The following is a 57,015-nucleotide window of genomic DNA, read 5'->3' as shown; positions in this document are numbered from 1 at the left end:
CGAGGTCGTGGCCGTCAGGGGAGAGGTGGATCTTGTCCTCGGCCCACATGTCCTCGGCGTAGAGGGGGCGCAGACCCCAGACGTCGACCATGTGGCAACCGTGGCGCTGCGCGATCGTCCACAGGTGCGCGTTGTAGACGCCGACGCGCGGACGCACCGCGCGCAGCAGCGGCGACATCGTCTCCGTGTCGAAGCCGTTGGCCATGACGACCTCGATGCCCTCGTCGCGCATCGCGATGACGGCGCGCTCGAACTGGTTCGCCAGCCCGTCGATGTCGGTGCGCGGGCGCAGGCAGTCGTTGCCGCCGGCACAGAAGCTCACGAGGTCCGGTTTGAGGTCGAGGACCTTCGGCACCTGCTCGTCGATGACACCCTGGAGGAGGCGGCCGCGGATCGCGAAGTTCGCGTAGAGGAGCTCGGGTCCACCGGCCGGAGAGTCGACAAGGAGTTCGGCCAGCCGGTCGGTCCACCCCCGGAATCGGTCGGGGGTGCCGTCGGGGTCGGGGTCCATGAGGCCCTCGCTGAAGGAGTCGCCGATCGCGACGTAGGAAGTGATGGTTTCGAGCATCCTCAGCTCCTTCTGATCGTTCGTCCGCTCTCTCCAACCTATACCCACAGTCCCCATGCCGCTCCCATGCCCGACCGCCTGATCTGTGCATGCGCGCCACACCCGCTGAGTCGTCGGCGGGAGATGCCCCAGAGGTGCCTCGACCGCGTGGTGAGAGCCTTGAACGGGCACCCCCGTGGCGTAGACTCGACACCGCGGCACAGCAGCCGCGCACCTTGAGCGAAGAGCACCCGGCACACGCATCTGAAGGAGCACGATGTATCGATCGGTCCCCGTCCCCGCACGCCACGACGTCGCCATTGTCAATGCGAGGATCCTGCCGATCGCCGATGCGCAGGGTGAGCGTGCCGAACCCATCGAGTCGGGCACGATCGTCCTCGCCGACGGCCGCATCGCCGCCGTCGGCGGACCGGAGACCGAGGTGCCCGAGGGCACCGAGGTCATCGACGCCGCGGGCCGCTGGGTGGTCCCCGGCTTCATCGAAGCCCACGGCCACCTCGGCGTGCATGAGGACGGAGAAGGCTGGTCGGGCGACGACACGAACGAGATGACCGACCCCAACGGGGCGGGCCTGCGCGCCCTCGACGGGATCGACCCGGCCGAGCTGGGATTCAAGGATGCCCTGCGCGGAGGCGTCACCTCGGCGCTCATCAAACCCGGATCGGGCAACCCCATCGGCGGGCGCACCGCCTTCGTCAAGACCTGGGGCCGGGTCGTCGACGAGATGCTCGTGACGCAGGACCTCTCGGTCAAGTCCGCGCTCGGGGAGAACCCGAAGCGGGTCTACGGGGACAAGAAGGTCACGCCTTCGACCCGGATGGGCACCGCGAAGATCATCCGCGACGCCTTCGTCGAGGCACAGAACTACCGGGCCAAGCGCGACCACGCCGAGGCTGAGGGCACCCCCTTCGAACGCGACCTCGTCAAGGAGACGCTCGCCGAGGTGCTCGACGGGACCCTCGCATGGGACCAGCACTGCCACCGGGCCGACGACATCGCCACCGCGATCCGGCTGTCCGAGGAGTTCGGGTACCGGCTGGTCATCAACCACGGCACCGAAGGCCACAAGATCGCCGACTTCATCGCCGAGAAGGGCATCGACGTCATCCTCGGCCCCCTGATGACGAGCCGGTCGAAGGTCGAACTCCGTGACCGGACCCTTGCCACCGCCGCAGCGCTCGCCGAGGCGGGGGTGCGGATCGCGCTGACCACCGACCATCCGGTCATCCCCATCAACTTCCTCATCCACGAGGCCTCGCTCGCCGTCAAGGAGGGCCTCGATCCCGTCGTCGCGCTCGAGGCGCTGACGATCAATCCGGCGGCGATCTTCGGCCTCGACGACCGGCTCGGCTCGCTCGCCCCCGGCAAGGACGCCGACCTCGCGATCTGGTCCGGCGATCCGCTCGACCTCGACTCCCGCGCCGAGGAGGTCTTCGTCGACGGACGCCTGGTCTACTCCTTCGACCAGGAGACCGGCACCGCCGAGGTGGCCGACCCGTACGGTCCGACTCTCATCAGCGAGCCGTGACCCAGAGGCCCCCAGACGACGCCGTGACCGGAGCCGGGATCGACTCCGACGAGGCGACCACCGCCGACATCCCCCTCGACGGTGCGGTGACCGAGGATGCGACGACCGCTGACATCCCCGTCGACCGGGCCCCCGCCAAGGTGGTCCGCGACCAGGATGCCGAGACCGGTCCCGTGCGGGGCCGGGAGAGGTCCGAGGCCGGGTCGCAGGCCCTGCGCGAGCTGCTCGAACGCACCCGAGCGCAGCGCCTGGCCGAACTCCAGTCCCAGCCCCAGCGCACCGGCAACGGCAGAGCCCGGACGCAGAAGCAGACCAAACCGCGCACCGACCACCTCGGCGCCTCCCAGCGGGTCGCCCAGCGCGTGGCCCGCCGCACCGTCGGCAGGCTCGTCACCGGCACCTCGGTGAACACCCAGCCGGTGCCGATCATCACCGTCCTCAAGGGCACCCCGTACCAGGCGCCCGTGCAGGCGAGCGAACCGAGCGAGGATGAGGCGCGGATGATCCTCGACCTCGCCGCCGACATCGCCGCGATCATGATGCGCGCAGGGGCGGGCACGAACGACATCGAGGTCTCCGTCATCGCCGCGTGCACGGCGTGCGGACTCTCCACCGCCGAGGTCGACCTCACCTCGAGCACGCTCGTCGTCCACTACTCGACCTCGGACGGGCGGCTGATGACAGTGATGCGCGTCAACCGCGGGGAGTCGACCCACTACGCGAAGCTCGCCTCCGTCCACAAGCTCGTCTCCGACCTCGTCGACGGCCGCATCGGGTTCATGGACGCCCGCAGCCGCCTCGATGCGATCCGCTCGCAGCGTCGGCCCTTCAAGGAATGGTTCGTCACCGGTGCGTGGGGGCTCATGGTCGGCTCCCTCGTCCTCCTCCTCGGCGGCGGTCCGATCGCGATCGTCCTCGGCATCGCGATGGCCGTGTTCATCTTCCAGCTCGGCAAGCTCATCGGCCGCACGAGCCTGCCGTCGTTCTTCATCACCGCGCTCCAGGCGGCGATCGGCACTCTCGTGGCGATGGCGGCGGGCAACTTCGGGCTCATCGACTCCCCGCAGTACCTCGTCGCCGCGGCCATCGTCCTTCTGCTGCCCACGCAGTCGCTCTACTCCTCCGTCCAGGATGCGCTGACGAACTTCCCGCTCACCGCAGCCGGGCGGCTCGTCGGGGTGTTCCTCTCCTTCGCGGGCATCGTCTCCGGACTGGCATTCGGCGTCGCGTGCGGGCAGGCGCTCGGCATGGATCCCATCGAGATCCTCGTGCCCCGCTCCGGTGTCCACGTCGTTGCGATGATCGTCTCGCTCGGTGCGGCAGCGGTCGTCGCGATGGCCGGTGCCGTGGGCATGCAGGCCTCGAGGCGGTTCATCCTCCCCGCCGCGGTCGTCGGCCTCGCCTCATTCATCACGATGATGTCGCTGTCCCTGCTCGGGATGGACAACGTGCTCGCGAGCCTTCTCTCGGCCACCGTCGCCGGCTTCCTCGCCCGGCCCCTGGCACTGCGGCTGGGAGCACCGGCGATCGTGCTGACGATCCCTGCGATCTACACCCTGCTCCAGGGACTCTCGATCTTCACCGCGGTCTACCGGATCGTCGCGGAGACGGAGACGACGACCTTCGCCGAGGGCCTCTCTGCGCTCTTCACCGCGATCCTCGCCAACGCCGCACTCGCCGTCGGCGCGGTCCTCGGCAGCTACCTCGCCCGCCCGCTCAAGGGCCGCAAGGCGGAATCCGTCGCCGATTCCGTGCGCTCAGGGGAGGCACCGCCGAAGGACGTGCAGGGCTGAGGTCTGCGTTCACTCCTGGGCGGGCAGCTGCCAGTCGATCGGGGCGATGCCCTTCTGCGCGAGCAGCTCGTTCGTCCGTGAGAACGGCCGCGAGCCGAAGAAGCCCCGCGACGCGGACAGCGGGGAGGGGTGCGCGGATTCGATGATGGCCACCTCGGCGGGGCCGGAGGTGAGCAGCGGGGCGAGGTTCCGCGCATCCCGACCCCAGAGGATCGCGACGAGGGGACGGTCACGGCTGATCAGCGCCCGGATGGCCCGCTCGGTGATCGCCTCCCAGCCCTTGCCGCGGTGGGAGGCCGGGGAGCCGGGGCTGACGGTGAGGACGCGGTTGAGGAGCATGACTCCCTGCCGGGACCACGCGCGCAGGTCGCCGTGGGCGGCGGGAGGGATCCCGAGGTCGTCGGCGAGCTCCTTGTAGATGTTCGTCAGGGACCGCGGCAGCGGCCTGACCTCGGGGTCGACGGCGAAGGAGAGGCCGATCGGATGACCCGGGGTCGGGTAGGGGTCCTGGCCGACGATGAGGACCCTGACCTCGGACAGGGGCTCGGCGAAGGCGCGGAAGACCGCCTCGCCCGCCGGCAGGTAGGAGCGTCCGGCGGCGTTCTCCGCTCGGAGGAAGTCGCCCATGAGGTGGATGTCGGCTTCGGAGTCGGCGAGCGCCTCGGCCCAGTCGGGGGACATGATCGTGCTCAGCTGCGCATTCGAGGTCATGCCGGTGATTCTATCGAGCACGCGTCGGCCGCCGTGTGCTCCGAGCGCAGACGAGGTGTGCATGATCGCCCAGCCCTCCGGCGTTCAGATCGGCAGGGGCCAGGGGCTATGCTCGGGAGAACGAGTTCATCGGAGAACCTGGAAGGTGAGAGCACCCCAATGACGGAATTTCCCGACGCCACACCCTGGAAGATGTACATCGGCGGAGAATGGGTCGACGCCCTCGACGGAGAGACTCATGACGTCATCACCCCGATCGACCGCAACGTCGTCATCGCCACGGTGCCCGAGGGCAAGGAGGCCGACGCGGACCGGGCGGTCAAGGCCGCTCGCGCCGCCTTCCCCGAATGGGCAGGACTGCCGTTCAAGGAGCGGCAGAAGCTGCTCATCAAGTGCGCCGACGCGCTCGAAGCCGGTTCGGAGGAGCTCGCAGAGCTCACCGCGCTCGACACCGGCAACGCGATCCGCACGCAGGCGAGGCCCGAGACCGTCATCCTCGCCGATCTCTTCCGCTACATGGGCGGCGTCGCCGGTGAGGTCAAGGGCACGACCCTGCCGGCCGGAGACAGGCAGCTCCAGTACACGAAGCGGGTGCCGCTGGGCGTCGTCGCCGGCATCCTCCCGTGGAACTCGCCGCTGATGATCGCGGCGTTCAAGACCCCTGCCGCGCTCGCCGCCGGCAACACGATCGTCCTCAAGTCGGCCGAGGACGCTCCGCTGACGATCCTCAAGATGGCCGAGCTCCTCGACGGGATCCTTCCGCCGGGCGTCCTCAACGTCGTCACCGGCAAGGGCTCGGTCATCGGCGAGGCCCTCAACGTCCATCCCGATGTCGACAAGCTCTCGTTCACCGGGTCGACGAACGTCGGTCGGCACGTCGCCGAGGTGGCCGGCAGGCGTCTGGCGCACTCGTCGATGGAGCTCGGGGGCAAGAGCCCGAACATCATCTTCCCCGACTCCGACGATGAGGACACGGTCGAGCAGGTCCTCCTCTCGACGCGCTTCGCCCGCCAGGGGCAGTCGTGCACGATGGGCTCGCGCCTCTTCCTCCATGAGGACATCTACGACTCGTTCCTCGCCAAGCTCGTCGCCGCGGTGAAGAAGATGAAGGTCGGCGATCCGCGTGACGAGGAGACGGACATCGGCGCGATCATCAACGAGAAGCAGTACGACCAGGTCGCTGACTACATCGAGATGGGCAAGTCGATGGACGGCGTCGAGATCGCCTACGACGGCCACGGTGAGCTCAATGTCGGCGAACCCGGCTTCTACCATGCTCCGGTGATCTTCTCGAAGGCCCAGAACGACTGGCAGACGAGCCAGGAGGAGATCTTCGGTCCCGTCCTCTCGGTCATCCCCTGGAAGACCGTCGACGAGGTCATCGGCATGGCGAACACGAACGAGTACGGACTCGCCGCCTACGTGTTCACGAAGGATCTCGACTCGGCGCTGACGATGGCCGACCGGATCGAGTCCGGGTGGATCCAGGTCAACCAGGGCGGCGGTCAGCTGGCAGGACAGGCCTACGGCGGCATGAAGAACTCGGGCTTCGGACGTGAGGCCTCACTCGAGGGCATGCTCGAGGGCTTCACCCAGATCAAACAGGTCAACATCCGCATCCGCTGAGGGAGGAGCCGCAGCGCACCCGCTGCGGGTCGACGGTCTCCCGACTGGGGGCAGGGGCATCGGCCTCTGCCCCCGGTCGTGCACAGCCCCGCTATGCGCGGGTCGTGCTCTGCCCCGCTCGGACCGTGCAGGATCCATAGGCCGGGACCGACTGTGACTTCCGCAACGGTGACAGTCACGCCCGGCGGGACCCGGCGGTCGCCTCGGCGAGGGGGAAACCCCGGTGCAGAGCCGAGTCCGCCGTCCCTGCGGGTCTCGGAGGGGCGAGCTGGCGCGGCGGGAATGACAGCCGTGTCATTCTGGCGATAGCATAAGCTTCAGAGTACACACCCGAAGGAGCACACCGTCTATGCCGCAGAACGAGGGCACCCCTGAACTGAGTGAGCTCGAGGTGTCCGTTCTGGAATTCGAGCGGCGCTGGTGGAAGTACGGCGGTGCGAAGGACCACGCGATCCGCGAGCGCTTCGACATGTCGGCGACGAGCTACTTCCAGATACTCAACTCCCTGCTCGACAATCCGGCGGCCCTCGCGAGCGATCCGATGCTCGTCAAGCGGCTGCGCCGGATCCGCACGACGCGACAGAGCGAACGTGCGCAGGCCCGCGTCTCGAGGTAGCCATGACTGACGAATTCGACTCCATCGAGCCAGGCCGCCGCAGTGGAGCCCATCGGCAGGACTCCGCGGCCTCGTCGAACCTCGGGGCGATCACGCTGGTCATCGTCCTCGCGCTCGTCGCGGTCCTCCTCGTCGTCGCGGCGATCAACATCATCACCTCGTCCATGCGCGACCCCGAGACGACCGTCGGCGAACCCGCCCCGGAGACCTCGGCGCCGGCGACGCCGAGCCCCTCGGAGAGCGAAGTCAGCGTCGTCGACTCCTCGCTCACGGTCGACGTGCTCAATGGCTCGGGAGTCTCCGGCGTCGCGAAGAGGTTCTCCGACGCGGTCGAGGAGAAGGGCTGGACCATCGGCAAGGTCGGCAACTACTCGACTGCCCGCAGCGACTCGGTCGTCTACTACAAGGACGAGGGATCGGCCGCGCAGGCGAAGCTCGTCGCTGACGCCCTCGGCATCGAGGCCACGGAGCAGTCGGCCGACTTCACCGCCGACCTCACCGTCGTCGTGTGCTCGGACATCGCCCAGCGCGGACCGTCGTCGAGCGGCACGGATTCGGGTTCGGGAAGTGCTGAATCCGAAGGGACCGGCTCGGGCGCCGGCAGTGCTGGATCCGAGGGCGGACAGTCTGAGGGCACCGGCCTCGGTGAGGGCTGAGAGTTCACGCGAATTCACAGGATGAATGCCGCCTGAAATCAAATGTAACGAATTGATAACAGTGTTGAGCGAACCTCTGGCCCGCCCGGCCCTGGGGTAGAGTTTTACCAGCTAGGCAAGCACTGCACCTTGTGTTCTGATCGTGCTTCACCGAGATCAATCTCCAGAGGTCAATGAGAGAAATCGCGGGGTCTGTTGAGGTTTACTAGCGTTCGGATTCCGGCACTGCGTTGTGTCGGAAGCGGATTTCAAATGACACTGCATTCTATGGAGAAGTAATGGCACAAGGCACCGTCAAGTGGTTCAACGCCGAAAAGGGCTACGGATTCATCACCCTCGAAGGCGACGGCCAGGACGTGTTCGTCCACTGGAGCGCGATCCAGATGGACGGCTACCGCTCCCTCGAAGAGGGCCAGCAGGTTGAGTTCGAGGTCGGAGAAGGTCAGAAGGGTCCCCAGGCGGAATCCGTCACCCTCCTCTGAGTCTGATGTCGCCGGCGTGAAGCCGTGCGCGACCGTGCCCCGCGATCTCCGCAGATCGCGGGGCCGCGGTTTTCGCTGCCGGCGTCATCGGTCCGCTGCGATGGCCGTCTGACGGTCGGCTCTGCGGACATCGAGCCACGAGGCGCCGAGTCGATGACGACTCGGCGCCTCTGCATTTTGCGCGGGGCTCACCCCGCGGTGTCGCGGCGACGCCGGTCGGTTGGGGGCTGTCCTCCGGTCGCGCGCGGTCGGTCGGTGGGGCACTGCTGGCGGACGTTCACCGCGCCCCCTGGTGGTGCGACTCGTCCGTCGCCTGCGGTCGCCGCCCCGGACTCGCGTGTTCGCGTCGACCTGCCGTCGGTCGCTTCTCGTCATCGTTTCTCAGAGACTCCCCGGAATTCCTGGCTCCGCGAGGATTTCGTTTGCACTCTCCCCCTGAGAGTGCTAAATCTAGTGGTGGTGAAAACCACGGGATCGCATCAGTCGTCTCGAGAGCGTGGTCCCCGTGTGGAATGGAACATGCGGACACACTCTCTGCCGTCGCGGGCGCTGACGACTGCTCTGGGATCCCAGTCCACTCCATCAGGGAGGATCTAAGCCACTATGGCAAAGATGATTGCATTCGACGAAGAAGCTCGTCGGGGACTCGAAGCCGGTCTCAACCAGCTTGCGGACGCGGTCAAGGTGACGCTTGGACCGCGCGGCCGCAACGTCGTGCTCGAAAAGCAGTGGGGCGCACCCACGATCACCAACGACGGCGTGTCCATCGCCAAGGAGATCGAGCTCGAGGATCCCTACGAGAAGATCGGTGCCGAACTCGTCAAGGAAGTCGCCAAGAAGACTGACGACGTCGCCGGCGACGGCACCACCACCGCCACCGTGCTCGCTCAGGCGCTCGTCCGCGAGGGTCTGCGCAACGTCGCGGCCGGTGCTGACCCGCTCAGCCTCAAGCGCGGAATCGAGAAGGCTGTCGCCGCAGTGACCGAGGTCCTGCTCGACAACGCCATCGAGATCGAGACGAAGGAGCAGATCGCTGCCACCGCCGGAATCTCCGCCGGTGACCCTGCGATCGGTGAGCTCATCGCCGAGGCGATCGACAAGGTCGGCAAGGAAGGCGTCGTCACCGTCGAGGAGTCCAACACCTTCGGACTCGAGCTCGAACTGACCGAGGGCATGCGCTTCGACAAGGGCTACATCTCCGGTTACTTCGTCACCGACACCGACCGCCAGGAAGCCGTCCTCGAGGATCCCTACATCCTCATCGTCAACTCGAAGATCTCGAACGTCAAGGATCTGCTGCCCGTCCTCGAGAAGGTCCAGCAGACCAACAAGCCGCTCCTGATCATCGCCGAGGACGTCGAGGGCGAAGCACTCGCCGTCCTCGTGCTCAACAAGATCCGCGGCACCTTCAAGTCCGTGGCCGTCAAGGCTCCGGGCTTCGGTGACCGTCGCAAGGCCCAGCTCGCCGACATCGCCATCCTCACCGGTGGCCAGGTCGTGTCCGAGGAAGTCGGGCTCAAGCTCGACAACGTCACCCTCGACCTGCTCGGCACCGCCCGCAAGGTCGTCGTCACGAAGGACGAGACGACGATCATCGAAGGTGCTGGAGACGCCGACGAGATCGCCGGTCGCGTGGCCCAGATCCGCGCCGAGATCGAGAACTCGGACTCCGACTACGACCGTGAGAAGCTGCAGGAGCGCCTGGCCAAGCTGGCCGGCGGTGTTGCCGTCATCAAGGCCGGAGCCGCGACCGAGGTCGAGCTCAAGGAGACGAAGCACCGCATCGAAGACGCCGTGCGCAACGCCAAGGCCGCTGTGGAAGAGGGAATCGTCGCCGGCGGCGGCGTCGCCCTCATCCAGGCCGGCAAGGCCGCCTTCGACGACCTCTCGCTCACCGGCGACGAGGCCACGGGTGCCAACATCGTCAAGGTCGGCATCGAGGCTCCGCTCAAGCAGATCGCCACGAACGCCGGTCTCGAAGCCGGTGTCGTCGCCGACAAGGTCGCGAACCTCGAGCCGGGCTGGGGCCTCAACGCCGCCACCGGTGAGTACGAGGACCTGCTCGCCGCAGGCATCAACGACCCGGTCAAGGTGACCCGTTCGGCTCTGCAGAACGCCGCGTCGATCGCCGGTCTGTTCCTCACCACCGAGTCGGTCGTCGCCGACAAGCCCGAGAAGGCCGCACCGGGTGCTGACGCAGCCGCTGCCGGTATGGACGGAATGGGCGGCATGGGCTTCTGATCAGCCCAGCGCTCGACGAGCCGTGCCGGTGTCCGCAGGGACGCCGGCACGGCTCTTCTCGTTGTCACCGCGACGCTGTCTCCGCGAGGCGGTCTCACGGGCCCTCGCCGAGGCTGTCTCACGAGCTCTCGCCGAGGTGGCCGGACGGTGTGGTGCCGACCGCGGGACAGCTCAGTCCCAGGGGTTCTCGCGGCGGTGGCGGCGCTCCTCGCGCCGCCTGCGCAACTCGTCGTCGCGGGGATCGATCTGGCCCGGCCCGTACGGCGGCATCGGAGGGTGCGGGGGCTGGAGTCCGTGGCCGAAGGCCACGTCGTCGTCCTCGACGTCGCGCTGCGGCGCCTCGAGCTGACGTTTGGCCTCCTCATCGCCGAGGTGGGCCCTGGCCCGTTTCGTCAGCTCCTTCTTCCGCCGGCGGATGATCTCGTCTTTGCCGGTGATCTGGGAGACCGCTCCGAAGAACGTCGGAAGGATGATGAAGATCGGCCAGAAGAAGATGAAGGCGCCTGTCGCGATCGAGGAGACCGCCCAGATGAGGAGCGTGAAACCGACAGGGCCTGCGACCATGCCGAGCAGGGCGCGGCGGACGCGGTCGCGGTAGTACTTCTCGGCAGCGGCTTGGATCTGGGTCGGAGTGATGGGGATCCGCTCGTCGTCGAGCTGTGCGAGAGCTCGCTTGCGGGAAGCCTCGTCGAGGTGGTCGGGGTCGATCTCCTCAGCGTCGGCGACGACGAGGTCCGAGACGAGGTCGGGGATCTCGCCGAGAGTCTTGACGCGTCCTGCCGTCTCCATCCGCTCGTCGAACTCGCCGGCGTCGATCTGCCCGAGGGCGTAGGCCTCGGAGAGCACGTCGGTGACGACGGCCCGATCGGCGTCGGAAGCCCTGACCTGGCCGTAGGCGCGCGGGTCTGCGCTGAAGCGGGACCAGAGGGGACGACTTTCCATGCCTCTTACTGTAACCCCGCACGAGCGGCCCGGTTCCTGGGATCTCGCGCCGAATCCGACGCGCTCCCGGACATCCCTGAACGGGGCCTGAACGGCCACTAGACTCTCTCTGGTGGAACCCGTCGTCGTGCTCATCCTCGCCGCAGTCTTTGTCGGAGCACTCTCACAGCGGGTGACGGGGATGGGGTTCGGGCTGGTCAGCGGACCGTTCCTCGTCCTCCTTCTCGACCCGGTCTCCGGCGTCATCCTCGTCAACCTCTGCGGGATCATCGCCAGCGGCACGGTCTTCGCCCGCACGTGGCGCGAGGTCGAGTGGCCGGTGTTCTGGAAGCTGGCCGTGGGCACCGTGGCCGGGACCGTGCCCGGAGCGCTCCTGACGACCGCCCTGCTGACGGCGCCGCTGCAGATCCTCATCGGAGCGCTCATCATCGCCTCGCTCGCCGTCTCCCTCATCATCGGCCGCTTCGGCGCGACGATCCCTGCGAACTTCGGGACGCAGTTCACCTCGGGGTTCGTCTCCGGGACGATGTCGGCGGCCGCCGGTGCCGGCGGCCCTGCGGTGAGCGCCTATGCGGTGCTCACCCGGTGGGAGCAGCGGCCGTTCGCCGCGACCCTGCAGCCGTTCCTCGTCGTCGGCACCGGGTCGGCGATCCTCGCGAAGGCCCTCCTCGACGAGGGTGCCTGGCCGCGGCTCGACCCGACGATCTGGGTGGGGATCGGAATCGTGCTCGTCGCCGGCCTCCTCGGCGGGGATCTGCTGGCGCGGAGGCTGCCGCCGACGACGGCGAGGATCGCGATGATCGTCCTCGCCTTCGGTGGGGGAGCGGCGACTCTGGCCAAGGGGTTGGGGCTGTTCGGGTGAACCTCCTCGGCGGGGAATCGGGACGGGCACGCGCAGGCAACGGGCGGCTGGGACTGAGGGCGCACAGGGGCGCGGCTCAGTCGCTTGCCAGTTTCATCGGGCATACTGGGCAGTGTTCCGTCCATCTGGGAGGCAGAGATCGTGGGAACAGTTTTCCTGTTCATACTCATCGTCCTCGGGGCCATCTTCTTCATCGGCCACCGCAAGGAGAAGAAACGTCAGAAGGAGCTCCACGCCGCGGAGCTCGCGCAGGTGAAGAAGGCTGCGGAAGAGGACGTCACCGAATTCGGCGAAGAGGTCGCCGAACTCGACATCCTCACGTCCGGGGTCGAACTCGACACCGGCGGATCGCAGGACTACAAGCAGGCGCTCGATTCCTACGATGTGGCGAAGGAGACCCTCGAGAAGGTCGAGGAGCCCACTGACATCCGTCATGTCACCGAGGCGCTCGAAGACGGCCGCTACGCCGCGAAGTGCGTGCGTGCCCGCGTCGAGGGCAAGCCGCTTCCCGTGAGGCGCCCGCCATGCTTCTTCAACCCGCAGCACGGACCTTCGGTCGAGGACATCGACTGGGCTCCCGCCGGCGGTCAGCTGCGCCCGGTCCCCGTGTGCGCGGCCGATGCCGAGCGCGTCGCCGTCGGCGCCGAACCCGCGGTCCGCAAGGTCGTCACCGGTGACGGTCACACGCGTCGCGCCTACTGGGAGGCCGGCCCGGCCTACGCCGAGTACAACCGCGGCTACTTCAACTCCTACGCCGGCTCCGGCCTGTTGCCAGGTGTCCTCATGGGCGCCATGCTCTTCGGCGGCATGGGCGGCGGCTGGGACGGCTCGTACGCCGAGGGCTACCAGGACGGCATGGGTGCCGACGGCGAAGACGCCGGCGGCGGCGATGTCGGCGGTGGTGACGGCGGCGGATTCTTCGGCGGAGGCGACGGTGGTGACGGCGGAGGACTCTTCGGCGACTTCGGAGGCTTCGACTTCTGATGGACGTCGTTCCGATCCGTGACGAGTCGATCAGGCTCGGCCAGCTCCTCAAACTCCACGGCGTCGCCGAACACGGCGCGATGGCCAAGGATCTCATCGCCGCCGGTGACGTCTTCGTCAACGGCGAGGTCGAGACCCGCCGAGGAGCGACCATCCGTCCCGGTGACCGTGTCGAGGCGCTCGGCGAGGTCTTCGAGGTCCGGGCAGAGACGGACTGAGGAATGTTGGTCCCATCCGCACCGAACTGAGCACAGCGAGTCGATCGCCGTGCCTGCTGAGTCCTCGTCGGACCGGTCGGGTGCGGCGATCGACTGCGTCTACCCGTTCCAGGGTCGGTGGCTGGTCCAGAACAGCCCTGCCGACCGTGTGCCCAGCCACGGCACCACGCTCTTCGGCAGCGCACATGCGATCGACTTCGTCCCCGTCGATGCGGGCGGGCGATCCGCTCCCTTCACCGTCGCCGCGCTGTTGCGCACGGAGGTTCCTGAGCACTTCCCCGGCTTCGGTCGCAGGCTCTGCTCACCGGCGCACGGGGCGATCATCGTCGTCGAGGACAGCCTCGCCGATCACCGGACCCATCGCGGGTTCCCCTCGCTGCTCTACGCAGCCTCCCAGCGCACCAGGTTGGCCGGCGGGTGGCGGGAACTGGCAGGCAATCACGTCGTCATCGCCGTCGGCTCGGCCTTCGTCGTCCTCTGCCACCTGCAGCAGCACAGCGCCATGGTGGTGCCCGGGCAGTCCGTGACCCCCGGTGTGCCGGTGGCCAGGGTCGGCAACTCCGGAAACAGCACCGAACCCCATGTGCACGTGCAGGCTGTCGATCGGCTCGACTTCGACAACGCGCAGCCGGTGCCGATGAGCTTCGACGGGGGAATGCCGCGAAGCGGCGAGATCATATCCGTGTGAGTATGCTCAGCCCTCGAGGGCGCGGGGAGTCTCGTCGAGTCCGGGCGCGTCCCAGAGCGGGGACCAGCGCGACATGTCGTCCTCGAAGGGCAGCTCACCGGAGAGGATGCCCTTGACCTGGATCTCGAGCGCGTTGTCCCGCTGCCGGGGACCGGTCGGCGCGAAGGGGTAGAACGTGCCGCGCTTGTACTGGTAGACGAGCGCCAGCCGCCTGCCGTCCGGGTGCGCGAAGTACACGGTCGAGCACAGGAGCATCGTGTCGAAGCCCTGGTTGACCAGCGCCGCGTTGACGGCGTGGAGGTTCGTCACGAGGTTGACCACCTCGGCGTCGGAATCGGTGACGACCTGCCAGGTGTAGCCGAAGCCGTCGTTCGTCTGCCGCACGCTCGCGGCCGGGTCGGAGCTGATGAGCGCGACGCTCTCTGCCTCGGCGGAATCGAAGGCCGCACCTTCGACCTGGCGGAACACGACCGCACCGACACCGGTGGGGACGAAACCGGTGGCCGCCTGCAGGGTGAGTGCCGCAGGCGGCAGAGCGAAGAGGTCGTCGAGGTTGGCGCGCTTCGGCTTGGAGCGGCCGAGGATGGCGTCGAAGAAGCCCATGGGTCTCCTAGAGAGTGTCGGTGGCGGTGCCCGGAGCCGACAGCGGCCCGAGCCGGGCGCGGTCGGTCATTCCGGCTTCGAGAGCTGCGCGGAGATCTTCGCCAGCTGGGCGAGCCGCTTGTCGAGCGAGGGGTGGGTGGAGAAGAGCTCCCCGAATCCCGAGCTGCCATGTGCGGCGGGGATGAGGGCGAGATGGTTCGCCGAGGCGGTCTCGCGCAGGTCCTTCTCCGGGATCCTGTTCATGTCCCCGCTCAGCTTCGTCAGCGCCGAGGCCAGCACCGAGGGTCGACCCGTGAGGAGGGCCGCGGCCCGATCGGCCGCGAGCTCGCGGTAGCGGGAGAGGCTGCGGATGAGGAGGAACGAGAGACCGTAGACGACGGCGCCGACGAGGATGAAGAGCAGCTGGATGGGGATGCCGCCGTTGTTGTCGCGGCGTCCGCCGAGGGTCATGTAGTACCCGGCGCGCATCATCAGGGCGGCGACGACGCCGGTGACCCCGGCGACCGTCATCACGGTGACGTCACGGTGGGCGACGTGGGAGAGCTCGTGGGCGAGGACGACCTCGACCTCCTCTCGGTCGAGCTTCTCGAGCAGGCCTCGGGTCACGCAGACGACCGAGCGTTTGGGGGAGCGCCCGGTGGCGAAGGCGTTGGGCACGGCCGAGTTGGACACGGCCACCCGCGGCTTCGTCGAATCCGAGAGCTGCGTGAGCCGGTCGATCATCGTGTGGAGCTCGGGTGCCTCCTCGGGGGTGACCTCTCTGGCCCCCATCGCCTTCATCGCGATCGAGTCGGAGAAGTACCACTGGAAGAAGAACGCCCCGATGCTTACGAGAACGGCGATGATGACACCGGTCGTGCTGCCGCCGAGCATCCACCAGACAGCGAGGATGAGCACGACGTAGATGAGCCCGTTGAGGAAGATCGTCCACCCCATCCGCATGGTGAGTCCGTTGTCCTTGACGAAGCGGTTCGACATCGTGGGTCCTCTCTGGGTTGTGCGCATCCGGCCCATCACCTGGCATCAGGCGACGGGCCGGAAATCGTGGAGTCGAGGTCGGTTGGACCGGGAGGCTGCGGGGCGGAGGGCCGGAGTGCAGCCTCGGCGGTCGGGCGGACCGGACTCAGGCAGGGTCGGGGATGAACCCCTCGCCGGTGAGCAGCTCGGAGATCTCCTCGAGGGTGGCGTCGACGAAGGGGACGACGACGTCGCTCGTGCCGAGGAAGTCGTCGGAGACGGGCTTGCCGTGGCTGACGACGTAGTCGTGGAGCTCCTGCAGTGCGGTGCGGGCCTCCTCCGTGTCACCGGATTCGACAGCGTGCTCGACCTGGTTGTCGTACTTCTGCAGAAGCGCCTGATCGACGTCGGCGACGTCGAACTGACCCTCGCCCATGATCCGGATGATCATCACTGGCCCTCGCCTTCGAGCGACTTCTGGTCCTTCTTCTCGCCGGCCGGAAGAGACTCGCGCATGCGGGCGAGCTCCATCTCGACGTCGTTCTCGCTCGAGAGCGCATCGAGCTGGGCGCTGATGTCGTCCTTCCGCGTTCCTGTGACGTCATCGAGGGCGCCGGAGGCGATGAGCTCGTCGACGGCACCGGCCCGGGCCTGCAGGGCTGCGGTCTTGTCCTCCGCGCGCTGCACAGCGAGGCCGACGTCGCCGAGCTCTTCGGAGATGCCGGAGAACGCCTCGCCGATCTTCGACTGCGCCTCGGCGGCGGTGTACGTCGCCTTGATGGTCTCCTTGCGCGTGCGGAACGCATCGACCTTCGCCTGGAGGCGCTGGGAGGCCAGCGTGAGCTTCTGCTCCTCGCCCTGGAGACCCTCATGCTGGGTCTGGAGATCGGTGATCTGCTGGCTCAGCCCGGACTTGCGGGTGAGCGCTTCGCGCGCAAGGTCCTCGCGTCCGATCTCCATCGCCTTCTGCGCCTGGCCGGAGAGCTTGTTCTGCTGCTGCTCGAGCTGGTTGATCTGCAGTTCGAGGCGCTTGCGGCTGGTCGCGACGTCGGCAACGCCGCGGCGCACCTTCTGCAGCAGTTCGAGCTGCTTCTGGTACGAGTAGTCGAGGGTTTCGTTGGGGTTCTCGGCCTTGTCGAGGGCCTTGTTCGCCTTCGCTCCGAAGATCGTCGCGATTCGTTGGAAGATGCTCACCGTTGTCGACTCCTGCTCTGGTCCTGATCCGGCGAGCGCGGAACGGAAACCTCCCATCCAGGAGTCTCCCGGCCTCGATCGCCGTGAACTTATCGCCTTCAGCCTACTCATAAAGGCTGATAGTTTCCCAGATGCAGACGAGGAAACAGGGACAGATCGGTCCGCGTGTCGCGCCCGGCGCAGCCCCCGGCCACGGTGCTCGAGAGTGCGCAGGAAGCGTGGGCGGGCGGGCCCCGGGACGACCGCAACCGGGTGCGCCGAGGAGCATCCGGCCGGGGTCGCTCGGCGGGGCCGGCACCGATCGGTGGGCTGACTCACGGAGCGAAGAGCCGCGAGTTCGCCGCCTCCACCTCCGAGTACTGGGCCGCCGCGGTGCCGAGGGCACCGTGGATGGAGTTGAGCGACTCGAAGAGCTGCTTCTGCGCGCCCTCCCACTGGTTGATGACCGCCTGGAAGTTCTGTGCCGCGCTGCCCTTCCAGCACTCCTGCAGCGTGAGCAGGTTGCGCAGCATCGTGTTCGACTCCGTTACGAGGGCCTGCGACGAGGCGGCGGTGGCGGTGGCTGCGGACGAGACGCGCTCGGCGTCGACTTCGAAACTCATGGCTTCTCCTTCTCCTGCGATGGTCGCCACCGCGAGAGGCGATGGTCGTGGGGGCAGGGTCCAGCGTTGCCTGATCCACGACCGCGGGCAAGGCGGACGACGAAGGGTGTGGACGGTCCCTGACCGTCCACACCCTTCCAGCACATGAGTGCCGGATCTGTCCCCAGGCGCTGGCACACAGGTGATCGCACCCGTCCGCCTCACCCGGTACCCGGCCTCACCCGAGCACCCGACTCACACCCTGGCCGCTCTCCTCAGGGGAGGATGAGCACTCCCTGGAGGATGAGCCCTCACTGGAGGATGAGCGAGACCGAGAGCTTCTGCTCCTGACCTCCGCGGACGATGGTGAACTCGACCGGGGTGTTCACCGGCTGTGCGCGGACGAGGGCCTGGAGCGAGATCGCGCTCGTCACCTTCGTGTCGCCCACTGCGATGACGTCGTCACCGTCCTGGAACCCTGCCTTGGCGGCAGGAGAACCCGGCTCGACGGCCTGCACCTTGGCGCTGGCGCGGGTGATCCCACCGGTGTTGATCTGTCCGTCGGTGAGCCGGACGCCGAGGAACGGGTGCTGAGCCTTGCCGGTGGCGATGAGCTGATCGGCGATCATCACCGCCTGCGAGGCGGGGATGGCGAAGCCGATGCCGATCGACCCCGACTGCTGACCTTCCTCACCCTGGCCGAGCGACGCCGCAGCGGAGTTGACGCCGATGAAGTTGCCGTTGCCGTCGACGAGCGGGCCGCCCGAGTTGCCGGGATTGATCGCCGCGTCCGTCTGGATCGCGTTGGTGATCGTCAGCTCCTTCTGCTGCGAGGACGCGTCATCGCCGATGTTCTCCGTGGTCACGGGTCGGTCGAGGGCCGAGACGATGCCGGTCGTCACCGAGTCGGCGAGTCCCAGCGGATTGCCGAGCGCCATCACCGGATCGCCGACGCTCAGCGCCTTCGAATCGCCGATCGGCAGCGGCTTGACGCCTTCGGGAACCTGGTCGAGCTTGATGATCGCGATGTCGGTCGAGGGATCCCGGCCGACGATCTCGGCCTTCATCGTCGCACCGTTCTTCATCGTCACCGTGAGCTCGCCGCCCGGAGTGTCCGAGGGGGCGACGACGTGGTTGTTCGTGATGACGTGGCCCTGATCGTCGTAGAGGGAGCCCGATCCGAGGGCGACGACGCGACCGTTCGCGGCGGCTTGGATCGAGACGACGCTTTCGGATGCGGACTTCGCGACCTCGGTCCAGTCCGGCGTCTCGATCGTCTGCTCGGCGACCTTCCTCGACTCGGTGCCTTCCTGCATCGCGCTCACCGCATAGCTGCCGCCGAACGCCGCACCCCCGCCGAGGAGGGCGGCGATGAGGGCGATGGCGATCGTCGCGCCCCACCCCGGTCCGCGCTTCTCCCGCCGAGGCTGCTGACCGCCTCCGTACGGACCCTGACCTCCGGAGCCGTAGGAGTCGGTGGCGTAGGGGCTGGCGCCCGCCGAGGCATACTGGCTCTGCCCGGAGGCGCCGTACTGGCCCTGACCACTCGTGTCGTACTGGCCGCCCGAGCCGTAGGACCCGGTCGATGATCCGTACTGACCGGAGCCGGCGGATCCGTACTGGGCTGAGCCGGTGGATCCGTACTGACCGGCTGCGGCGCCCGGCTGACCGGAGGCTCCGGCACCGGGGTAGCCGCTGGACGATCCCGGCTGGGAGCCGTGGGGACCAGGCGCTCCGTATGCGGCTGAGTCCTGCTGACCGGTGGCGCCGGAGCCCTGGTGTCCGGCCGCGTAGCCGGCGGCGGCACCGAAGCCCGCAGCTGCTGCGCCGCCCGAAACATTCGACGACTGACCCGGGGCGATCGATGACTGACCCGGTGCGTTCGACGACCGGCCCTGGGAGTCCGACGGGGTGCCGGGGGAGGGGTGTCCGCCGGTGGCGCTGCCCTGCGCGCTCGAGTCGTAGCCGCGCGATTGACCGTAGCCCGACTGGCTGGTGTTGCCCGACTGACCGTGGCCGCCGGTCTGACCGTAGCCGCTGGACGGGTTGTGCGTGCCACCCTGATTCGATCCGTACGTGCCGCCCTGACCGGTGGAGGCACCGCTGCCCCGGCCGTTGCCGTCCACAGGGTTCTGAACATAGGTCGGCTGGACGCGGGTCCGGTCGTCTCCACCCGAGGCGCCGAAACCGGTCGTCGCCGGGTAGCTGCGGGTCGACTCATCGGATCGAGGGCCCGCCTGTCCGGAACCCTGGCCGTAGCCGGAGCTCGACGACCCCGACCCCTGACCCGACTGGCCCTGGGTCGGCTGGCCTGAGCCCTGGCCCGGCTGGGACGTGTCGGGTCCCGACGGATAGGAGTCCCGCCTCGGCGAGGTCGAGTCCGACCGGTCGGCAACCGAATCGCTGGGGAAGGTGCGGGGGACCTCGGAGGAGCGACGAGGGAACGTGCGGTAGTCGTCGTCTCCGTGCCTGCCCCGGTTCCGGGGAGTGTTACCGTCGTTGCTGCTCATCGCTCGTCCTTTCGCGCGTCTGGAGCACTGTCTTCGTTCTCTGGTATCGGCAGGTCGACGCGGAAGGTCGCGCCGCCCCCTGGCGTTTCGTGGACGGAGATGACTCCGTGATGGTTCTCGACGATCGCCTTGACGATCGAGAGACCGAGCCCCGATCCGCCGGTGTCCCGGGTGCGGGAGACGTCGAGGCGGTAGAACCGCTCGAAGATCCGCGGGACCATCTCCGGATCGATGCCCTCGCCGTGGTCGCGGACCTCGAAGCGGACCCGACCGTTGGGGAACCCCCGCAGGGAATCGTCGACGGCCAGGGTTCCTGCGGCCGTGACGTTGGGGACGATCCCCGCCGGTTCCTGCGCGTCGGCCGCATCGGCACCGCTCGAGTCGCCTCGGCGGAAGATGCGGACTCCACCGGTGACGAAACCGCGCTCACGGGACTTCTCCTTCGCCCCCGGCTTGCCCGAGTCGTCCCCGCCGCCGTTGGACCTGCGCTCAGCGTCATCCGGCAGACCGACGACGCCGACGGCGAATTCGATCGCCGCCTGCTCGGGCGTGTGCCGCACGGCGTTGCCGGCGAGGTTGACGATGACCTGGCGAATCTTCGACTCCGAGCCGCGGATAAGCGGCACCGGCTGCGCATCGGATCCGTCGAGTCCGATGAAGCTGATGTCCCGGTCCGGGGCCTGGGCTGCGGCGTCGGCGGCGGCGTCGCGGACGACCTTGAACAGGTCGATCGGTCCGATCTCCGCCGGTCGCTGCTCGTCGAGGCGGGCAAGGACGACGAGGTCGTCGACGAGCACGCCCATCCGCTTCGCCTCCGACTCCATCCGCTCCATGGCCTGGCCGATGTCCTCAGGCTTCGTGATCGCGCCCTGCCGGTAGAGCTCGGCGTACCCGCGGATCGTCACGAGCGGGGTGCGCAGCTCGTGCGAGGCGTCGGAGACGAACTGCCGGATCCGCTTCTCCGAGCGGGTCTGGCCGTCGAACGAATCCTCGATCCGTCCGAGCATGGTGTTGAGCGCTGCCGAGAGCCGGCCGAGCTCCGTGTTGCGGGGGAAGGTCGGCACGCGCTGGCTGAGATCGCCGCCGGCGATCCGGGACGCGGTCTTCTCGATGTCACGCAGCGGGCGGAAGGTGTTGTTGATCGCCCAGTACCCGATGCCGGCGACCATCGCGAGCGCGAGCAGGCCGATGCCGATCATCGTGTTCCGGGCGCGCTCGTTGATGTTGTCGATCTCGCGATCGAAGGGGACCGCGATCGTCACGAGTACCTGAGTGTTCTGCACCTTCATCGCCCGTGCCCGCCACTGCGAGTTCGTTCCGGCGACCGTGAACGGCTCACCGGCCTTCTCGTAGACGTCGGCCTCGGTGACCTTGGGAAGGATCGGGTGGTTCTTCGGCGACGGGGCGACCGGGTCGCTGATCGGGTTGCCCTTGGTGTCGAAGAACTGGACGTAGAACCCGCCCGGGAGCAGATCCTTGAGCTGGCGCCACGAATCCGAGTCGATCGTCGTCGGCGCCGAGGTCCCGCCCTTGCCGTCCTCCGTCGACTGCAGCTGCGCCGGCTGGAACACGTCCTGGTACGCCTGCTTCGCCAGCGTCTCCGAGGCGCTGATGAGACGTTCATCAGTGCGTTCGATGAGACTGTCGCGGAGGTTCTCCAGCACCCACGCGCTCGTCCCGGAGAGGACGAGGAGCATGAGGAGCATCATGATGCCGAGGAGTTTGGTGGTCAGAGACCACTCCTCCCAGAAGCTCGGTCGGGAGGGACGGGATTGTTGTGCCACGTGAGTAATCTAGCGCCCGCGCTTGGGGGACTACTTGGATTCCGGTGTGCGCAGCATGTAACCGACACCGCGCTTGGTCTGAATCATCGGCGTCCACTCCATTTCCACAGGGTGTCCTGCGGCGTCGGTCTCCGGGGTGACATCGATCTTGCGTCGGAGGTAGGAGATGTAGGACTCGACGATGCCCGTGTCGCCGCCGAAGTCGTACTCCCAGACGTGATCGAGGATCTGCGACTTCGAGAGCACGCGGTTGGCGTTGAGCATGAGGTAGCGCAGCAGTTTGAACTCGGTGGGGGAGAGGTCGATGAGGATTCCCGAACGGCGCACCTCATGGGTGTCGTCGTCGAGTTCGAGATCGCCAGCCACGATGACGGCGTTCTCCTCCTCCTCGAGGCTGCGGGTGCGGCGGAGCACCGCGCGGATGCGGGCGACGACCTCTTCGAGGCTGAAGGGCTTCGTCACGTAGTCGTCACCGCCGACGGTCAGCCCCGTGATCTTGTCCGAGGTGTCGTCGCGGGCGGTGAGGAAGACGACGGGAGCGTTCATGCCGATCTGGCGCAGGCGCCGGGTAACGGTGAACCCGTCCATGTCGGGCAGCATGACGTCGAGGACGAGGAGGTCGGGGTTGGTCTGCTCGGCCAGTCGCAGGGCCTCGGCTCCGTTGGCGGCGGAGACGACGTCGAAGCCGGCGAAGCGCAGGCTCGTCGAGAGGAGTTCGCGGATGTTGGGCTCATCGTCGACAACGAGGAGGGTCGCTTCGATGTCGGTGTCATTCTGTGTGCTCATGCGTCCAGTGTGGAGAGCGACCCTGAGAGTCAAGTGAATGTCAGCTGAACGCGAATGTGACCTCGGTCACTGAAAAATTCCCAGGAAAGTCGATTCGGGTCCGATTCGGCTCTCAGGCTCTCAGGAACGGGAAGTTGAATTGCGGGAAAATTTAGTGTCCACACAACTTGCGCTCAGTAATGGGCGCGGCATCGCGGGTTCTGTGTCCGCCTCCGCCGTGAGTCGTTCAGCCCGGGCCCTGTGCGGCAAGCCCGGTTGTCCCAGGATCAGCTCCCGCAGGCGCTGCCGCCCCGAGCTCGACCGCCGTAGGCACTGCAGCCCCGGGCCCTCCTGTCGGCGCGGTGACGGACGGTCGTCAGCCGTTCGCGTGCTCGGCGTCGCTCTGCCTGGCACGGAAGGCCGCGACGTGGGTGCGGTTCGCGCAGTTGCCGGTGTCGCAGAAGCGCTTCGAGCGGTTGCGGCTGAGGTCGGCGAGGTAGGCCCGGCAGTCTTCGGCCGCGCAGCGGCCGAGCCGGTCGAGGTCGCCGGAGCGGATGAGGTCGATGAGGACGAGCGCGACGTCGGCGGCGACCCGATCGGCGAGGCTCGCACTCGAGCCGACCGCGTGGAGGTGCCAGTCCCAGTCGTCGTGGCGGACGAGCTGCGGCAGGGCGTCGGTCTCGCGCAGGGTGAGGTTGACCTCGGCGACGATGCGCTCTTCGAGCGCCTCGCGGTCGCTGTCGACCTCTGGGTCGAGTCCGGCCGCAAAGGCGGCATCGAACCGGTCGCGCAGTCGCCGGGTCTCCTCGACGTCGCTCTTCGTCGCCCGCAGCGGTCCCGAGAAGTCGTGTCGGGAGGCGAAGTCGTGGAGGTTCGCCGTCGTCGTCAGCTCATCGCCCGCCTCGGCGATGGTCCCTGCTGTGTTGAGGAGGTCGACGAGCATCGTGAGGTTCGAGCGGATGTCGTAGGCAAAAGTCATGATGGTGACCATTGTGCCACAGCCTGTAAGGAGCAAAATGCACTTGACTCATTTCATTCGGCTGCGGAATACTGGCAGCACAGGGGCTCGCACTCACCGCTGAATGCGCCCCTGACCCGCAGTGACGCCCGTCACGGCGGGACAGTCCGGCACGTCGGAACGGTCAGTCGCAGTTGACGATCCGTTGCGACGGAACGGTCAGCCGCCTCGGCGAACACACACTTCAGGAGGTCAGGAATGAGTCGCACAGTGATTCTGGGGTTCGTCCTCACTCTCGCCTCGGCGTTCTTCTTCGCGGTCTCGGGACCGATCGCGAAGACGATGTACGCGGTCGGGTGGACGCCCGGAGCCGTCGTGCTCATCCGCCTCGTCGGCGCCGCCCTGCTCCTCCTCGTCCCCAGCCTCATCGCGCTGCGCGGACGCTGGGCGGAGGTGCGCAGCAGCTGGCGCACCGTCCTCATCTACGGACTCGTCTCGATGGCCGGGGTGCAGGGCTTCTACTTCGTCGCCGTCGAGCACCTCACCGTCGCCGTCGCCCTGCTGCTCGAGATGACCGCGCCGATGCTCATCGTCTTCTGGATCTGGGCGCGCACCCGCACCCGCCCGGCGACCGTGACGTTCATCGGAGTCGTCATCTCGATGATCGGCCTCCTCCTCGTCCTCAACCTCCGCGGCGCCTCGATCAGCATCCTCGGAGTCGTCATGGCGCTCGCCGCCGCGGTCTGCCTCGCCTCGTACTTCCTCGTCTCGGCCAAGGACACGATCACCGTGCCGCCGGTTGCGCTGACCGGGCTCGGTATGGGCGTGGGTGCCCTCGTCATGGGCGTCGTCGTCCTCATCGGCGTCATGCCCTGGGGTGCGACGGTCCACGACGTCGACTTCGGCGGCGTCCAGGCCTCGTGGGTGCTGCCGATGGCGCTCATCGTCCTCTTCACCGCCGGGGCCTACATCACCGGCATCCTCGGCCTGCGCTACATCGGCGCGACCGTCGGGGCCTTCGTCAACCTCATCGAGGTCCCGTTCTCCGTCGCAGTCGCGTGGCTCCTCCTCGCCGAGATGCCCGCCCCGATCCAGCTCTTCGGCGGCGTGTTCATCCTCGGCGGCGTCGTCTTCATCAAATGGGGCGAATCCCGGCTGGCCCGCCGGGTCCGCAGCCGTGAGGTCGTCGCCCGCTCGGAGGCCTTCGCCGAGGTGTGAGGCGATTCCGCGTCGACCTCAGCGCCCGGAAGGTGGCTGAGACCGCAGCTGATAGCTTGAGGGCATGGGCCACATCGAAGTCAGCGACGTCTCGTTCACCCTGGCCGACGGCCGTCCCCTGCTCTCGGGAGTGAACTTCCGCCTCGGCGACGGGGCGAAGGCCGCTCTCATCGGTGCCAACGGCGCGGGGAAGACGACGCTGCTGCGGATCCTCACCGGTGAGCTCGTCCCGGAGTCCGGGTCGGTCTCCCGGACCGGATCCGTCGGTCTCATGCGCCAGTTCATCACCGCTGACACCGTCGCCGAGGCGCTCGAGGAGTTGGCGCCGAAGCGGATCCGCACAGCGGCGGCCGTCGTCCGCCGGGCCGAGCAGCGGCTGCTCGGACCCGACGGAGAGACCACCGAGGTGCAGATGGCCTACGCGAACGCCCTGAGCGAATGGGCGGACGCCGGCGGCTACGACGCCGAGGTCCTCTGGGACACGTGCACCACCTCGGCGCTCGGGGTCCCGTTCGAGAAGTGCCGCGACCGCGCCGTCTCGACACTGTCGGGCGGGGAGCAGAAGAAGCTCGTCCTCGAGGCGCTGCTGCGCGGAACCGACGAGGTCCTCATCCTCGATGAGCCCGACAACTTCCTCGACGTGCCGGGCAAACGGTGGCTCGAGGCCCAGCTGCGGGAGACCGACAAGAGCGTCCTCTTCGTCTCCCACGATAGGGAGCTGCTCGCACAGGCGGCAACGGAGATCATCACGCTCGAACTCTCCGCGGCAGGGAATTCCGCATGGATCCATCCCGGCGGGTTCGGCACCTACCACGAGGCGCGCGCCGCCCGCTTCGAACGGCTCGAGGAGCTGCGCAGACGCTGGGACGAAGAGCACGCGAAGCTGCGCGCCCTCGTCCAGATGTACAAGCAGAAAGCCGCCTACAACTCGGACATGACCTCACGGTACCGGGCCGCGCAGACACGGCTCGAGCGCTTCGAAACCGCGGGGCCGCCCGAGGCGATCCCGCGCGAGCAGAACCTCGGCATCCGCCTCGGCGGGGGACGGACCGGCAAGATCGCGATCGTCGCCGACGGTCTTGAGCTCACCGGCCTCATGCTGCCCTTCGACCTCGAGGTCCACTACGGGGACCGGGTCGCGGTGCTCGGGTCGAACGGGTCGGGGAAGTCCCACTTCCTCCGCCTTCTCGCCGCCGGCGGCACCGACCCCGAGGCCGAGCACCGGCCGGTCAGCGACATCGACATCCCCGCCGTCGACCACGAGGGGCGGGTGCGGCTCGGTGCGAGGGTGCGCCCGGGGTGGTTCGCGCAGACGCACGGCCGGCCCGACCTGAGTGGGCGCAGCCTGCTTGAGATCCTTCACCGCGGCGATGAGCACCGCAGCGGTCTGCCGCGTGAACCCGCGTCGCGGGCGCTCGCCCGCTACGAGCTCGCTGGGGCGGCCGAGCAGACCTTCGACTCGCTCTCCGGCGGGCAGCAGGCGAGGTTCCAGATCCTCCTCCTCGAACTCGCCGGGGCCACCCTGCTCCTCCTCGACGAGCCGACGGACAACCTCGACCTCGTCTCCGCCGAGGCGCTCCAGGATGCACTCGCCGCCTTCGACGGGACGGTGCTCGCCGTCACCCACGACCGCTGGTTCGCTCGGGACTTCGACCGGTTCCTCGTCTTCGGCTCCGACGGCGAGGTCTACGAGTCGAGCGAGCCGGTCTGGGATGAGGGCTGCGTCGTCCGCGCCCGCGGGTGAGGTCCCATGCCCGCGGGTGAGATCCCCGCGTCACCGGGTGAAACCGCAGCGCGAGGGCTAGCGGACTTCGATGTCGTAGCTGTAGCCCTGCTCGGTGAGGAACCGGCGGCGTTGGGCGGCGAAGTGCTCGTCGACGGTGTCGGCGGCGACGACGGTGTAGAACGTCGCCGAGCCGGCATCCTCCTTCGGGCGGAGGATGCGGCCGAGCCTCTGCGCCTCCTCCTGCCGTGACCCGAACGCCCCGGAGACCTGGATCGCCACCGAGGCGGCGGGCAGGTCGACGGAGAAGTTCGCGACCTTGGAGACGACGAGGACGCGGATGGCGCCGGAGCGGAAGTCGCGGAAGAGCTGCTGGCGCTGCGACTCCGTGGTCTGGCCGGTGAGCACGGGCGCGTCGAGCTCCGCACCGATCTCCTCGAGCTGGTCGAGGTACTGCCCGATGACGAGGATCTGCGCGTCCGGGTGCTCGGCGACGAGGCTGCGGACGATCGGCAGCTTCGCATCCGAAGTCGCGGCCAACCGGTAGCGGTCCTCCCCGTCGGCGCGGGCGTACGCCGTCCGGGTGCCCCCGTCGAGGCGCACCCGGACCTCATGGCAGGCGGCGGTGGCGATGAAACCGAGACGTTCGAGCTCCTTCCACGGCACCTCGTACTGCTTCGGCCCGATGAGGGAGAACACCTCGTCCTCCCGGCCGTCCTCGCGCACGAGGGTCGCCGTCAGCCCCAGCCTCCGCCTCGCCTGCAGGGACGCGGTGAGCCGGAAGATCGGGGCCGGAAGGAGGTGGACCTCGTCATAGATGACGAGCCCCCAGTCTTTCGCGTCGAGGAGTTCGAGATGGAGATACGAGCCCTTCCGCCGCGTTGTGAGCACCTGGTAGGTGGCGATCGTGATCGGTCGGATCTCCTTGACCGAGCCCGAGTATTCGCCGATCTCGTCCTCGGTCAGGGTGGTGCGCGCGAGGATCTCATCCTTCCACTGCTTCGCCGAGACCGAGTTCGTCACGAGGATGAGCGTCGTCGTCTGCACCCGCGACATCGTCGCGACCCCGACGACGGTCTTGCCCGCCCCGCAGGGGAGGACGACGACCCCGGACTCCCCGGCCAGCGACTGGTCGATCGCCTCGCGCTGGTAGTCGCGCAGATGCCACTGCCCGCCGTGGGCGTCGTCGCTGAGCACGATGTCGTGGGCTTCGCCGTCGACGTAGCCGGCATGGTCGGAGACCGGGTGCCCGAGCTGGAGGAGCGCATGCTTGAGCTCCCCGCGCTCGGAGGGGTGGACGAGGACGGATTCGGCATCGAGGCGCCTGCCGAACTTGCCGACGAGGTCGGGCTGGCCGACGAGCCGGTCGAGCAGCTCGGTCTCCGTCGACGTCAGGGTGAGCCCGTGGAGGGGGTGGTCGATGAGCGTGAGCACCCCGAACCGGTCCATGATGTCGACGATGTCGACGAGCAGCTCGTGGGGCACCGGGTACTTCGCGAACTCGAGGAGGACGTCGACGACCGACTCCGCGTCATGCCCGCTCGCGCGTGCGTTCCACAGTCCCAGCGGGGTGATCGTGTACGTGTGGATGTACTCCGGGGTGCGCGCGAGCTGCGCGAACGGGGCGATCGCCACGGCCGCCTCGACGGCCAGGGGATGGCCAGATTCGAGGAGCACGGTCCGGTCGGATTGGACGATGAGGGGTCCGTTCATTCACTTCCTTCGCCGAGGTGACAACGAGGTGGTCAACGCCCGCGCGGTCCCGATTGTTCCCCGGCCCCGTCCGCGTCGTCGGGGCCGCCCGTGTCGTCGGTACCGGCTGTGCCGTCGGCTCCGTCCGCCGGTGCCTGCGCTGCCGGGTCCGGCACCGGATCGACGCTGACGATGCGCGCGATCGACAGCGACGCCTCGGCGCCGGTCGTGACCACGGTCCCGCGCACCCGACCCCCGTTGACCGTCGTCGGCTGCATCCGCACCACCCGTTCGTTCCCGTGGGAATCGGCGAGCCGGATCGTCACGAGCGATTTCGTCGCCGCAGCCTCCCGCAGTCGGTCGAGGTGTCCGAGCGGTTCGTCGCTGGCGCTGCGTGTGCTCGCCGCGCCGGCCGGAGAGCGGAGGATCCGCAGATACTCGCCGAGGCGCTCGTCGCTCACCCGAGCCCGCCTCCTCGTCGTCACCTCGGGTTCGGTCTGCGTGATCACCGTCCGGCGGCGCGCGGGACCGGCGGGGGAGTGGAGGAGCGCATGGTGGTCCCCGGATTCGAGGAGGTGCATGGTCCGTTCGGGACCGAGCTGGCTGATCGCCACGGTCGGGGCCAGCCGTTCGAGGTTCGCGGGCACCATGATCTGGTCGGCGAGGATGACGTCGAGGTCGACGGGGTCGTCGACGACGAGGACGGCGCGGGCGCCTGCGACGCGGACGCGGCGCAGCTTCGCCGCCGTGTTGGTGACAAGGAACTCGAGCGTCGAGGGCAGCTCCTCGGCACTGATCTCCCGCAGCTGGGAGAGCACCTCGGCTGAGTCGATGCCCGTCTGCATGCTCGCCTCGACCGTGTCCGCATCGATCCGGTAGACGGTGCCCTGACCGCGGGCCTCGACGACGGCGAAGCGGCGGAGGATGTGGTGGACCCGCGGGTCGATGGGTCCTGTCGCCACGGCCGTGAGATCGGATTGGATGAGCACGGTCTCGACCTCGGGGACGAGACCGTCTCGGACCTCGGCGGTGACCTCGGCGGGCACCGCCAGTGCGGCCACGCTCAGACCCAGGGGAGCGATGGAGGGGTCACGGCGGGCCTCAGCGGCCATCGCCCGCTCGAGGCCGGCGGCGAGCATCGACCCGAACCGGCTCGGTCCGAAGTGGTTCGGCTGCTGGAGCGGGGTCGTCGCGAGACCGAGCATGACCGTCGTCCGCAGGACCTCCTCGGTGATCGCCGCCTCGTGGGCGGGTAGGAGGGGATGGGTGCGGAGCACCTCCCGGTGGATCCAGGCCGCCGAGCGCGAGGAGCCGAGGCCGATGCCGTGGAGGACGGAGAGCACCGTGGACCGCAGCAGCGGCATCGTCGGCACGGATTGGGCGAAGCCCTTGAACAGGGACCTCTTCGGCGTCGCGAGCACGGTGAGGCGTTCGTTCGCACTCGCCCCGGCGACGAGCTGGGTGACCTCCTGGGATTCGCGCAGCCAGGCGGTGACGAGTGCCGCCCACGTATCGGCGCGGTCGCCGGAGAGGACCTCGCGTGCTGTGTCGCTCGCCGTCCACTGCGGGTCGAGCGGGTCGTCGAGGACGCCGATGAGTCCGAGCGCCTTCGCCGCGAGCAGCAGGGTGATCGTGTGGGTGCTCTCGAGCTCGAGGCTGCGGGCGAGCCGACCGACGTCGCGCTTCGAGATGCCGCCGCTGGTCAGCCGGGACACCGGTGCGGAGTCGAGATCATCGACGAGCCCGCGCAGGGAGGAGATCACCTCGGCGACGGCGGCCTGTTCGCTGTTGTGGATAAGCGCCTGCGGGATCGCGGTCTCAGACTCATCGATCGCCGCCTCGGCGAAGGTCTGCCACGGGCGGGGCCGGGCGGCTTCGGCTGCCGACGTCGGCAGCAGGGTGATCGCCTCGGACTGGATCCTCCAGGAGCCCGGCGTCGACGTCGGCCACGCGAGACCGAGGTCGCGCAGGCGGATGAGCTCCACCTCGGCGGGGGAGGGCGTGAGGGAGCCGATGTCGATGTCGGGACTCGTGCGGGCCGCGGTGGCGAGGTCGATGAGGAGGTCGAGCTCGGCAGCGCTGAGCGCCTCGATGCCGCGGGAGACCCCGATGCGCGAGGACGCGGCCGCGGCCAGCGCCCCGATCGTCGGCGACTCGGGCTGGAGCAGGTCCCGGCGGCTCCGGGCGAAGGACTCGAAGTCCGCATCGGAGCTGTGGGCGAGCCAGGCGCTGAAGGTCGTTGACATCGCCGTTCAGTGTATCCCCAGGGGTATGATGGTGGGGTCAGGAAAGCACATTCCCTCGGGAGGGACGAGCATTGTCAGCCAAGCGTGTCGACACGGCCATCGTCGTCGTGGCCGTCGCAGCAGCCGTCATCGGAGCCGCCGCACTCCTCGGCGTTCTGGGTCAGGCGTGGATGGGGTACACCCCCTCGCATCTGCTGACATACCTGCCGATGATCCTCCTCCCGGTCGCCTTCGCCCTCGCCGCCGCGGCCGTGATCCGCGCGGTGCTGCGACGCCGGCAGACCGCGGCGGGTCCGAGCTGAGCGGACCGCGCCGAGACCGGGGCCGCACCGACTCTCGGTGACGCTCGCCCTGCCGGCCGGACCCCCGCGCGGGGCCGACTGAGTGCGCCCCACAGGAACCGGCGCCGGGCCCGCACGCGGGCCGCTGGGAACCGCGGAACGTCGGAGGGATCCGGTCCCGGGCCGGACGTCCGGCCGGGATGCGGGGAGAAGGCGGCACCTCCTCGGCGAGGATCCACGGGGACGACGCGGATCGAGGACCGGATCGGCGGGAAGACGGGGAACCGCCTCGGCGAGATGGGAACCCTCTCGACACACGATCACACGACGACCATCGTCGGGTCCGCCCGGCACGAGAACAGGACTCCGGAACCGGAGACCACAGACACAGAGCACGACAGACACACTGCACGACAGACAGACTGCACCAGTACGAAAGGACACCATGCCAACCGGACGCGTGAAATGGTTCGACGCCGACAAGGGCTACGGCTTCGTCGTCGCCGAAGACGGCTCCCAGGCCTTCCTCCACTCCTCCGTCCTGCCCGAGGGCGCGGACGTCACCAAGGGCACCCGCCTCGAGTACGACGTCGTCGACTCCCGCCGCGGTGCGCAGGTCCTCAAGGCCCGGGTGCTCACGGCACCGGCGAAGGTCCCGAAGGCTCGGCGGCGCTCGACCGAGGACATGGCGGTTATGGTGGAAGACGTCATCAAGGTCCTCGATGACCTGGGCAACGGTCTGCAGCACGGCCGCTACCCCGACCGTGACCACGGGAACAAGGTCGCCTCGCTGCTGCGGGCGATCGCCGACGATTTGGAGTCATGATGTCCTCTCTCTTCACGAGGTGGCTGACCGATCTGCGGTCGCAGTCGGCCGCCGAGCCGGCGCCGGCGTCGGATGTCGCCGAGGCAGCTGGGTCGGGCACGGCTGGGGCCGAGGTCGCGGTTGGCTCGGGCACGGCTGGCTCGGTCATGGCTGGCTCGGGCACGGCTGAGGCCGAGGTCGCGGCACCCTCTGGGGCCGGAGCGCCGAGCGCTCCTGCGCAGAAGCCTGCGCGCACGGTCGTCCTCGACGCACAGCTGGCCGCGGCGATCGACGTCGCCCGCTCGGCCATCGCCGAGGTGGCCGGCAGTGCCGTCATCGGTGAGCACCTCGGCGCCACTGCCGAGGGCACCAGGCTCGTCACCCACCACTTCGTGTGCACGGACCCGAGCTACCGGGGCTGGCGCTGGGTCGCCGTCCTCGCCCGGGCTCCGCGGTCGAAGAAGGTCACCGTCTGCGAGACGGCGCTGCTGCCGGGTCCCGACGCTCTCGTCGCCCCCGAATGGGTGCCGTGGGATCAGCGGCTCGAACCCGGGGACCTCACGCCCCGGGACACCCTGCCGAAGCTCGACAACGACCCCAACCTGCAGCCCGGCTACCAGCAGACCGAGGACAACTCGGCGGAGAACATCGACCAGATCGCCAACTACGAGTTCGGCATCGGCCGTGAACGGGTCCTCTCACCCGAGGGACTCAACGCCGCTGCGCAGCGGTGGGCGGACTCCGAGGCGGGGGCCGACGGCGAATTCGCCGCCCGCGCCTCTGCGCACTGCGGCAGCTGCGGCTACCTCATGCCGATCGCCGGTTCGATGCGGGAGAGCTTCGGGGTCTGTGCGAACGCATGGTCGCCCTTCGACGGTCGCGTGGTCCAACTCGACTCCGGGTGCGGGGCGCATTCAGAGACGGACGTGAGACGTCCCGACACGAGCCCCGCCGAGGCGGTCGTCGACGACTACGCCCGCGGCGAACTCGAGCTCCAGGAGGGCTGAAGCACTCGATGGCGCACACGTTCCGGTCGCTTGCCGAACCGAACTACCGACACTGGTTCGCCGGCGCGCTCATCTCGAACACCGGAACGTGGATGCAGAGGACAGCGCAGGACTGGCTCGTCCTCACGTATCTCACGAACAACAACGCCTCAGCCCTCGGCATCACGATGGCCCTGCAGATGGGCCCGCAGCTCATCATGTTCCCGTTCGCGGGCGCTCTCGCCGACCGGTTCTCGAAGCGGATGCTCCTCATGGTCACGCAGGCGGCGCTCGGTGCCGTGGGGCTGCTCCTCTTCGCCCTCGTCGTCACCGACACGATCGAGCTCTGGCACGTCTACGTGCTCGCGCTCGTCCTCGGCCTCCTCGCCACGCTCGACACCCCGGCCCGCCAGGCGTTCGTCTCCGAGCTCGTCGGGGAGCAGCTGCTGCCGAACGCGGTGAGCCTCAACTCGGCGTCGTTCAACGGTGCCCGGATGATCGGACCGGCCGTCGCCGGTGTCATCACCGCCCTCGTCGGCGCCGGTCCCGTCTTCCTCATCAGCGGGCTCGGCTTCGCCGCGACCCTCACCGTGCTCATCCGCCTCGACCGCGCCAGGCTGCACCCGGCAGGTCGCCGAGGCGGTGGGGGAGTCCTCGGCGGGTTCCGCTATCTTCGCACGCGACCGGATGTGACGATCGTCCTCGTCGTCCTCTTCATCGTCGCGACCTTCGGCTTCAACTTCAACATCTACACGGCGACGATGGCGCGGATCGAATTCGACAAGGATGCGAGCGGCTTCGGACTCCTCAACTCCGTCATGGCGATCGGCTCGGTGGCGGGTGCCCTCGCCTCGGCGAAGCGGGAGAAGCCGCGGCTGCGCTTCATCTTCGGGGCCGCCGGCGGGTTCGGCCTCTCGGTCGGACTCGCGTCACTGATCACGGACTACTTCCTCTTCGCATTCGCCCTCATCCTCGTCGGCTTCTCCTCGCTGACGATGATGACCTCGGCGAACGCGTACGTGCAGACGACGACACCGGCGTCCTACCGCGGTCGTGTGATGGCGATCTACGCCGCCGTCGTCATGGGCGGCACCCCGATCGGAGCGCCGCTGGCCGGCTGGGTCGCCGACACCTTCGGTCCGCGGATGGCGATGGGCGTCGGTGCGGCCTCAGGGGTGCTCGCGTTCGCCGTGGGACTGGTGTGGATGGTCGTCGCGAAGAACCTGCGGCTCAGCTTCGACCCGACGTCCCGCATCCGGCTCCACGTCAGCTACCACGGGCATCCGTGAGCATCACGGCGTCAGTTGCGTCGGACGCGCGTGAGCGACGCGGGGCGAGCGGGTGCCATGCGCGTCGGGGCAGAGAGCGGCGCCATGCCGGTCGCGGCAGTGAGCGGTTGCCGTGCGCATCGCGGCAGTGAGCGAGTGCCATGCGGGTCGCGGCGGTGAGCGGGTGCGGTCGCATAGGATCGGAGATGAGACCGGTCCCCCGAGACCGTTCGAGTGTGTTGAGACGGTTCGATTGAGTTGAGACAGCTCCAGCGAGTCGCAACAATTCGAGTGAGTTGAGATCGTGCGGAACCACGTGAAGGGAAGGACCATCCGGTGAATGCGGAGATCGTCACCTCGGTGCTCGTCGCCCTCGGCATCCTCGTCGGCTGCATAGGCATCGTCGTGCCCGTGCTGCCCGGCTCGATCCTCATCGGCATCGGCGTTCTCATCTGGGCGTTCGTCATCGGCACTCCGACGGCGTGGATCGTCTTCGCGATCGTCGCACTGCTGGTAATCGCCGGTATGAGCGCCTCGTTCGTCCTCACCGGCCGTCAGCTCAAGGCGATGGAGGTGCCGAATCGGTCGGTCGCCCTCGGCGGGGTGCTCGGCATCGTCGGCTTCTTCGTCATCCCCGTGCTCGGGCTGCCGATCGGCTTCGTCCTCGGGCTCTTCCTCTCCGAGCTCGGACGTCTCCATGATGCGAAGACGGCGTGGGCGTCGAGCTGGGGGTCGATCAAGGCGATCGGCATCGGCACCGCGATCGAGTTCATCCTCGCCCTGCTCGCCGCGATCGCCTTCGGCGTCGGGGTGCTCCTCCACTTCTTCGTCTGACAGCCCGACTGCTTCTTCGTCTGACAGCCGTCCACACGAGCGCCTGAAACGCTGAGGCACGCCCACCGGAACCGATGCGTCCCACCCGGAGCATCACGTCATACCCGGGACAGCACGTCCTACCCGGAGCATCACGTCATACCCCTAGCGCTGAATCATCCAGTGCGCTTCGCACGTCATACCCTCAGCGCCGAATCCGAGCGGTGCACGTGGAGGTTTTGTGGGTATGGGTGAGGGGTGAGCAATGGCGCACGCGTGACCGCCGGATCTCACACCCGCAGAGTCGCGTCGAACCCCCAGCGCTGCGTCCTACCCTGAGCGCTGAATCCTCCAGCGGGCTCCGCACGTCATACCCTCAGCGCCGAATCCGAGCGGTGCATGGGGTGGTTCTGCGGGTAAGGGTGCGGGGCGAACGCGGTGCTGCCTCGCCGGCTCGCCGTGAGAGCACCACGGCTCAGGCGAGGGCGTCGATGACGAAGTCGAGGCAGCGCAGCAGCGCTTTGACGTCGGCCGGGTCGACGGAGACGAAGGTCGCGATCCGCAGCTGGTTGCGTCCGAGCTTCCGATAGGGTTCGACGTCGACGATGCCGTTGGCACGCAGCACCGAGGCCACACGGGCGGCATCGACCGAATCGTCGAAGTCGACGGTGGCGACGACGGACGAGCGATCCGCGGGGTCGGCGACAAACGGGCGGGCCACCTCGGCGGCATCGGCCCAGTCGTAGACGAATCCCGAGGTCTCACGGGTGCGTTCGCTCGCCCACGCCAGGCCGCCGTTGCCGTTGATCCACTCGATCTGCTCCGCGAGGAGGAGCAGCGTCGCCACCGCGGGGGTGTTGTACGTCTGGTCCTTGCGGGAGTTCTCGATCGCGGTGACGAGGTCGAGCGAGGCGGGGATCCACCTGCCGGAGTCCTTGATCTCCTGCGCCCGGGCGACGGCCCTCGGGGAGAGGATCGCCACCCACAGTCCGCCGTCGGAGCCCATGTTCTTCTGCGGAGCGAAGTAGTAGACGTCGGTCTCGGCGATGTCGACGGGCATCCCGCCGGCGCCCGAGGTCGCGTCGATGACGACGAGCGCATCCTCGTCGATGCCCTCGGGACGGGCGATCGTCGTCGCCACGCCGGTCGACGTCTCATTGTGCGGCCAGGCGTAGACATCGGCGCTGACGTCGCCGTCGCCGAGACCGGCCGCCTCAAGCGCGGCGGGGGAGGGGATCGCCGAGGTGCCCGGTTCCGCTGCGAGGATGAGCGAGCGGTCCAGGTGCGGAGCGGTGTCGGTGGCCTTCGCGAACTTCTGACCGAACTCGCCGAAGGTGCCGTGGGCCGCGCGCTCACGCACGAGACCGAAGGCGGCGACGTCCCAGAAGGTCGTCGACCCGCCGTTGCCGAGGACGACCTCGTAGCCGGCCGGGAGGTCGAAGAGCTCGGCGAGCCCGGTGCGGATGCGTCCCACGAGGCTCTTGACCGGCGGCTGCCGGTGGCTCGTGCCGAGCACAGTCGCCGCGGCCGCGTCGAGCGCCTCGATCTGGGCGGCGCGGATGCGGGCAGGGCCCGATCCGAAGCGGCCGTCGGCGGGCAGGAGTTCGTCTGGGATCGTCAGGTTCGCAGCAGTCACGCTCGCCATTCTATGGGCAGGCCCCCGCGCAGCTGCCGGCCGTCTCACCATGCGTGAGAGCGCCCTGCGACGTCGCCGGGCGATGGCGGTGGTCCTCCACCCGTCGACGCCGTGCCCCGCCGTCCGACCTGCGGTGCCCCGATGTCCGACCTGCGGTGCCCCGCAGAGCCGCTCGCCGCGCCCCGTAGAGTGGAGGTATGAGTGAGCCTGTCGATCGTCTGGCCCAGACCAGGGCCTCGTACCTCTCGCCCACCTTCGACCGCCCGGAGGTCTCCCCGCTCGAGCTGTTCCGCACCTGGTACGACGAGGCTGCCGGCCAGGTCCGCGAACCCAATGCGATGACCGTGTCCACCCTCGACGAGTGGGGTCCGGTCGCGCGCATCGTCCTCCTCAAAGGCATCGATGCCGGAGGCTTCGTCTTCTTCACCGACTACGACTCCGCGAAGGGCCGACAGCTGCGGACCGATCCGCGGATCGCGGCGAGCTTCCCCTGGCAGGACATGCACCGTCAGATCCGGATCCGGGGCCTCGCCGAGGAGGTCGCCCCCGCCGAATCGGATGCCTACTTCGCCGTCCGCCCCCGTGGCTCGCAGATCGCCGCGAGCGTGTCGAAGCAGTCCCAGCCGGTCAGCGGCCGGGAGCAGATGGAGGACGAGTACTCCCGCGCCGAGGCGGAGCTGGCCGGCCGTGATGTCCCGAGGCCCGATCATTGGGGCGGGTTCCGCATCCGTCCCTTCGAGATCGAGTTCTGGCAGGGACAGCCCAACCGCTTCCACGACCGGTGGGTCTTCCGACCCGCCGACGGCAGCCACGACCCTGCCGACCTCGCTGCCGTCGAGGCGTGGGACCTCGTCCGCCTCTACCCCTGACTGTCGCCTCCGCTGACCACCGGCCCGGCTGCCCTTGCGTGGGGGCACCAGCCGCCTGGCGGACCCGCCTGTCCTCGGGTCGGTCCCTCCGGTTAGAGTCGAAGGGAGAGGATCCGCAGTGGCGAGGGTCTGCTCGCACCGTCGTGAGCGCTCCGCCCGGGACCCGCCCCATCACAGCGAAGGAGCCCCGATGACCCAGCCACAGCAGAGCGCAGCCGCCGCCGACAGCGGTGAGGACAGCCTCGTCGACAATCTCATCGGCGGGAAGCGCCGCGGATCGGACGACCGCACGCTCAACCGCAACCCCTCCGATCCGGCCGATGTCATCGGCAGCTTCGCCCGCGCCGACGAGCAGACGGTCCGCGACGCGATAGCCGCAGCGAACGCCGCGGCCCCCGAATGGGCCGACTTCCCCGCCCAGCAGCGCTTCGGCATCCTCGACCGGGCGGGTTCCCTCATCGCCGAGCGCGCCGACGAACTCGCCGACCTCCTCGCCCGCGAAGAGGGCAAACAGCTCGGCGAATCCCGCGGTGAGGTCCTCCGCGCCTCACAGATCTTCAAGTTCTTCGCCGGAGAGACGATCCGCAACACCGGAGAGATCATCGACTCGGTGCGTCCGGGGCTCACCGCGGAGATGACCCATGAGCCCATCGGCGTCGTCGGAATCATCACGCCGTGGAACTTCCCCATCGCGATCCCCGCGTGGAAGATCGCGCCGGCTCTCGCCTACGGCAACACCGTCGTCTTCAAGCCTGCCGAGCTCGTCCCCGGGTCCGCCGCGGCCCTCGTCGACATCCTCGTCGAGGCGGGACTGCCCGATGGTGTGATCAACCTCGTCATGGGACCCGGCCGCGTCGTCGGCGAAGTCCTCACCACCTCGGCGGACGTCGATGCCATCACCTTCACCGGATCCGTGCCCGTCGGGCGCGGAGTCATCGCCGCGGCCTCCGAGCACGGCATCCGCGTGCAGGCGGAGATGGGCGGGAAGAACCCCCTCGTCGTCCTCGGCGACGCCGACCTCGAAGCCGCCGCCGACGCCGCGATCAACGGTGCGTTCTTCTCCACCGGCCAGCGCTGCACAGCCTCATCCCGGCTCATCGTCACCGACGACGTCCACGACGAGTTCGTCGCGCTCCTCAAGGAGCGGATGGCGGCCCTCACCGTCGGCGACGCCCGCGCCGAGGGCACCGACATCGGACCCGTCGTCTCCGAGACGCAGCTCGAGCAGGACCTGCGCTACATCGGGATCGCCCGCGACGAAGGCGGCGAGGTCACCGGCGGCGACCGCGTCGAGGCTGCGACCGACGGCTACTTCCTCGCCCCGGCGCTCGTGACCGGCACGAAGCCGGCCGACACGATCAACGTCGAGGAGGTCTTCGGTCCGGTCGCCTCGGTGATCCGGGTCGCCGACTACGACGAAGCCCTCGCCGTGGCCAACGACACCGCGTTCGGCCTCTCCGCAGGCATCTACACGACCTCGCTGAAATATTCGACGCACTTCAAGCGTTACGCCCAAGCCGGCATGGTGATGGTCAACGCACCGACCGCAGGAGTCGACTACCACGTCTCGTTCGGGGGCAGGAAGGGCTCGAGTTACGGACCCCGGGAACAGGCGCGGGCGGCGCGTGAGTTCTACACCGTGCAGAAGACGGCGTACGTCAACGCGGGCTGAGACGCGCCGGTGCGGCCTGCCGGGATAGAATCGGTCAGGATCGCAGAGGCCGCGGGCTGTCGCGGCCGACGCAGGGTCGCAAGACCTCTGAAGTGTGAGAACGCCTACGTGACCTGAAGACGAAGAGTGGAGTGGCTGGTCTTAAGTGAACGACCTCGTCGATACAACCGAAATGTACCTCAAATCGATCATCGAGCTCGAAGAGCAGTCGATCGTCCCGTTGCGCGCCCGGATCGCTGAGCGCCTGGACCACTCCGGTCCGACCGTCTCCCAGACCGTGGCCCGGATGGAGCGCGACGGTCTGCTCCACGTGAGCAACGACCGCCACCTCGAACTCACCCCCGAGGGCCGCCGCATCGCCACCGAGGTGATGCGCAAGCACCGCCTGGCCGAGCGTCTGCTCGCCGACGTCGTCGGCCTCGAATGGGAGCTCGTCCACGACGAGGCCTGCCGGTGGGAGCACGTGATGAGCGAGCAGGTCGAGCGCAAGCTCGTCGCCCTGCTGCCCGACACGAGCTCCGGCCCGTACGGCAACCCGATCCCCGGCCTCGACGTCATCGGGGCGGAGGCGAACCCCGGCACCGAGGTCGTCGACCTCGCCACCGCCGTCGCCCGGGACGGAGCGACGAGCCTGACGATCGCCTGGCTGGCCGAACCCCTGCAGGTCGACATCCACCTCCTCCAGCAGTTCCAGGTCGCCGGCGTCATGCCCGGCACCGACGTCGAGATCACCCGCAACGGCGAGTACATCACCGTCCAGGTCCCCGGCGCCGAGGATGTCCTCGACCTGCCCGTCGAGACGGCCTCGCACGTCTTCGCCCACAAGCGGTGACCAGGGCCCGCGGCTGAGCGCGACGGGTTCCGTCAGCCGGGCGACGGAAGCTGTGTAACGAAACCTTGACCGAACCGGGTTCGGAGAGTCCTGACCGACTCTCCGAACCCGGTTTCGTAACAGCGAATGTTACGGAGACATGAATCTCATTCACCTCTCTCACCTGGGCGTCTATGGAAAACCGCGGGGTTTCCCCACCCCGGTTGTGACAGAAACGTGACAATTGATCACCGATTGGTTACAGTTGTTGAGGTCGTCCGCGAAAGCGGCGGCTTCGCAGCGGGAACCGCACGCCACGCCCGATGCGAAAGACACCCAAGGACCGAGAGTGGCGGTCGGAGCGATCCGATAGGTGACGAGAGGAAAACGTGGCAAGTAAGCACCATGGCCGCCGCGCCGCAGAGACCAAGGTCAAGACTCCGCTGACCGAACTGACCGAACTCCTCAACCAGAACTCCGCCGTCTTCGGACGCCGCGCGGCCGTCGTCGCCGCCAGCGGTGGACTGCTCACCGCAGCCGTCCTCCCGGCAGCCGGTCAGGCAGGAGACGACAACGTCGCTGTCTCCGCCGAGTCGAAGACCCAGGTCGCCGAGTTCGAGAACCAGGCCGCCACCGTCGTCGCCGACGGCCAGTCCAAGGACAAGAAGGACGACTCGTCGTTCAGCGTCGACGTCCAGACCGTCACCGCGAAGCCGGCCCCCAAGCCGGAGCCGAAGCCCGAGCGCTCCGCCGCCCCCTCGAACGACAACTCCTCCTCCGCGTCGTCCTCGGACTCGTCTGATTCCAAGTCGAAGTCGAAGAGCGACAAGGGTGAGTCGAAGGACTCCGGTTCGAGCGACGTCAAGATCCCCGACGGCTCGAAGGCCGAGCAGGTCCTCGCCATCGCCAAGCAGTACGTCGGCACCCCCTACGTCTCCGGCGGCACCTCGCCCAGCGGCTGGGACTGCTCCGGCTACACCTCCTTCGTCTACGCCAAGGTCGGCGTCAACCTGCCCCGCACCTCGGGCGCGCAGGGTCAGGCCGGCACCACGGTCTCCAAGTCCGAGGCCAAGCCGGGCGACCTCATCTGGAAGCCGGGACACATCGGCATCTACGCCGGCAACGGCATGATGTACGACGCCGGCAACCCCCGCGTCGACACCAGCTACCGCAGCATCGACTGGATGATCGACGGCGGCGCGAAGTTCATCCGCGTCCTCTGATCACCTCTGCAGGAGAACTCCCCGCTGCACTCGACGGTCCTCGAGTGCGGCGGGGAGTTCTTGCATTCCCGGGCGCGGTAATCGGTGGACGGGGTGGGCGGTGCGCCGCTCACGGTGGCCGGTGCGAGCGGGAGAGACTGTGACGGAGCGCTGATCTCGGGTCGCGAGGTGAACGGCCGAGGAAGTCTTCGTGTCGTGCGTGGTATGAATTCGGTCACAGCGGCAATCGGGGTTACCCTTGAGAAGATTGAGTTCCGTAAGCGATGGGAAATCCGATGGGACATAGTCGAATATTCCGGACGACCGCTCCAGGTTCTGGTGCGGAGTACATATCTGTGTCTGTGTCCGATTCCAAGGCGTTGTGCTGGTGCACGACGCCTTTTGCGTTCCCTGGGCGCGGTGCCCTCCCGGCACAGGCCACAGCGGGCGGGTCAGACACACTCCTCGGGTTCCCATCGCCGAGCAGAAGAGGGGGCGGGATATGAAGACTCTCGTGCTCAACGCCGGATACGAACCGCTGTCGGTCGTGCCGTTCACGAGAGCGGTCGTGCTCGTGCTCGCGGGCAAGGCCACAGTGCTGGCAGCGGAGGACGCGCCGGTGAGATCGCAGCACGTGAGCCTCGACCAGCCTTCGGTCATCCTCCTCACCCGCTACGTCAGACCCCCGCGTGACCGCAGGGTGTCCCTGTCCCGGCGCGGTGTCCTGCGCCGTGACAACCACCGCTGCGCGTACTGCACCCGGCCCGCGAGCACCGTCGACCACGTCGTCCCCCGCTCCCGCGGCGGCGGCAACACGTGGGAGAACCTCGTGGCGTGCTGCCGTGACTGCAACAACCGCAAGGGCGACCGCACCCTGTCCGAGATCGGCTGGAAGCTCGGGTTCCGCCCCCAGGAGCCTCGGCTGGGACAGTTCTGGATGCGCGGGATCGACAAGCCCGTCGAGCAGTGGCGGCCCTTCCTTGAGATGAACCACGCCGCCTGAGGCCTGCAGCGACCCCGTATGGTGGTTGCGGCGCTCGGGCCTGTAGGCGTCTCACCGGTGAGGATGCTGTCCGCAGTGTGGCCGGAATCGGATAACGATGTGACATCGGGCGTCGTTCGCACGGCTTTGTGATCTAGGGTGGACTCAGAGAAATTCGCTGCGACATGAGGAGCGTGCGATGTCAGAGCAGGACCGCAGTCACGACGCCGCGTCGTCGCCTGCCGGTGAGCCCGAAGCGGTGGTCGTCGGCATCGACGGGTCACCCCCGAGCAGGAATGCGCTCCACTGGGCCATCCAGGAAGCGCGTTCGCTGGGCATGCCGATCCGACTCGTCGGGGCGTACACCATTCCCAGCGTCGCCGCTGCCGCGATCGACGTCTCCTATGTCCCCATCGACGACTCCGCGATCCGCGCCTCGGTGACGACGATCCTCAAGGAGGCCGCCGCCGAGGTCAAGGCCGCCGGTGTGCCTGTCGAAGCCGTCATCGAGGTCGGCGATGCCGCCGGCGTCCTCATCGAGGAGTCGAAGACGTCGTGCCTCGCCGTCGTCGGCTCCCGCGGTCGCGGCGGCTTCGCCGGACGCCTCCTCGGCACCGTCTCGAGCGCCCTGCCCGCCCACTCGGCCTGCCCGACGGTCGTCGTCCCCGCGTCGTGGCAGGCAGAGACGGAGAAACCCGCCCACCCCACGTCCTCGCGGCCGATCCGGCAGGACGGCTTCGAGGTCGAGCAGACCGATCCCGAAGCCGAGGCCATCGAAGGCCTGCGCTTCGACGGCAAGGTCGTCGTCGGAGTCGACTCCCTCGGCGCCGAGTCCCCGGCGCTGTGGAAGGCGGCACGGCTCGCGGTGCGCCGCGGCTCGCCGCTGCACATCGTTGCAGTCATCACGACGACGGTGATCGGCCCCGAATGGCTGCCGAGCACCGCTGATCTCGAACGCCTCATCAACGAGGGCGCGGACAAGCTCGTCGTCGCCAAACAGCGGGTGCAGACCGAGTTCCCCGACCTCGACGTCACGTGGACGCTCTTCGACGGCCAGCCCGCCGAGGTGCTCGTGCGCGCCTCGGACACCGCCGAGGTCCTCGTCATCGGGTCCCGGGGCCGCGGCGGCTTCGCCGGACTCCTCCTCGGCTCGACCTCGCAGTCCGTCCTGCCGTACTCGCAGTGCCCGACGATGGTCGTCCGCGTCTCCCGCGACCCCGACAAGCGCCGTGAGGACGGAGAGATCCCCGAACCGGGACTCTGAATCGGTGGCATCGACGACACAGCGGGCGCCGGCTCGGGCTCCGCGGACACGACGCCTGGGCCCGAGCGACTGGGTCGGACTCAGCATCCTCATCCTCCTCCTCGGCGTCGGCCTCACCTGGTCGAAATGGCTGCCCTACTGGGACAAGACGCAGACGCTGACGGAGACGTCGATCTGGGACGGAGCGCCGCTCTTCGCCGTCGCCGGGGATACGATGTCGCTGTCCGGGGCATGGGACTTCACGCTCGCGTACGTCCTCGCGGTGTGGAAGGCGCTTCTCGTCGCCCTCCTCGTCGCCGCTGCCGTCGACGCGCTCGTGCCGCGCGACTGGCTGCTGCGGGTGATGAACCGGCGACATCCGACCACGCAGTCCCTCGTCGGGGCGACCCTGTCGCTGCCGTCGATGATGTGCACGTGCTGTGCGGCACCGGTCGCCGCCGGCCTGCGCGGCAGCGGGGTCACCCGCAGCGCGGCTCTGGCGTATTGGGTCGGCAACCCGCTGCTCAACCCGGCGGTGCTCATCTTCCTCGCCCTCGTTCTGCCGTGGCAGTACCTCGGCACCCGCATCGTCGTCGGCCTGCTCATCACCGTCGGGGCGAGTGCGCTCATTGGGGCATGGCTCTCAGGGCGCGTCACAGACGCTCCCGCACCGGAACCGGACGGACCGGTGCGACTCGGGGATCTGCCTCGGCGCTACCTTAGGTCGCTGTCACGGTTCGCGCTCATCCTCGTCCCCGAGCACCTCGCACTCGTCTTCGTCATCGGACTCGTCAGTCCTTGGCTGACCGGCCTCTACGGCCTCGACGCGCAGCTCGGGGCGCTGGCGATCGTCGTCGCAGCGTGCGTGGGTGCCCTCCTCGTCATCCCGACCGGGGGAGAGATCCCCATCATCGTCACGCTCCTCGCCGCCGGTGTCGGAGCAGGCACGACCGGTGCTCTGCTCATCGCCCTGCCCGCGCTGTCGATCCCGTCGATGGTCATGGTCGGTAAAGCGATGGGCTGGAAGGCGACCGCGGCGATGGGGATCGCAGTGATCATCGGATCGGTGCTCGCCGGGCTCATCGTCGTTGCGCTGACGTGAGCGTCTGCTCGAACGGGGGCCGATTTGCAATAGGGCAATTCCCTGCTTGCCCAAGTGGTCACCTCATTTGCCACTCGCGTCTGCTTGAGGCAGTGTTGCACCCCAAGGCAAATACCTCTTCGCGCTTGGCGAGAGAGCAGTCCGCTTGGTCCTCGACGCCGATCGCGATGCCCGCTGCGGCATCTTCCGTCGTATCGGCGACCAGCCCGGCGTGAACCCGGAGACACTGCGGTCGTGGGTCGACCAGGACCAGGTCGATGCCGGCGACCGACCCGGCACTACCGCTGATGAACCGCGCATCAGGGACCTTGAGATATAGAACCGGGAACTGCGCCGGGCCAACCAGATCCTGCGTCGAAACAAGGGCGCGACGGTTACGCGAAGGGTGAGCGGTGCATTAGCAACTCGATCACCTATGAATCGTTGGTCGATGACAACATGTATCCCCCTGGTCCTGATTCGGAGACGTGCCGGGCCGTGGAGACGGCTGAGACGTAAGAAGTTGCCCCCGTCGCCCTGTGTGGACGTCGGGGGGCAGTTTGTCGTCACTGAGGTCAGTGATCGAGTTGGCTGACTCTGCCCCGTGAGATATCGAGGACGACCGCGACATCTGAGACGCTGAGGTGCCGCGCCCGAAGGTCGCGAACGACTTCACGTGAAAGCCGTGCCGCCTCAACTTGAAGTTCTGCGGCTTGCGCGGTGGCGCGCCTGCTTTCTTCGATCTTCTCAGTGAGTTCCCCGAGATCGGGTATCACATGAATGTCCCATTCGCTGTGGTCCACAGCTGGATCAAGGGTGTCGAGGTAGTCGATCACTTGACGGGTAGCACTAGCGAGAGTGCGAGCCTGGGTGACGTTGTTCTCATCTATTTCGAGTTCCCACCCGCCAGACCACTGTCGGGCGGTGACGTTGACGGTACTCACTTCTCGACCTCCTTGATTGCTTTGAGCGCGTTCCATGTGACTCCCGGCGAAATCTCTCGCGTCTGGGTGATGATTACTGGGCGGGAGAGTTTCGGGTGGGACCACTTCTCATGGTCGCCTTTGCCTTGGCTTCTCGTGAATCCCGCCCCCTTGAGGAGCTTCACCATTTCGCCGTACTTCATCGGCTTCGTCATAACCCTAGTTTAGACCCCCTAAACAGTCAATGTCAAGAGGGGGTAAACATTATCGGTCTCAGGGTGCTGAATGCAATGCAGAGGGCTTTGGCTGTCCCTGCTGGCGGGCAGTCGATCTTCCTCAAGGTGACGCCCCCTGGTCTGGCTGTTGAAAATCTGTTCATAATGACGCAACCCCAGGGGTTCAATCCCTGGGGTTACTGTGTGTTTTGCCTGGTGGGTCTGTGCGCCCCCGGCGCGATTCGAACGCGCGACACCCGCTTTAGGAGAGCGGTGCTCTATCCCCTGAGCTACGGGGGCGATGTGGCTGTCGTCAACCACGATCACCCAGTGTAGCGTAGAAGAAACCTCGACGTTCCACGGTGTGCCAGCACCTGTTATGGGAAGTTTCTCGTTAGGGTCGAACTGTGCCAGATTCCGTTGTTGACGATCAGTACCCAGAGCTCGGGGGCGCGTTCGCCGAGTGGAAAGAGCAGGCCGCCCACCTCGGCGGTCGCGACACCATGCTCCATTTCCGGGACTCTCGCGATGGCAGCATCGACCTCTCCGGAGCCCACCCGTCCGGGCTCGCCCAACTGCTCGCCGGTCGCCCCACGCGCCTGTCGAGCCTGATCCGCGACCACGAGATCCTCGCCGACGCGCGTCGCCGTGCGCGCTCGATCCGGTCGAAGGCCGAGCAGCTCGACAACGAACGCGGCATCCGCACCGCCCACCTCGCGATCGGCTTCGCGTCGTGGACTGAGAAGGACTCGAAGTTCAAGTTCAACGCCCCCGTCGTCCTGCGCCACATCACCCTCGTCCCACGCGGTTCGCGCGTCGAGGACTACGAGATCGTCCTCGGCAACGAGATCACCATCAACCCGGCCCTCGTCCGGCACCTCGCCGAGGCGTACGACCTCGAGGTGCCCGTCGACGAATGGGTCGACGCCACCGGCGGCCCCCACGGCTTCGACCCGGGACCCGCCCTCGACCGTCTCCGCGACCTCGCGCAGGCCGTGCCGGGACTGCGCATCAACCACCGTTTCATCGTCTCGACGTTCGCGAACATCGCGAGCTCGTTCACCGGGGACTACCTGCCCACCCAGCATCCGATCCTCCGTGCGCTCGCCGGCGACGACGGTGTCCGCCGGCAGTTCGGCGGCGGATCGACCGTGCCCTGCCGCACGCCTCGTGCCTCAGGGGAGAAGGCTGAGAGTGCCCGCGACGGGGATGAGGCGACGCGCCGCGAATCACGCGACGGCGTGAAGCAGCCCGCTTCCGCGGAGAAGCCCACTGGCGTCGTGGAACCGACGGAGAAGTCCGGCCAGGATGAGGGCGCCGGGACGAAAGCCGATCCTCGTGAGAAGACCGGCGCTCAGACCACGACGGGCACCAAGACCGACGCTGGCGCGAAGGCCGGAGCCGATGAGAAGACCGGGTCCGGTGAGGCGACGGCATCGCCGGATGCGCGCAGGACCACCGGCCCCGAGAGCGCGAGCGCTGCGACCGACGAAGACGAACTCAGCGAGCCAACGGTGCCGATCGCCTCGGCAGACGATGACGCATCGGCAACCGACGGTGCCTCGGCGACGGGGACCGACTCAGCGACTGGGGTCGATTCGGCGACTGGGTCCGATTCAGCGACTGGGTCCGCCTCCGCGACCGACGGCACAGCAGCGAGCAGCTCGACGAACGTCGACGCGGAGGCCAGCGGCCCAGTCTCGGACGATGCACCGGCCGACAGCGCGGCGACTGACGGCACGGCGACTGACAGCACGGCTGCGGCAGACCGGACTCGCCCGGTCGACGGCACGACAGCGGACACGGCGCGCACAGCCGACGGTGGGACTGCCTCGGCGAAGTCGGGCACCGGGGCCGAGCGCACCGAGGATCCAGGGGTGACGCAGGCACGCGAGGCCGCTGCCGACGAGGACTTCGTCCCGGCGGCACTCAAGGAACCGGTGACGCCGCTTCCGGATCGCAAGCCGCAGGAGGAGTTCCTCGTCATCGACGTCGACGGCGACCAGCAGGCCGTCGTCGATGCCGCCGTGTCCGGACGCTCGGTCGTCGTCGACACCCCACCGGGGACCGGCGCCACCCAGGTCGCCGTCGCCGTCGCGACGACGCTTGCGCACACCGGCAAGAGCGTGCTCTTCCTCGCCCAGACCTCGGACGCGCTCGATGACTTCTCCGCCCGCCTCGCCGAGGTGGGGCTGGCCGACTTCGCCGTCGACACCCGCGATGGTTCCGAGCACATCAAACGCCAGCTCATCGATCTCATCGGATCAGCCGAACGGGCCGAACGCCCGGACCTCGCCGGGCTGCTCGGCGAGCTCAACGACCAGCGGGCGATGCTGGCCGACCACGTCTCCTCGCTCCACCGCCGACGCCAGCCGTGGGATGTCTCCGTCTACGAGACGATGCAGCACCTCGCGGAGCTCACCTCCGGCGATGACTCCCCACAGACCGGAGTGCGCTTCGGCGGCGACATCCTCGAGGCCAGCGACGACCGCCGCCGCGCCCTGCGCGGCAAGCTCGGCGAACTCGCAGCCCTCGGGGCCTTCACCCTCGACGTCGAGGACACCGTGTGGTTCGGCGCCGACCTCAAATCCGTCGACGAGGCCGAAGCCGCGCGCACCGTCGCCGAACGCCTCGGCCGCACCCTGCCCGACCTCGTCACCGCCGTCGAGCCGGTGCTCGCGAAGGCGAAGCTCAACCCCCGGCGCAACCTCGACGACTGGTCGCGGGCGATCAAGGTGCTCCTGCGTGTGCGCACCACCCTCGACAGCTTCGCCCCCGACGTCTACGACCACCGCCTCGATGACCTCATCGCGGCGACCGGCAGCTCCGAGTACCGGGCCGAGCTCGGCGTGGAGATGGGCATGCTCCAGCGCAAGCGGCTGAAGAAGTCGGCGCAGGAGTTCCTCCGGCCCGGAGCCGACGTCGCCGACCTCCACTCCGCGCTCATCGACGTCCGCTCCCAGCGCGTCATCCTCCGCGACCTCGCCGGACACGACGGGCGTCCCCAGATCCCGCGAGGCGTCCTCGAGGCCGACGAGATCCTCCAGAGCGTCGAGGCCGACGTCGCCAAGCTCTCCCCGGTCCTCGAGTCGACGCCCGACGGCGGCGACCTCGGAGCGATGCTCATCGAGGAGCTCCAGGCGAGGACCGAGGCGATGGGCGGGGATTCGGAGAACCTCGCCGACCTGCCCGAGCGGTCCCGCCTCCAGCGCGAGCTCGCCGCCGAAGGACTCTCCGACCTCATGACCGACCTGCGCCGCCGCAAGGTCGAGAACCACCTCGTCGGACCGGAGTTCGACCTCGCCTACTGGGCGTCGGTGCTCCAGTCGATGGCCGGTGAGGATCCGAAGATCGGCCGCCATGACGGCGCCGCCCTCCACGCGGTGGCCGAGGGCTTCCGCGAGAACGACCGCGCGTTCGTCGCCGCCGGTGCCGGACGACTGCGCTACAACCATGCGCACACGTGGAAGCGCGGCATCGACGCCGACCCGATCGCCGCCGGCGTCATCAAGCAGGAGCTGCTCTCACCGCACACCTCCGTCCAGCGGATGTCGACGAAGGCTCCCGACCTGCTCACGACGCTCGCGCCGGTGTGGATGGCCAGTCCGTACACGGTGCCGGAGCTGTTCGCCGCGCTTCCGCTCTTCGACGCCGTCGTCATCGCCGACGGCGGGCGGCTCTCGATCGCCGACGTCGTGCCCGGCATCACCCGTGCCCGTCAGGTCATCTCGCTCGGCGACTCCCGACTGCTCGGCCCGCGGCCGTTCTCGGTCGCCGTCGACCGGTGGGGGCCCGATGAGGGTGAGCATCCGGACTCGGTGCAGGACCGCCTCGGCGAGTTCCTCCCGCGGATGCGCCTGTCGAACTCGTACCGGCTCTCCCCGGTCGGACTCATCGACCTCGCCAACCGGCACTTCTACGATTCGACGATCTCGACGCTGCCGACCGCGCACACCGGCGAGGGGACGGGACTCGAGTTCTCCTACGTCGCCGAGGGCCGCGGGCCCACCGACATCGGCACCGGTCGGGTGGAGAGCCCTGACGCCGAGGTCAAGCGGGTCGTCGAACTCGTGCTCAAGCACGCGCGGACCCGGTCGCGGGAGTCCCTGGCCGTCGTCGCACTCACCCCGCACCACGCTCAGCGCATCGCCACGGCGATCTCGCGGGCGATGAAGGACCTGCCCTATGTCGCGGCGTTCTTCAACGATCCCGCGAAGGAGCCCTTCGTCGTCACCGACGCCGAACGCGTGCAGGGGATGTCGCGGGACGCCGTGATCTTCTCCCTCGGCTACGGCCGCACCGTCCACGGCCGGGTCATCAACGACTTCGGGCCGCTGTCGGGACCCGACGGCGACCGCATCCTCGCAGCCGTCGTCACCCGCGCCCGCAAGCGCCTCACCGTGGTCTCGAGCATCGAGTCCGAGGACTTCGACCGGGCGAAGCTCAGCGGGGGAGCACAGCTGCTGCCGCGCCTGTTCGAGGAGATCGCAGGCGGCGGCGTCCGGCAGCCGGGCCCGCACGGTGAGGTCTACGACCCGCTGTTCAACGACATCGCCGACCGTCTCCTCCAGCTCGGCGTCGTCGCCCATGAGCACTACAACGGCATCGACCTCGCGGTGGCGAACTCCGCCGAGGACGAGCACGGGATGATCATCGCCGTCTCCGGCGACGGCCCCGACTACGCGTCGATCCGCAGCCTGCGCCAGCGTGACCGCGTCGTTCCCGAGCAGCTCGAACGCCGAGGGTGGAAGTTCATGCGCGTGTGGTCGACCGACGCCTTCGTCGACCCGCAGGCCGAGACGGAGAAGATCTTCGACGCGTGGAAGTCCACCGTCGAGACGATGAGCCCGCAGGCCATCCTCAATGCCGCCCGGGCCGCCTCAGTCGTCGTCGGACGCACCGGCAGCCGTCCCAAGCTGGTGCCGGGACTGCCGATGCACAAGTACTCCGATGAGGGCCTCGACGCGATGATCGACTGGATCCAGTCCGATGCCGTCGTCCGCGGCGACGGGGAGATCAAGGAGCTGTTGCGCACCGCGCTCGCGCAGAAGAGCAGCACCCCGCGCGGGGAGACTCAGCTCCAGGCCGCCGTCGACCGGTACCGCCAGCGCCATGCGCAGGCGAAGAAGGTCACCGGCGCCGAGGTGTTCATCCCTGCCGCCGATGCGCGCGGTCCCGTCGAGGGCGAGGTCATCCCGACCTTCGACACCGATCAGATCCGCGCCGAGTCGCTGCGCGACGCCGGCCTCATCGACGATGCCGAAGGACGCGGTCAGGGCGGTTCCCCGGGAGACGGTGAGGCCGAGTCCTCGTCGGCGTCGAAGTCGGTTTCCGGCGAATCCGGTGCACGGCCGGGTTCGAGCGAGCGTGAGACGCGAACCGAGACTGCCGAGCGCCGCGCGGACGCCGGGCAGACGCGCTCGGAAGCGGACGAAACGCGCTCACGGTCGACAGAGGGCGCCGACGGGAGTCGCGCACAGACGGATGAGCGCACCGAGGGGAAGCGCTCAGAGTCGGCGGAGAACACCGACGAACAGTCCTGAGATGAGTGCTCGAGGATCAGAGTCGCATAGCGACGGGCCCGGCGAACCCGACGCAGCCGAGTCCTCCGCACACGATTCGCCGAGGACGGGGCCGTCGTCCGAGTCTCCGGCAGCCGAGTCACTGTCGCCCACTGACAGCCCGACGACGTCCGCCGCGACGAACGAGCCGAGCGAGACCCGCCGACGGGCGACCGCTGCCGATGACCGCGAGAAGCAGGAGCGCCTCGAACGGGCGCTGCGTCGGTACCGCGCCACCCTGCGCAATGAGGCCGAGTCGGATGCGTCGGGCTTCAGCGCCGAGCACTACCGCTCGCAGAAGCCTCCCCACTGGTGACGGTGTGCAGTCCGCGGTGACCGGGGACCACACGACGAAGGCCCGCTTCCCCTGACGGGGGAGCGGGCCTTTAAGTGCGAAGCAGCGCGGTGGCTGCCCGGCACAGGCTGATCAGTGGCGCGGGGGCTCGTTCGGGTCGATGTAGCCGCCCTGGCCCGGGTTGCCGCCGGCGGGACCGGCGTTGGCCGCGGCCTGGTTGCGCAGGATCTCGCGGATGTCGCCGAGGAGGTCCTCAGCGGTCGGGGGCACCTCGGACTCGGGCACTCCGCGCTTGCGCAGCTCGTTGAGCTTGTTCATCGGGACGATGATGATGAAGTAGACGATCGCTGCGACGATGAGGAAGTTGATCGCTGCGGTGATGACCGCACCGATGTCGATGGTCGTCTCCGGCACGTTCGGCTTGATGCGGAACGCGAGAGCGGGGCCTTCGGCGCCGCCGACGGCAGCGATGAGGGGGTTGATGATCTTGTCCGAGAACGCCGTGACGATGGCAGTGAACGCGCTGCCGATGATCACAGCGGTCGCCAATTCGACGACATTCCCCTGGAGAATGAAGTCCCTGAAACCCTTGAGCATTAGCGGCACCCTTTGAGTGGTGTGAGCAGTAATGCGATTCTGATTGTGCAATGACGGTTACATAGTACACACCATCTTCACATCTCAACACCATTGACATGCGAAATCCGCAGGGCGTGCTTTCGCGACAAGGGGGCTGGAAAGATCGCGGTGATCACGGCGAATGCGCGATCATTGCGGCAGGATCGCGAAGCTGATCGGCAGTCCCGCGAATTCCGCTATCCTTCCCGCATCGTCGGAGGAGAGCATTACTGAGACAAGTTGCCCTGATTCATTTGTGATGCTGTCGCCTTTCTCGATGATCCGTGCGATGGTCACCTCCTCGACGACGACCTCGGATCCACCTTCCGGCAGCGAGCTGAAGAGCCTGATCCTCTGTCCGGGAGCGAGCAGGCCCGCCGACGCGTCGTCGGCGAGGCGCACGGGCATGATGAGATCGGTGCTTCCCTCCGGCAGGGCCTGCTCGTCGAGCACGGCGGCGCGGGTGACCGGCGTGCCCTTCGAGATCCCCGCCGATGTGCGCCGGCCGAGGGCTTCGTCGACGGCGCTGAACGTCTTCTCCGGAACGAACTGTCGGGGATAGTCGACGACGGTGAGGTCGCCGCGCGTGATCTCGGCTCCGGGGGCGAGATCGTCGGCGGCGACGACGATCGGTGTGTCCCCCTGGTCCGGGGTGAGCAGCCATGCCAGGAGCGCGCAGGCGAGGGCGATGCACACCGCGGCGAGGATCCGGCGCGGACTCACCCGGGAGGTGCGTGCAGCGAGTCGGCTTCCTGCGATTCCGGCCGAAAGACGGTCGATGAGCTTCATGCCCTCAGGATGCGCGTGGGAGACCGCGGTCGGCCAGAGATGGGAGATCCCCTGTGGACAGCGTCTGCGCGTCCACAGGGGAGTCGAGCACAAGTGGGGCTTGCCTCCCCAGGCCGGTGCGCACGAGTCGAGTGCGCTCGGGAGTCAGCTCGCGGTCGACGCTCCGGCTTTGGCCGTCGATGACGAACTCGTCGCCGAGGGGCTCGACGACGAAGAATCCTTCGACTGCGACGAGTCGGACGAGGAGGAGTCCTTCGACGATGCGGGTGCCACTGAGCTCGAGGTGCTCTTGCGGGAGTCGGTGGCATAGAAGCCCGACCCCTTGAAGCTGATGCCGACGGTGCCGAAGACCTTCTTCAGCTGGCCCTGGCACTCCGGGCAGACCGTCAGCGAGTCGTCGCTGAAGTCCTGGTGGACGTCGAACTTGTGGCCGCAGCTCTTGCATGCGTACGAATAGACGGGCATAGAGAACCTTTCCTCAACGTGAAGAGTATAGTGCACAGGCCCGCACCGCCCCGCGGTCTCGCGGTGCTGCCGGCGCCGTGATGGACCTGCGGTGCGCAAGCGGTGCTGCCGGGGTCCCGAGGGTCCTGCGCTGTTCTTCCACAGGTGAACACGGATGAGTGGGTCTTTATTTCTTCGGGTCGTGCCCGGGCCGGTCACGTGCAGGAGCCGGCACAGTCACCTGTGCGGGTGGTCTCAGAGCCGACGCAGACCGTCTTCGGTGATCGCCTCGGGGATGCGCAGATCCCAGGGTTCGACAGCGAGCCCGGACAGGTCGACCTCCTCGGCGAAGCACACCCCGACCACGCGCGGACCCGCTTCCTGATCGTCCGGGTCCCGGCCGCCTGTTGCCGGTTCGCCCGCCGCAGACGGGACAGCGGTGTCGCAGCGGCGTCCCAGCGGCACCTCTCCGAACGGGCCGAAGGTGCGGTCGTAGAAGCCGCCGCCGTTGCCCAGCCTGGCCCCACCGGCACCGAACCCGAGGGCGGGAACGAAGAGGAGGTCAGGGGCCGCCTCGGCGATGAGTGCGCTCGCGGACAGTGAGGCGTGCGGTTCGCGGATGCCCCACCTGCCGTGCGGGGTGAGGTCGGACATCGGCCCGGTCACCTCACCGAACTCGAGGGCACGGCCGACGCGCGTGACGACGGGGAGGAAGACACGGGCCCCGCGGGCCCGGATCCCGTCGACGACCGCATCGACGTCCGGTTCGCCGGGAAGCGCTGCGTAGGCGACGACGACGCGCCCGGTGAGGTCGTGGCTCGGCCAGATCTCGGCCAGCCAGGCGAGTGCGGCACGGGCCGGGGTGCGGGAGGCCGCGGTCGCCTCGGCGGGAGGGGGCGAGACGGCGACGGCGCGTGAGCGGGCCGACCGCTGTGCCCGGATGCGGGCACGCAGCTGCGCCTTCGACGACTCTCGATCCACGCCCTTCAGCGTAACCGGTGACACGGTCATGACTATGATGAAGGTCATGAACGATCAATCTCGCAGCACAGTTCGCAAGGCCGTGATCCCCGTAGCCGGCCTGGGAACTCGATTCCTCCCCGCGACCAAGGCGACGCCGAAGGAGATGCTTCCGGTCGTCGACAAACCCGCCATCCAGTACGTCGTCGAAGAGGCCGTGTCCGCAGGCCTGCAGGACATCCTCATGATCACCGGACGCAACAAGCGCCCGCTCGAGGACCACTTCGACCGCGTCGACGGCCTCGAGGCGGCGCTGGCGAAGAAGGGCGACGACAAGAAGCTCGCTGCAGTGCGCCATTCCTCGGAGCTCGCCGACATCCACTACGTCCGCCAGGGCGACCCGAAGGGGCTCGGCCATGCAGTGCTCAAGGGCCGCCAGCACGTCGGCGACGAACCCTTCGCCGTCCTCCTCGGCGATGACCTCATCGACGAACGCAGCCCGATCCTGCCGAAGATGATCGACGTCACCGAGGCCACCGGCGGCAGCGTCGTCGCGCTCATGGAGGTCCCGCCCGAGTCCATCCACCTCTACGGCTGCGCAGCAGTCGAGGAGACGAGCGAGGACGGCGTCGTGAGGATCACCGGACTCGTCGAGAAGCCCTCCCAGGAGGAGGCGCCGTCGAACCTCGCGATCATCGGACGGTATGTGCTCGCACCGGAGATCTTCGACGTCCTCGAGACGACCGAACCCGGCCGCGGCAACGAGATCCAGCTCACCGACGCTCTCCAGACGCTCGCCGAGGACGAGTCCAGCCACGGCGTCTACGGCGTCGTCTTCAGCGGCGACCGCTACGACACGGGCGACAAGCTCGACTATCTCAAGGCCGTCGTGCAGATCGCGTGCTCGCGCGACGACCTCGGCGAGGATCTCAAGGGATGGCTCAAAGAGTACGTGTCCGAACTCGACTGACCTCCGGGGTTCCTGACCTGGGGAGGTGCCGGTGATCGGCAGCGGGCCGATGTGGCCGATCGAACTGCGCGACGCCACCGCGGGAGTGACCCTGCGACCCCTGCGACGCGGCGACGAATCCGCGTGGCGGGAGGTCCGGGGTCGCAACCGGGACTGGCTGCGACCGTGGGACGCGACCCTGCCGATGCCCGAGCAGGCGACCCCGAGCTTCCGCGCCATGGTGCGGATGTACGACAAACAGGCCAGACGCGGACAGACAGTGCCCTTCGCGATCGAGGTCGACGGTGAGTTCCGTGGTCAGCTCACGGTCTCCGGCATCACCTGGGGGTCGATCCTCAGCGGGCAGATCGGGTACTGGATCGACGCCCGGGTGGCCGGGCGCGGCATCACTCCGCTGGCGGTGGCGATGGCGACCGACCACTGCCTCTTCACCCTCGGACTCCACCGGATCGAGATCAACATCCGTCCCGAGAACACCGCGAGCCTGCGCGTGGTCGAGAAGCTCGGCTTCCGCGACGAGGGCCTGCGGAGGAACTACATGCACATCGACGGCCGGTGGAGCGATCACCGGACGTTCGCGCTCACCGTCGAGGACGTTCCCCACGGCATCCTCTCCGCCTACCGTCACAGCCTCGGGGGACGGCCGGGGACCGGCGGCTTCGACGGGGACCGTCACCCCACCGTGTGAACTTCATGTCGGATTGACCGACACACCACTGCCGTTCACGCTGTTGTCCAATCGTGACCTCTAGGCTCTGGAGTGTGGACACCAGCATCATCGTCGTCATCGCCATCGTCGTGGCCTTCGTCGTCGTCGTGCCCTCGATGATCCGCCGGTCCGCCACCGAACTCTCCCGCGCCGACCTCGACCGGCTCCCCGCCGACGCCGAGGTCGTCCGGTCCGAATCCCAGAACCCCTGCCGTGACCTCGGCGAGCGGGTCACCGTCTTCCGCACCGAGGGAACTGAGCCCACCGTGCCGAGCGCCGACCGGACCGCCTCCGGTCAGGCCCCGAGCCTCCGCCTCTCCGCAGTCAGCCCTGAGCTCTCCGTCATCGACGGGGAGGCCGACGAAACCGCCGAGGCGACCGCGGAGTCCCAGCCCGAGTCCGCCGTCGCCCCGCTGCCCGTGGCCGTGGGAGAGACCCGCGCGGCTTTCCTCGTCGGCGACCATGATCCCGCCGGTGGAGGCGTTCACGCTCCCGCCGAGGCGGTCGGTGGCAACGTCCGAGCCCTCCACCCGGCCGTGCACGCCGTGTTCGCGCAGACCGGTGATCCCTCCGCCCAGCGCGGATCGTCCCCTGCCGGGGTCGATGCGGCGGGCCGCCTCGGAGCCGGTCGGCAGCAGGCGGTGTCCACCGGCCGACCCGCACATCCGAGCGCGCCCCGCGACCGCCTCGGCGAGGTGCACTCCCCGACAACCGCCCCCACTTCCCGAACCGATGAGGATCCGACGATGACCGAGAGTGCCGCCCCGCTGCGTGAGTCCCTGCGTTCGATCGGAACCCTGGTCCGCGGGTTCGCGCTCACGTTCCTCGGGTCGGTGCTCGGCGTCCTCGTCACCGGGGTGCTCGCGCTCCTCTCCGTCGTCCACCCCGCTCTCATCGGCGTCTTCGCCGGGCTCGCCGTCGTCTCGCTCTTCATCGTCCGCACGCTCAACCTCCGCAAGCGCGAGCTGAAGAAGCGCCTCCGCCGGATCGCGGACCACGGTGCTGTGACCGCAGAGCCTGTTCCCACGAGAGGGTCGCAGGACGTCTCCGATTCGGGGGCGGTCGCTGCGAAGTCGCTCGCCCGTCCGTCGTCTCCGACGGCGACGACACAGGAGTCGGCGGCCGATCGGAGCTCTGCGGCACCGAAGTCGGCGGCGTCGAAGGCCGCCGCCCACGCCCAGCGCACCGCGACGAGAACCGCAGCGAAGTCGACCGCCGCTGCGAAGCCTGACGCTGCGAAGCCTGTCGCCGAGAAGCCTGCCGCTGCGCGGTCGGCGGACGCGAACCCGACTGCAGCCGCGAAGGCGGCTCGGGACCGGGCCCTCCAGCAGCGCACCGCGACTGCGAAGTACGCCCGTGAGGAAGCCGTGACCGGCGAGATCCCCGTCGTGCGCATCCGCAACGAGGCCGCCGCCGGCCACACGACCCGGCAGGTCCTCCTCACTGGGCCGATCCCCGTCACCGACGAGAAGCCGACTGCTGAGGCTCCGGCGACTCCGGAGGCTCAGTCGACCGCACAGACGGCGACGTCCGAGGCGACGAAGTCGACGTCCCCTGCGACGACCGATGCGGACGTCGAGTCCGCCACCTCTGCTGACACCTCGGCGAACGCGGTCGCCGCCGACCTCGCCGACACCGTTCCGCAGGCCGCGTCGCGCACCGAGGACTCCTCGACGACGGGTGCCCCCCGCGTCAGCGACCCCTTCCAGCAGCGGCTGCGGACCCGCGACGGCTGG

51 protein-coding genes and 1 tRNA gene (2 of these 52 only partly in view) are annotated in these 57,015 nt (G+C 68.3%); 30 read left to right on the top strand and 22 right to left on the bottom strand.

What is annotated here, in order from left to right:
• Positions 1-568: the 5' portion of an SGNH/GDSL hydrolase family protein gene (locus tag AC0VYB_RS14860; protein ID WP_063248845.1), read on the bottom strand. It extends 431 nt beyond the left edge of the window; only the first 568 of its 999 coding nucleotides appear in the window; the start codon lies at positions 566-568; its stop codon lies off the left edge, out of view.
• Between the two features lie 256 nt (positions 569-824).
• On the opposite strand from AC0VYB_RS14860, the gene AC0VYB_RS14855 reads away from it, so the two are divergent.
• Complete coding sequence (locus AC0VYB_RS14855) at positions 825-2,096, top strand: amidohydrolase (protein ID WP_063248846.1); 1,272 nt, start codon at positions 825-827, stop codon at positions 2,094-2,096.
• On the top strand, positions 2,093-3,889 hold the full coding sequence (locus AC0VYB_RS14850) for a threonine/serine exporter family protein (protein WP_475384787.1): 1,797 nt from the start codon (positions 2,093-2,095) through the stop codon (positions 3,887-3,889). Before AC0VYB_RS14855 ends, AC0VYB_RS14850 begins: the two co-directional genes overlap by 4 nt.
• A 9-nt stretch (positions 3,890-3,898) precedes the next feature.
• Here the strand turns inward: AC0VYB_RS14850 and AC0VYB_RS14845 are convergent, their stop codons facing one another.
• Positions 3,899-4,600 carry a uracil-DNA glycosylase gene (locus tag AC0VYB_RS14845; protein ID WP_095376308.1) on the bottom strand — a complete coding sequence of 234 codons (702 nt, stop codon included), beginning with the start codon at positions 4,598-4,600 and terminating at the stop codon, positions 3,899-3,901.
• Between the two features lie 159 nt (positions 4,601-4,759).
• On the opposite strand from AC0VYB_RS14845, the gene AC0VYB_RS14840 reads away from it, so the two are divergent.
• The 5 genes from AC0VYB_RS14840 (at position 4,760) to groL (ending at position 10,221) form a co-directional block, all read left to right on the top strand.
• Positions 4,760-6,226, top strand: a complete 1,467-nt coding sequence (locus AC0VYB_RS14840; RefSeq protein ID WP_009376449.1) for an aldehyde dehydrogenase family protein — start codon at positions 4,760-4,762, stop codon at positions 6,224-6,226.
• 349 nt (positions 6,227-6,575) lie between these two features.
• A complete protein-coding gene (locus AC0VYB_RS14835) occupies positions 6,576-6,842 on the top strand; it encodes a DUF3263 domain-containing protein (RefSeq protein ID WP_009376448.1) in 267 nt (88 codons plus the stop codon).
• Positions 6,843-6,844: 2 nt separating this feature from the next.
• Positions 6,845-7,498 (top strand): LytR C-terminal domain-containing protein, encoded by a 654-nt coding sequence (locus AC0VYB_RS14830; protein WP_259800827.1) that lies wholly within the window; start codon positions 6,845-6,847, stop codon positions 7,496-7,498.
• A gap of 278 nt (positions 7,499-7,776) precedes the next feature.
• A complete protein-coding gene (locus AC0VYB_RS14825) occupies positions 7,777-7,980 on the top strand; it encodes a cold-shock protein (protein WP_009376446.1) in 204 nt (67 codons plus the stop codon).
• A 603-nt stretch (positions 7,981-8,583) separates the two neighbouring features.
• Entirely contained in the window at positions 8,584-10,221 is a 1,638-nt protein-coding gene (gene groL, locus AC0VYB_RS14820) for a chaperonin GroEL (protein ID WP_009376445.1), read from the top strand.
• A gap of 171 nt (positions 10,222-10,392) precedes the next feature.
• On the opposite strand, the gene AC0VYB_RS14815 is transcribed toward groL, so the two are convergent.
• Complete coding sequence (locus AC0VYB_RS14815; RefSeq protein ID WP_009376444.1) at positions 10,393-11,163, bottom strand: DUF1707 SHOCT-like domain-containing protein; 771 nt, start codon at positions 11,161-11,163, stop codon at positions 10,393-10,395.
• Positions 11,164-11,275: 112 nt separating this feature from the next.
• On the opposite strand from AC0VYB_RS14815, the gene AC0VYB_RS14810 reads away from it, so the two are divergent.
• From AC0VYB_RS14810 to AC0VYB_RS14795, 4 genes are all read left to right on the top strand, one after another.
• A complete protein-coding gene (locus AC0VYB_RS14810; protein ID WP_095376251.1) occupies positions 11,276-12,025 on the top strand; it encodes a sulfite exporter TauE/SafE family protein in 750 nt (249 codons plus the stop codon).
• 141 nt (positions 12,026-12,166) lie between these two features.
• Positions 12,167-13,009 (top strand): OadG family protein, encoded by an 843-nt coding sequence (locus AC0VYB_RS14805; RefSeq protein WP_101623550.1) that lies wholly within the window; start codon positions 12,167-12,169, stop codon positions 13,007-13,009.
• Positions 13,009-13,227 (top strand): RNA-binding S4 domain-containing protein, encoded by a 219-nt coding sequence (locus tag AC0VYB_RS14800; RefSeq protein WP_009376441.1) that lies wholly within the window; start codon positions 13,009-13,011, stop codon positions 13,225-13,227. Before AC0VYB_RS14805 ends, AC0VYB_RS14800 begins: the two co-directional genes overlap by 1 nt.
• 49 nt (positions 13,228-13,276) lie before the next feature.
• Positions 13,277-13,915, top strand: a complete 639-nt coding sequence (locus AC0VYB_RS14795) for a M23 family metallopeptidase (RefSeq protein WP_259821505.1) — start codon at positions 13,277-13,279, stop codon at positions 13,913-13,915.
• 6 nt (positions 13,916-13,921) lie between these two features.
• Here AC0VYB_RS14795 and pspAB read toward each other — a convergent pair whose 3' ends face one another.
• From pspAB to AC0VYB_RS14750, 9 genes are all read right to left on the bottom strand, one after another.
• Positions 13,922-14,518 carry a PspA-associated protein PspAB gene (pspAB, locus tag AC0VYB_RS14790; RefSeq protein ID WP_063248852.1) on the bottom strand — a complete coding sequence of 199 codons (597 nt, stop codon included), beginning with the start codon at positions 14,516-14,518 and terminating at the stop codon, positions 13,922-13,924.
• A 66-nt stretch (positions 14,519-14,584) separates the two neighbouring features.
• A complete protein-coding gene (gene htpX, locus AC0VYB_RS14785) occupies positions 14,585-15,496 on the bottom strand; it encodes a zinc metalloprotease HtpX (protein WP_009376438.1) in 912 nt (303 codons plus the stop codon).
• A 145-nt stretch (positions 15,497-15,641) separates the two neighbouring features.
• On the bottom strand, positions 15,642-15,926 hold the full coding sequence (gene pspAA, locus AC0VYB_RS14780) for a PspA-associated protein PspAA (protein ID WP_009376437.1): 285 nt from the start codon (positions 15,924-15,926) through the stop codon (positions 15,642-15,644).
• On the bottom strand, positions 15,926-16,669 hold the full coding sequence (locus AC0VYB_RS14775; protein WP_009376436.1) for a PspA/IM30 family protein: 744 nt from the start codon (positions 16,667-16,669) through the stop codon (positions 15,926-15,928). The genes pspAA and AC0VYB_RS14775 overlap by 1 nt, the downstream gene beginning before the upstream one ends.
• Positions 16,670-16,983: 314 nt before the next feature.
• A complete protein-coding gene (locus tag AC0VYB_RS14770) occupies positions 16,984-17,271 on the bottom strand; it encodes a WXG100 family type VII secretion target (protein WP_009376435.1) in 288 nt (95 codons plus the stop codon).
• 290 nt (positions 17,272-17,561) lie between these two features.
• Positions 17,562-19,760 (bottom strand): trypsin-like peptidase domain-containing protein, encoded by a 2,199-nt coding sequence (locus tag AC0VYB_RS14765; protein ID WP_101623554.1) that lies wholly within the window; start codon positions 19,758-19,760, stop codon positions 17,562-17,564.
• Complete coding sequence (locus tag AC0VYB_RS14760) at positions 19,757-21,544, bottom strand: sensor histidine kinase (RefSeq protein WP_009376433.1); 1,788 nt, start codon at positions 21,542-21,544, stop codon at positions 19,757-19,759. Before AC0VYB_RS14760 ends, AC0VYB_RS14765 begins: the two co-directional genes overlap by 4 nt.
• A gap of 30 nt (positions 21,545-21,574) precedes the next feature.
• Positions 21,575-22,330 carry a response regulator transcription factor gene (locus AC0VYB_RS14755; protein ID WP_101623555.1) on the bottom strand — a complete coding sequence of 252 codons (756 nt, stop codon included), beginning with the start codon at positions 22,328-22,330 and terminating at the stop codon, positions 21,575-21,577.
• Between the two features lie 355 nt (positions 22,331-22,685).
• Positions 22,686-23,288, bottom strand: a complete 603-nt coding sequence (locus tag AC0VYB_RS14750; RefSeq protein WP_040341326.1) for a CGNR zinc finger domain-containing protein — start codon at positions 23,286-23,288, stop codon at positions 22,686-22,688.
• Between the two features lie 237 nt (positions 23,289-23,525).
• Between AC0VYB_RS14750 and AC0VYB_RS14745 the strand changes: the two genes are divergently transcribed.
• Complete coding sequence (locus AC0VYB_RS14745; RefSeq protein ID WP_205772101.1) at positions 23,526-24,485, top strand: EamA family transporter; 960 nt, start codon at positions 23,526-23,528, stop codon at positions 24,483-24,485.
• Positions 24,486-24,549: 64 nt separating this feature from the next.
• Positions 24,550-26,229, top strand: coding sequence for an ABC-F family ATP-binding cassette domain-containing protein (locus tag AC0VYB_RS14740; RefSeq protein WP_101623557.1), 1,680 nt, complete (start codon positions 24,550-24,552; stop codon positions 26,227-26,229).
• A 57-nt stretch (positions 26,230-26,286) separates the two neighbouring features.
• On the opposite strand, the gene AC0VYB_RS14735 is transcribed toward AC0VYB_RS14740, so the two are convergent.
• Positions 26,287-27,921 (bottom strand): DNA repair helicase XPB, encoded by a 1,635-nt coding sequence (locus AC0VYB_RS14735; RefSeq protein WP_415711477.1) that lies wholly within the window; start codon positions 27,919-27,921, stop codon positions 26,287-26,289.
• 32 nt (positions 27,922-27,953) lie between these two features.
• On the bottom strand, positions 27,954-30,146 hold the full coding sequence (locus AC0VYB_RS14730) for a helicase-associated domain-containing protein (protein ID WP_475384786.1): 2,193 nt from the start codon (positions 30,144-30,146) through the stop codon (positions 27,954-27,956).
• A 71-nt stretch (positions 30,147-30,217) separates the two neighbouring features.
• Here AC0VYB_RS14730 and AC0VYB_RS14725 point away from each other — a divergent pair, with 71 nt between their 5' ends.
• The 5 genes from AC0VYB_RS14725 to AC0VYB_RS14705 all read left to right on the top strand — a co-directional run bounded on the left by AC0VYB_RS14725 (position 30,218) and on the right by AC0VYB_RS14705 (position 34,320).
• A complete protein-coding gene (locus AC0VYB_RS14725; protein WP_009376426.1) occupies positions 30,218-30,448 on the top strand; it encodes a hypothetical protein in 231 nt (76 codons plus the stop codon).
• A 424-nt stretch (positions 30,449-30,872) separates the two neighbouring features.
• Positions 30,873-31,253, top strand: a complete 381-nt coding sequence (locus AC0VYB_RS14720) for a cold-shock protein (RefSeq protein ID WP_063248857.1) — start codon at positions 30,873-30,875, stop codon at positions 31,251-31,253.
• Positions 31,253-32,239: a DUF3027 domain-containing protein gene (locus AC0VYB_RS14715; protein ID WP_063248858.1), complete on the top strand. Its 987-nt coding sequence runs from the start codon at positions 31,253-31,255 to the stop codon at positions 32,237-32,239. The genes AC0VYB_RS14720 and AC0VYB_RS14715 overlap by 1 nt, the downstream gene beginning before the upstream one ends.
• 8 nt (positions 32,240-32,247) lie before the next feature.
• Complete coding sequence (locus AC0VYB_RS14710; RefSeq protein WP_063248859.1) at positions 32,248-33,507, top strand: MFS transporter; 1,260 nt, start codon at positions 32,248-32,250, stop codon at positions 33,505-33,507.
• A gap of 315 nt (positions 33,508-33,822) precedes the next feature.
• A complete protein-coding gene (locus AC0VYB_RS14705) occupies positions 33,823-34,320 on the top strand; it encodes a DUF456 domain-containing protein (protein ID WP_063248860.1) in 498 nt (165 codons plus the stop codon).
• A gap of 454 nt (positions 34,321-34,774) precedes the next feature.
• Here the strand turns inward: AC0VYB_RS14705 and serC are convergent, their stop codons facing one another.
• A complete protein-coding gene (gene serC / locus AC0VYB_RS14700) occupies positions 34,775-35,935 on the bottom strand; it encodes a phosphoserine transaminase (RefSeq protein WP_197464158.1) in 1,161 nt (386 codons plus the stop codon).
• 197 nt (positions 35,936-36,132) lie between these two features.
• Here serC and pdxH point away from each other — a divergent pair, with 197 nt between their 5' ends.
• From pdxH to AC0VYB_RS14665, 7 genes are all read left to right on the top strand, one after another.
• Positions 36,133-36,804: a pyridoxamine 5'-phosphate oxidase gene (gene pdxH / locus AC0VYB_RS14695; RefSeq protein ID WP_063248862.1), complete on the top strand. Its 672-nt coding sequence runs from the start codon at positions 36,133-36,135 to the stop codon at positions 36,802-36,804.
• 190 nt (positions 36,805-36,994) lie between these two features.
• On the top strand, positions 36,995-38,476 hold the full coding sequence (locus AC0VYB_RS14690; RefSeq protein ID WP_197464159.1) for an aldehyde dehydrogenase family protein: 1,482 nt from the start codon (positions 36,995-36,997) through the stop codon (positions 38,474-38,476).
• A gap of 145 nt (positions 38,477-38,621) precedes the next feature.
• Positions 38,622-39,308 (top strand): iron-dependent transcriptional repressor DtxR, encoded by a 687-nt coding sequence (locus tag AC0VYB_RS14685; RefSeq protein WP_009376418.1) that lies wholly within the window; start codon positions 38,622-38,624, stop codon positions 39,306-39,308.
• A gap of 368 nt (positions 39,309-39,676) precedes the next feature.
• Positions 39,677-40,510 (top strand): C40 family peptidase, encoded by an 834-nt coding sequence (locus AC0VYB_RS14680; protein ID WP_063248863.1) that lies wholly within the window; start codon positions 39,677-39,679, stop codon positions 40,508-40,510.
• Positions 40,511-40,991: 481 nt separating this feature from the next.
• Positions 40,992-41,492, top strand: a complete 501-nt coding sequence (locus AC0VYB_RS14675) for an HNH endonuclease (protein ID WP_190246984.1) — start codon at positions 40,992-40,994, stop codon at positions 41,490-41,492.
• Between the two features lie 178 nt (positions 41,493-41,670).
• Positions 41,671-42,735, top strand: a complete 1,065-nt coding sequence (locus AC0VYB_RS14670) for a universal stress protein (RefSeq protein WP_063248864.1) — start codon at positions 41,671-41,673, stop codon at positions 42,733-42,735.
• 4 nt (positions 42,736-42,739) lie between these two features.
• Positions 42,740-43,816, top strand: coding sequence for a permease (locus tag AC0VYB_RS14665; protein WP_063248865.1), 1,077 nt, complete (start codon positions 42,740-42,742; stop codon positions 43,814-43,816).
• A gap of 554 nt (positions 43,817-44,370) precedes the next feature.
• Here the strand turns inward: AC0VYB_RS14665 and AC0VYB_RS14660 are convergent.
• The 3 genes from AC0VYB_RS14660 to AC0VYB_RS14650 form a co-directional block, all read right to left on the bottom strand.
• Positions 44,371-44,739 carry a sigma-70 family RNA polymerase sigma factor gene (locus tag AC0VYB_RS14660; RefSeq protein WP_082834848.1) on the bottom strand — a complete coding sequence of 123 codons (369 nt, stop codon included), beginning with the start codon at positions 44,737-44,739 and terminating at the stop codon, positions 44,371-44,373.
• Positions 44,736-44,933 (bottom strand): type II toxin-antitoxin system HicA family toxin, encoded by a 198-nt coding sequence (locus tag AC0VYB_RS14655; protein ID WP_082834849.1) that lies wholly within the window; start codon positions 44,931-44,933, stop codon positions 44,736-44,738. Before AC0VYB_RS14655 ends, AC0VYB_RS14660 begins: the two co-directional genes overlap by 4 nt.
• A 227-nt stretch (positions 44,934-45,160) precedes the next feature.
• Positions 45,161-45,233: transfer RNA gene (locus tag AC0VYB_RS14650), tRNA-Arg, on the bottom strand.
• Positions 45,234-45,340: 107 nt separating this feature from the next.
• Here AC0VYB_RS14650 and AC0VYB_RS14645 point away from each other — a divergent pair.
• The gene (locus AC0VYB_RS14645; protein WP_201671964.1) at positions 45,341-50,476 is read left to right on the top strand and encodes a DUF4011 domain-containing protein; all 5,136 of its coding nucleotides are present in this window, start codon (positions 45,341-45,343) and stop codon (positions 50,474-50,476) included.
• A 1-nt stretch (position 50,477) separates the two neighbouring features.
• Positions 50,478-50,810 (top strand): hypothetical protein, encoded by a 333-nt coding sequence (locus tag AC0VYB_RS14640; RefSeq protein WP_009376412.1) that lies wholly within the window; start codon positions 50,478-50,480, stop codon positions 50,808-50,810.
• A 111-nt stretch (positions 50,811-50,921) separates the two neighbouring features.
• On the opposite strand, the gene mscL is transcribed toward AC0VYB_RS14640, so the two are convergent.
• From mscL to AC0VYB_RS14620, 4 genes are all read right to left on the bottom strand, one after another.
• Entirely contained in the window at positions 50,922-51,386 is a 465-nt protein-coding gene (gene mscL, locus AC0VYB_RS14635) for a large conductance mechanosensitive channel protein MscL (protein ID WP_009376411.1), read from the bottom strand.
• A gap of 171 nt (positions 51,387-51,557) precedes the next feature.
• Entirely contained in the window at positions 51,558-52,196 is a 639-nt protein-coding gene (locus AC0VYB_RS14630) for an SAF domain-containing protein (protein ID WP_063248869.1), read from the bottom strand.
• Between the two features lie 144 nt (positions 52,197-52,340).
• Positions 52,341-52,661, bottom strand: coding sequence for an FmdB family zinc ribbon protein (locus AC0VYB_RS14625; protein WP_009376409.1), 321 nt, complete (start codon positions 52,659-52,661; stop codon positions 52,341-52,343).
• Between the two features lie 234 nt (positions 52,662-52,895).
• Positions 52,896-53,621: a 5-formyltetrahydrofolate cyclo-ligase gene (locus AC0VYB_RS14620; RefSeq protein ID WP_238614666.1), complete on the bottom strand. Its 726-nt coding sequence runs from the start codon at positions 53,619-53,621 to the stop codon at positions 52,896-52,898.
• A gap of 46 nt (positions 53,622-53,667) precedes the next feature.
• On the opposite strand from AC0VYB_RS14620, the gene galU reads away from it, so the two are divergent.
• From galU to AC0VYB_RS14605, 3 genes are all read left to right on the top strand, one after another.
• Entirely contained in the window at positions 53,668-54,570 is a 903-nt protein-coding gene (gene galU / locus AC0VYB_RS14615) for a UTP--glucose-1-phosphate uridylyltransferase GalU (protein ID WP_095376309.1), read from the top strand.
• Between the two features lie 49 nt (positions 54,571-54,619).
• Positions 54,620-55,258 carry a GNAT family N-acetyltransferase gene (locus AC0VYB_RS14610; protein WP_040341324.1) on the top strand — a complete coding sequence of 213 codons (639 nt, stop codon included), beginning with the start codon at positions 54,620-54,622 and terminating at the stop codon, positions 55,256-55,258.
• A 74-nt stretch (positions 55,259-55,332) separates the two neighbouring features.
• Positions 55,333-57,015, top strand: the 5' portion of a protein-coding gene (locus AC0VYB_RS14605) for a prolipoprotein diacylglyceryl transferase (RefSeq protein ID WP_063248872.1). Its footprint extends 279 nt past the window's final position; 1,683 of the gene's 1,962 nt are visible here — the first part of the coding sequence; its start codon is at positions 55,333-55,335; its stop codon lies beyond the right edge, outside the window.

It is taken from the genome of Brevibacterium sp. Z349TD_9 (genome assembly GCF_056173565.1).
This window is presented reverse-complemented; position numbering and strand designations above follow the sequence as displayed.

What these genes read in the sequence shown, in the direction of transcription:
- AC0VYB_RS14855 (WP_063248846.1), top strand. Translation starts at nt 825, where the DNA reads ATGTATCGATCGGTCCCCGTCCCCGCACGCCACGACGTCGCCATTGTC.
- AC0VYB_RS14845 (WP_095376308.1), bottom strand. Translation starts at nt 4,600, where the DNA reads ATGACCTCGAATGCGCAGCTGAGCACGATCATGTCCCCCGACTGGGCC.
- AC0VYB_RS14840 (WP_009376449.1), top strand. Translation starts at nt 4,760, where the DNA reads ATGACGGAATTTCCCGACGCCACACCCTGGAAGATGTACATCGGCGGA.
- AC0VYB_RS14835 (WP_009376448.1), top strand. Translation starts at nt 6,576, where the DNA reads ATGCCGCAGAACGAGGGCACCCCTGAACTGAGTGAGCTCGAGGTGTCC.
- AC0VYB_RS14830 (WP_259800827.1), top strand. Translation starts at nt 6,845, where the DNA reads ATGACTGACGAATTCGACTCCATCGAGCCAGGCCGCCGCAGTGGAGCC.
- AC0VYB_RS14825 (WP_009376446.1), top strand. Translation starts at nt 7,777, where the DNA reads ATGGCACAAGGCACCGTCAAGTGGTTCAACGCCGAAAAGGGCTACGGA.
- groL (WP_009376445.1), top strand. Translation starts at nt 8,584, where the DNA reads ATGGCAAAGATGATTGCATTCGACGAAGAAGCTCGTCGGGGACTCGAA.
- AC0VYB_RS14815 (WP_009376444.1), bottom strand. Translation starts at nt 11,163, where the DNA reads ATGGAAAGTCGTCCCCTCTGGTCCCGCTTCAGCGCAGACCCGCGCGCC.
- AC0VYB_RS14800 (WP_009376441.1), top strand. Translation starts at nt 13,009, where the DNA reads ATGGACGTCGTTCCGATCCGTGACGAGTCGATCAGGCTCGGCCAGCTC.
- pspAB (WP_063248852.1), bottom strand. Translation starts at nt 14,518, where the DNA reads ATGGGCTTCTTCGACGCCATCCTCGGCCGCTCCAAGCCGAAGCGCGCC.
- htpX (WP_009376438.1), bottom strand. Translation starts at nt 15,496, where the DNA reads ATGTCGAACCGCTTCGTCAAGGACAACGGACTCACCATGCGGATGGGG.
- pspAA (WP_009376437.1), bottom strand. Translation starts at nt 15,926, where the DNA reads ATGATCATCCGGATCATGGGCGAGGGTCAGTTCGACGTCGCCGACGTC.
- AC0VYB_RS14770 (WP_009376435.1), bottom strand. Translation starts at nt 17,271, where the DNA reads ATGAGTTTCGAAGTCGACGCCGAGCGCGTCTCGTCCGCAGCCACCGCC.
- AC0VYB_RS14765 (WP_101623554.1), bottom strand. Translation starts at nt 19,760, where the DNA reads ATGAGCAGCAACGACGGTAACACTCCCCGGAACCGGGGCAGGCACGGA.
- AC0VYB_RS14755 (WP_101623555.1), bottom strand. Translation starts at nt 22,330, where the DNA reads ATGAGCACACAGAATGACACCGACATCGAAGCGACCCTCCTCGTTGTC.
- AC0VYB_RS14750 (WP_040341326.1), bottom strand. Translation starts at nt 23,288, where the DNA reads ATGACTTTTGCCTACGACATCCGCTCGAACCTCACGATGCTCGTCGAC.
- AC0VYB_RS14745 (WP_205772101.1), top strand. Translation starts at nt 23,526, where the DNA reads ATGAGTCGCACAGTGATTCTGGGGTTCGTCCTCACTCTCGCCTCGGCG.
- AC0VYB_RS14740 (WP_101623557.1), top strand. Translation starts at nt 24,550, where the DNA reads ATGGGCCACATCGAAGTCAGCGACGTCTCGTTCACCCTGGCCGACGGC.
- AC0VYB_RS14735 (WP_415711477.1), bottom strand. Translation starts at nt 27,921, where the DNA reads ATGAACGGACCCCTCATCGTCCAATCCGACCGGACCGTGCTCCTCGAA.
- AC0VYB_RS14730 (WP_475384786.1), bottom strand. Translation starts at nt 30,146, where the DNA reads ATGTCAACGACCTTCAGCGCCTGGCTCGCCCACAGCTCCGATGCGGAC.
- AC0VYB_RS14720 (WP_063248857.1), top strand. Translation starts at nt 30,873, where the DNA reads ATGCCAACCGGACGCGTGAAATGGTTCGACGCCGACAAGGGCTACGGC.
- AC0VYB_RS14715 (WP_063248858.1), top strand. Translation starts at nt 31,253, where the DNA reads ATGTCCTCTCTCTTCACGAGGTGGCTGACCGATCTGCGGTCGCAGTCG.
- AC0VYB_RS14710 (WP_063248859.1), top strand. Translation starts at nt 32,248, where the DNA reads ATGGCGCACACGTTCCGGTCGCTTGCCGAACCGAACTACCGACACTGG.
- pdxH (WP_063248862.1), top strand. Translation starts at nt 36,133, where the DNA reads ATGAGTGAGCCTGTCGATCGTCTGGCCCAGACCAGGGCCTCGTACCTC.
- AC0VYB_RS14690 (WP_197464159.1), top strand. Translation starts at nt 36,995, where the DNA reads ATGACCCAGCCACAGCAGAGCGCAGCCGCCGCCGACAGCGGTGAGGAC.
- AC0VYB_RS14675 (WP_190246984.1), top strand. Translation starts at nt 40,992, where the DNA reads ATGAAGACTCTCGTGCTCAACGCCGGATACGAACCGCTGTCGGTCGTG.
- AC0VYB_RS14670 (WP_063248864.1), top strand. Translation starts at nt 41,671, where the DNA reads ATGTCAGAGCAGGACCGCAGTCACGACGCCGCGTCGTCGCCTGCCGGT.
- AC0VYB_RS14655 (WP_082834849.1), bottom strand. Translation starts at nt 44,933, where the DNA reads ATGACGAAGCCGATGAAGTACGGCGAAATGGTGAAGCTCCTCAAGGGG.
- AC0VYB_RS14640 (WP_009376412.1), top strand. Translation starts at nt 50,478, where the DNA reads ATGAGTGCTCGAGGATCAGAGTCGCATAGCGACGGGCCCGGCGAACCC.
- mscL (WP_009376411.1), bottom strand. Translation starts at nt 51,386, where the DNA reads ATGCTCAAGGGTTTCAGGGACTTCATTCTCCAGGGGAATGTCGTCGAA.
- AC0VYB_RS14630 (WP_063248869.1), bottom strand. Translation starts at nt 52,196, where the DNA reads ATGAAGCTCATCGACCGTCTTTCGGCCGGAATCGCAGGAAGCCGACTC.
- AC0VYB_RS14625 (WP_009376409.1), bottom strand. Translation starts at nt 52,661, where the DNA reads ATGCCCGTCTATTCGTACGCATGCAAGAGCTGCGGCCACAAGTTCGAC.
- galU (WP_095376309.1), top strand. Translation starts at nt 53,668, where the DNA reads ATGAACGATCAATCTCGCAGCACAGTTCGCAAGGCCGTGATCCCCGTA.
- AC0VYB_RS14610 (WP_040341324.1), top strand. Translation starts at nt 54,620, where the DNA reads ATGTGGCCGATCGAACTGCGCGACGCCACCGCGGGAGTGACCCTGCGA.